Genomic DNA, 56,302 nt, shown 5'->3' on the forward strand with positions numbered 1-56,302 from the left:
CAGAGCGGTCACTACAATACCGGGCTGGAAAAGGAAAAGCTGCTGGAAATCGAAAAGGTGGTGGCCGAGGCGCGCGCCGCAAAAGACAAGGGCGCGTCCCGGTTCTGCATGGGTGCGGCCTGGCGCAGTCCATCCAAGAAGGACATGCCCTACGTCCTGGACATGGTGCGGCAGGTGAAATCCCTGGGTCTGGAAACCTGTATGACCCTGGGCATGCTCCAGCAGAGCGAGGCCGACCAACTGGCCGAAGCGGGGCTGGACTATTACAACCACAACCTCGATACCTCCGAGAAATACTACAACCACATCATCACCACGCGGACCTACCAGGACCGTCTGGATACCCTGGACAACGTTCGCAAGGCCGGCATGAAAGTCTGCTGTGGCGGCATCATGGGGATGGGTGAGGATGAAGACGACCGGGCCGGCCTGATCATGCAGCTGGCCAATCTGCCGCACCATCCGGAAAGTGTTCCCATCAACATGCTGGTCAAGGTGGCCGGCACACCGCTGGAAGACGTCGACGACCTGGATCCGTTCGAATTCGTGCGCACCATCGCGGTGGCCCGGATCGTCATGCCGGAATCCCACGTGCGCCTGTCGGCCGGTCGCGAGAACATGAACGACCAGATGCAGGCGCTGTGCTTCCTGGCCGGTGCCAACTCCATCTTCTACGGTGAGAAGCTGCTCACCACCACCAACCCGGAAGCGGATCACGATCGGCAGCTGTTCAAGCGTCTGGGTATTCGTCCCGAGCAGCGCGGCGAAGCCCACACTGACGAAGAGCGCGAAGCCGGTCTGGTGGATGCGATGGAAAAAGAGCGCAATCGCCACCTGTTCTACGACGCCACCGATCGTCAGACCGCTTGAGGTGACCCGTGCGTGATTTTCGGGCCGAACTGGAACGGCGCCAGGCCGATGGTCTCTATCGCTGGCGCCGTGAGGTACAGACGCCGCAACAACCGGAAATGGTGGTTGACGGGCGGTCCGTACTGTCGTTCTGCAGCAATGACTATCTGGGGCTGGCCAACCATCCCGACAGCGTCTCGGCGGCCCGTGAGGCGCTGCTGGACACCGGACTGGGTGGCGGTGCCTCTCACCTGATCTGCGGTCATCACAGCGCGCATCATGAACTGGAAGAGACGCTGGCCCGTTTCACCGATCGCGAGGCGGCGCTGTTCTTCTCCACCGGTTACATGGCGAATATGGGCGTTATCAGCGCCCTGGCCGGGCGTGGCGACACCATCTTTTCAGATCGATTGAACCACGCCTCGCTTATTGACGGTTGCATCCTCAGTCGGGCCCGGGTCCGTCGTTATCCCCACGCTGACGTTGAGTCACTGGAGGCGATGCTGGCGGAAACCGACGGCCACAAGCTGGTGGTGACCGATGGCGTCTTCAGTATGGATGGCGATGTCGCGCCGCTGCCGGAGATCGCTGCGGCTTGTCGGCGTCACGATGCGCTGCTGGTGGTGGACGATGCCCATGGCTTCGGCTGTATCGGAACCAGGGGGCGAGGCAGCGTCGATCATTTCGGATTGAGTGCGAAGGACGTGCCCATCGTCATTGGCACGCTGGGCAAGGCATTTGGAACCAGTGGCGCCTTTGTCGCCGGGTCGCAATTGATGATGGACTACCTGGTCCAGAAAGCCCGTACCTACATCTACACGACCGCCATGCCGCCGGCCATAGCAAGGGCCACCTGCACCAGCGTAACGTTGTTGGAGCAGGGCGATGATCGCCGTGATCACCTGGCGCGACTGATCGCCCGGTTCCGTCGGGAAGCGAGCGCCATGGGGTATACGTTGATGCCCTCAGATACCCCGATCCAGCCCATACTGCTGGGCGACGCGTGGTCGGCGCTGGCCCTGAGCCAGGCGCTGGAAACCCGGGGCATCTGGGTCACCGCCATACGCCCACCGACGGTGCCCGAAGGCGAAGCCCGGCTGCGGGTGACCTTCAGCGCGGCGCACACGGAAGCGCACCTCGACCGGTTGTTGCAGGCGCTGTCCGAATGCCGGGAAACGCTCTCCGGCACGGCCGCATGACGGTACCTGTCGACCGGCTGACGCTGATCAGCGGCTGGGGCGCGCCGGTCGATATGATTCGGCCGCTCGTCGATGGCTTGGCGAGCGAGGTGACGGCGTTTTCCCTTGATGACTCGCTCCTTGCCGGGATTCCTTCGTTCGATGCCGCCGCCGATGCCCTTCTCGACCGCATCGGTGATCGCGTATGGCTGGTGGGCTGGTCGCTGGGCGGTCTGTTGGCCATGGCGGTCGCCCGTCGCGCGCCAGAACGGGTCGCCGGCGTGATCACCCTGTGCACCCATCCCTGTTTTGTAGCCCGCGAGGCGGGTGATACCGGTATGGCGCCAGACACCTTCGCCGGATTTCGGCAGGGGCTTGAGCGTCAGGCTGCCCGCCAATGGCAGCGATTCATGTTGTTACAGGTTCATGGGGCGCCGGCGGGACGGCAGGCACTGGACCCCTGGTTGGCGTCCGGGCCACCGGCCAGCAACGCCGTATTGACCCACAGTCTGGCGTGGCTGGCCGAGGTGGATCAGCGGCAGGAATGGGCCGAAGTAGCCGCGCCGACGGTGCACCTGTTTGGCCGCCTTGACCCGCTGGTCGATCCGGCCTGCGCCGCCTTGTTGCAGTCGCAGGGGCGACCTGTCCGGCTGTTGGAGCATCTTTATCACTGGCCCTTCGGTGACGCGACAACGCAAGTCCGTCGGGCAATCGAGGACTGTCTGAATGAATACCGCGCTGGCCAGGCGGCCTGATCTCGACGCGTCCACGGTTTCACGTCGTGGCACCCGGGCGAGCATTGCCCGGGATTTTGGCGCGGCCGCGGCCAGTTACGACCGGGCGGCCCGCCTGCAACGCCACATGGGGCAACGCCTGCTGGGGTTGTTGCCGGCTGATCGGGCCGATGAGGTGACAGACCTGGGCTGCGGCACCGGGCTCTTTCTGGAGCCGTTGCAACGAAAGCTGCAGCCGGACGGGCTGAACGCCATCGATCTGTCTCCGGATATGCTGGATTATGCCCGTGCCCATCGGGCGGTGTCGGCACGCTGGCTGGCGGCGGATGCCGAAGCCATTCCGCTGGCGGATGCGAGTCAGGATGTGGTGTTTTCCAACCTGATGATCCAGTGGTGCGACGATCCGGAGACGGTACTCAGAGAGGCGTTCCGAATCCTGCGGCCCGGCGGCTGGCTGGTGTGTTCCACACTGCTGGACGGCACCCTGCGTGAACTGGACCGGGCCTGGCAGGCGGTGGATCCCGGACAATCCCACATTAATGAATTTGAATCACCTGCAACGATGCACGATGCGCTGGCGCGCGTCTTCGGCGGTGGTGAAGTCCGGCAGGAGTGCATTGTTCTGGACTATTGCCACCCGGCTGACTTGTTGCGGGAACTCAAGGACCTCGGTGCCCATCACAAGGCGCCAAACAGACGGCGCTCGCTGACCGGTGCGCGCCGTCTCAAGCAACTTTACCACTGTTATCCGCGTCAAGACGGCGGGAGTGTGGCCGCCAGCTATGAAGCTGGTTACCTGATCGCCCGTCGACCGTCAGGCGCTGCTGTATAGGATTCAGACCAGACCATGGCCAAACGAACTTTCTTTGTGACCGGCACCGATACCGGTGTGGGAAAAACACTGGTATCCGCCGTTCTGCTGCGCGCAGCGGCAAAAGCCGGGCTGCGTACCGTGGCGATCAAGCCCGTGGCGTCCGGCTGCGAGGTGACGCCCGAAGGATTGCGTAACGAGGACGCCCTGGCGCTCCAGGCGGCCATGACGGAGGCGCTGCCCTACGATCAGATCAACCCGGTGGCGCTGGAGCCGGCCATCGCGCCCCATATCGCGGCGGTGCAGGCGGGGCGTCAGGTTACCGCACAGCGTCTCGTTGGCCTCTGTCGCGGCATGCAGATGCGGCCGGCGGATGTCATGCTGGTGGAGGGTGCCGGAGGCTGGCGAGTGCCGTTGAACGATCGGGAAACCTATTCCCGGGTGGCCCAGGAGCTGAACACGCCGGTGATCATGGTCGTGCCACTGCAGCTGGGCTGCATTAACCATGCACTGCTCACGGCCGAAGCGATTCGTGCCGACGGTCTGCCCGTGGCGGGTTGGGTCGCCAATCGCCTGGCGCCGGAGCCGATGCCGGTTGAAGCGGAGAATCTGGCCTATCTGCGTCAGCACCTGCCCGCGCCCATGCTGGGTGATCTGCCGTGGCAGGAAACGCTGGATATCGAGGCGCTGACAAATTGTATCGATTTGAAACCGTTGATTGATAATTGAACAGCGCTCTGCTTCAATGCAGTCATGGTTCAATAGGTGGTCACCATGATGATCAGTAACAACAGTTTCGCGATCGGTGTTCAGGGCGTCCAGGACGGCATGGCCGGGATGGAAGCATCCGCCCGCAAAATCGCCCGTGCCGGTACGGATGGCCCCCAGGGCAGCGCCGAAAGCAGTAACGATCTGATTGAACCCATCGTCGATATGAAGCTGTATGCACGCAACGTCGAGGCCTCTGCGCAGGTGGTGAAAACCGCCGACGAGACGCTTGGGTCGTTGCTCGACGTCATGGCCTGATCCGCATAGCTGATGGAGCCCTGCGGTGACCGTTTCTCTCGGGTCTATTGGAACATCGCTTCCTTACGCCACATCGTCGGCGTCCGGACAACGCTCTGGCGCGCCGTCGAATAAGGCGGATGCCAGTCCCGCCAAGGCGGATTCTCCCACCGAAGCCATTAAAGCCCGCGCCCAGGGTGCAGAATCGGATGCATCGCTTGATGATTCGGATCTGGCGGAACTGCGTGACCTGAAGTCGCGCGACCGGGAAGTGCGCGCGCACGAGTCGGCACACCAGTCCGCCGGGGGCCAACATGCCGGCGCCGCCAGTTTTACCTACACCCGTGGTCCCGATGGCGCCCAGTACGCGACCGAGGGTGAAGTCCCGATCGATATCTCACCGGTATCCGGTAACCCCCAGGCAACGATCGACAAGATGCGCACCGTCCGAGCCGCGGCTCTGGCGCCGGCACAGCCGTCGTCCCAGGATCGGCAGGTAGCGGCGCAGGCCATGCAGATCCTGCTGCAGGCCCAGGTCGAAAGGGCGGAGGAAAGCGGTCGCGCAACCTCATCAGCGGGCGCTGAGGAGGGTGACACTCCAGCGTCTGCCAGCCATGCCGCCGGGGCCACCTATCGCCGTGTCGAAGGGCTGACCGGCCTCGAATCGGACGAGCCAACTACGGCATTCCAGGCAACTGCCTGATCCCTCCCTGCAAGGCCTGCCGCCCCGGCAGAGGCACTCTCCAAGGCATGATACGGATCGCATAAATTGCTCACCGGACTCTTGACACGCGCCCACTTACAAACGTATGTTTCAAACAACCGTTTAATTAACGGGTAGAGCGCCTGCGCCTGCCCATGTGCCAAACCAAGGCCAGTGCTCCGCGGATCCCGACGGACACGACCGAGAATGAGGTGTAACCCATGCCTGAGTACAAAGCGCCCCTGCGTGACATTAAATTTGTGATGTCCGAGCTTCTGGACAGCGAACAGCATTACGCCAACCTGGAAGGTGCCGAAGACGCGACTCCGGATATGGTCGACGCGATTATCCAGGAAGGTGGCAAGTTCTGTGAGCAGGTCCTGTCCCCGCTGAACCAGGTCGGCGACCAGGAAGGCTGTACCTGGAGCGAAGAGGGCGTCAAGACGCCGACCGGCTTCAAGGAAGCCTACCAGCAGTACGTGGAAGGCGGCTGGCCGTCCATGACCGCCGATCCCAACTACGGTGGTCAGGGCCTGCCGAGCTCCATCGGCATCGTGATCAGCGAAATGGTCGGCACCTCCAACTGGTCCTGGGGTATGTACCCGGGGCTGAGCCACGGTGCGACCAACACCATCGAGCAGCATGGTTCCGAAGAGCAGAAGCAGGTCTACCTGACCAAACTGATCTCCGGTGAGTGGACCGGTACCATGTGTCTGACCGAGCCGCATTGTGGCTCTGACCTGGGCATCCTGCGTTCCAAGGCCGAGCCGAACGCCGACGGTTCCTACAGCATTTCCGGCACCAAGATCTTCATCTCCGCCGGTGAGCACGACATGGCCGAGAACATTGTCCACATCGTCCTGGCGCGTCTGCCGGGTGCACCGGAAGGCACCAAGGGCATCTCCCTGTTCATCGTGCCCAAGTTCCTGCCGAGCGAAGACGGTTCCGTGGGCGAGCGCAACGCCGTGTCCTGTGGTTCCATCGAGCACAAGATGGGCATCCACGGTAACGCCACCTGTGTCATGAACTTCGACGGCGCCAAGGGCTGGCTGATCGGGCCGGAAAACAAGGGCCTGAACTGCATGTTCACCTTCATGAACACCGCCCGTATCGGTACTGCGATCCAGGGGCTGGGCGCGGCGGAACTGGGCTTCCAGGGTTCACTGACCTATGCCAAAGAGCGTCTGGCCATGCGTTCCCTGAACGGTGCCAAGAACCCGGACGGCCCGGCGGATCCGATCATCGTTCACCCGGACGTGCGCCGCATGCTGCTGACCCAGAAGTCCGTGGCCGAAGCCGCACGTGCATTGATCTATCTGGCCGCCCAGCAGGCGGACATCGTGCACCAGGGCAAGACCGAGGAAGAGCGCAAGGCCGCTGACGAAATGCTCGGCTTCCTGACCCCGATCGCCAAGGCGTTCCTGACCGAAATCGGTTACGAGTCTGCCAACCTGGGCATGCAGGTCTTCGGTGGTCACGGTTTCATCTCCGAGTGGGGCATGGAGCAGAACGTTCGTGACGCCCGGATCGGCATGATCTACGAGGGCACCACCGGTATCCAGGCGCTGGACCTGCTGGGCCGTAAGGTCCTGATGAGCCAGGGCGAGTCGCTGAAAGGCTTTACCAAGCAGGTTCACGTGTTCTGCAAGGAAAACGCCGACAACGAACAGCTGAAGGAATTTGTTGAGCCGCTGCAGGCGATCAACAAGGAGTGGGGCGATCTGACCATGAAGATCGGCATGAACGCCATGAAGAACCGGGACGAAGTGGGTGCGGCTTCGGTCGACTACCTGATGTACTCCGGTTACGCGGTCTTCGCCTACCTGTGGGCCCGCATGGCCAAGGTAGCGCTGGACGCCATGGCGGAAGGCACCTCCGAGGAAGCCTTCTACAACGCCAAGGTCCAGACCGCGCGCTTCTACTTCAAGCGCCTGCTGCCGCGCTCCAAAGGCCATGCAGAGAGCATGCTGGCCGGCGCCGACAGCCTGATGGACCTGCCGGAAGACCACTTCGCGTTCTGATGTGACGCGCAGGTTGTAAGGCAAGGAAAGCCCGCACTCCGAAGGAGGCGGGCTTTTTCGTAGGCTACCGGTTCTTTGGGGCCGGCGACTCATCCAAAAGGGTCTTTTCGACGAAGATCAGGCAGTGAGAGCCGGTCCGGTTTTCGGTTAGAATCCCGATCAATAATAACGATTACGTCTGTTCACGCCCGTACAGAGAGGAATTGATTGATGGCAGATTATCAGGCACCCCTGCGTGACATCCGATTCGTCATGAACGAAGTCTTTGACGCTCCGGCCCTGTGGGCCTCCCTGCCCAAAGTGGCGGAAAACGTGGACCCCGAGACCGCGGACGCCATTCTCGAGGAAGCCGGCAAGATCGCCGGTGGCGTTCTGGCTCCCCTGAATCGTGAAGCGGACGAACAGGGCTGCAAGTGGAATGACGGCGAGGTCTCTACACCGGAAGGTTTCAAGGAGGCTTACCAGACCATCGTGGAAGGCGGCTGGAACGGCCTCGGTGGTAACCCTGAGTTTGGCGGCATGGGGATGCCCAAGACGCTGGTCGCCCAGTTCGAGGAAATGATCCAGGCGTCCAACATGGCCTTCGGCCTGGCGCCGATGCTGACTGCTGGTGCCTGCCTGGCACTGGACGCCCACGGCAGCCAGGAGCTGAAAGAGAAGTACCTGCCCAACATGTATGCCGGCACCTGGTCCGGCGCCATGGACCTGACCGAGCCCCACGCCGGCACGGATCTGGGCATCATCCGCACCAAGGCCGAGCCGAACGATGACGGCTCCTACAACGTCACCGGGACCAAGATCTTCATCACCTGGGGCGAGCACGACATGGCGGAGAACATCATCCACCTGGTTCTCGCCAAGCTGCCGGACGCGCCCAAGGGGCCGAAGGGCATCTCCCTGTTCCTGGTGCCGAAGTTCCTGGTCAATGAGGACGGCTCACTGGGTGAGCGTAACACGCTGGCCTGTGGCTCGATTGAGAAGAAGATGGGCATCAAGGCGTCTGCCACCTGTGTCATGAACTTCGACGGCGCCAAAGGCTGGCTGGTGGGCGAGCCCAATAAGGGGCTGGCTGCCATGTTCACGATGATGAACTACGAGCGTCTGGGTGTGGGCATCCAGGGTATCGGCGCCGCTGAGGCGTCCCTGCAGAGCGCCCGGGAATATGCCCTGGAGCGTCTGCAGAGCCGGGCGCCGACCGGTGCGCAAGAGAAAGAGAAAGCCGCGGATCCGATCATCGTGCACCCGGACGTGCGCCGAATGTTGCTGACCATGAAAGGTTATGTCGAAGGCGGTCGCGCCTTCTCCACCTACGTGGCCCAGTGGCTGGACATCGCCAAGTACGCGGAAGACGATGAACGTCGCCAGCACGGCGAAGCCATGGTGGCCCTGCTGACGCCGGTGGCCAAAGCGTTCCTGACCGATCGCGGCCTGGACGCCTGTGTGATCGGCCAGCAGGTGTTTGGTGGCCACGGCTTCATCCGTGAATGGGGCCAGGAGCAGTTGGTCCGTGATGTACGCATCACCCAGATCTACGAAGGCGCCAACGGCATCCAGGCACTGGATCTGATGGGCCGCAAGGTGGTCGCCAACGGCGGTCGCTTCTTCGAGCTGTTTGCCGAAGATGTGGGCGCGTTCATCGAAGCCAACCAGAACGATGCAGCCCTGCGTCCCTATCTGGAGCCGCTCGCGGCCTCCCTGGAGCGTCTGGCGGATGTGACTGAAAGCGTGATCAAGGCGTCGGCCGAGAACCCGAACGAAGTCGGGGCAGCGTCCGTGGACTATCTCGACCTGTTCGGCCTGACGGCGCTGGCCTACATGTGGGCGCGCATTGTCAAGGCGGCGGCGCCGAAGGCCGAAGGTGATACTTCCGGTTTCTACACGGGTAAACTGAAGACGGCACGCTTCTACTTTGATCGGATGCTGCCAAAGACCGTGTCTCTGGCCGAGGGCATCCGCAGTGGCAGTGCATCAATGATGGACCTGACCGCGGAAGAGTTCTAATCGCTCTTTGAGGTTGACCACATCAAAAGGGCCGCCTGGTGATCAGGCGGCCCTTTTGTTTGGGGTCGGGAAAAGGTGTGCTGACGCGTCAGATATTGCTGTCCAGCAGATCGGGTTGGCTGATGAAGGGATTATCGCTGCCCTGAATGTCCGAGATGCGTTGGTTGCGGGCCAGCTCCTGGTCGTCGGGCGGATCGCCCGCATTCCAGCTCGCCAGCACTTGTGGTGAGGCAATCAGCGGCAGATCATAGGTCTTGACCATATAGGCCACGCCACGCGCCACATCGCCCTTGATGGCATCCGGTGGCTCGATGTTCTGGAGGCTTTCGCGGATACCGCATTCGTTGACGTCAACGCGCTCACCCAACTGGGCATATTTGGCACTGCGTCGTCGCATTTCCACCTGGGTTTCCACCGGGATCATATTGTGCAGATCCGACGCAATGTAGCGGTAGACGTCGCTCTCCCGCTCACACTGGCTGGGAGACCCACAATGCAGGGCGTTACGCACATGACTCAGCGGGTAGATGTAGCCCGCCGACAACAGGAACGACTTGCCATTGAACGGCTTCTGGCAGAAAAAAGTTTTGCCGCCGTCCTGGTAGAGCTTGTTCCAGAAAATATCGTTGGCCACCGCGTCCGGGTCAGAGAACGTGGTTTGTGAGCTGGCCTGGCCACTCAGCACCAGAGCCACGGTCATCAGGATGTGTCGTGTTTTCATGGTGTCTTTTTAACCTGACTCGCCTTTTATTGTCATTGCCGATTGGGCCTCATGTGCCCGAGAGCACCACGCCTTCCATCCGATGGATGAAGACCGTGTTGTGTACAAAGTTTAGGCAAAGCGGTCGCCCCGTCTGTGAGGCGGTACCGCATTTTTTACAAAAATGGGCAGTCGGCATGGAGTTGGCCGGATCGGCCAAGAGGCAGGCTACAGGTCTTTCAGGCGGCTACGGATCCGCTGGTAACCGTCTTTCAGGTCCTCGCCGATGTCATGGGCGGTGCGATAGGCTTCCTCGGAGGCGTCCGAGGCGTCGTGCAGCAGATCGTCCAGCTTGTGCTTGAACTGATTCCAGTAGTCTTCCATGTCGTCCCATTCGTCCCGCACATCCTGGCGGGCGAGGTGGAGCTGCAGGCGGAGCTCATCCCGCTGCTGTTTCAGGGTATCCGAGAGCTTTTGCAGATCATTTTTCCAACCCATCGTTGTTCCTCCGGCTGGGAATATCAGCGTTGGTTAAACGATGCGCCTGAGGTCGACAAGCTGTCAACAGAAGCCGGACACTGACGGGCTATGTACCCATTTATCGGGCGACTTCTTGTCCTGAATCAAAGATTCAGCGGCGGATCGCCGCCAGTTCGGTGGTAAGCGTGCGCAGGTAGTGCCAGGGGGACAGGCTGTCATAGCCCTTGGCGCTGCGATCGATGTCGCTGCAGCGGATCAGCGCCTGGCGAATCTGGGGTGGGCGCAGTCGCCGGGCGGCCTGTTCGAGTTGGCGCATGCGCTGGGGTTGGCGGATGTTGTTGCTGCGAAAAAAGTCCTTGGCGGTTTCCCGGCGTTGCAGGGCGGACTGAAGTCGGCCGGTCATGCGCAGGTCCCGGCTGAGAATGGCGAGGAGGCCCAGGGGGCTATCCTCTTCCTGCTGCAGGATACCGATGATCCGATGGGCCTGCTCGGCCTTACCGGACAGGATGTCACCCACCAGCTCGAACACGCTGAAACGGGCGCTGTCCAGAACCGCCTGGTTCACGATCTCTTCGTCGACGGTCTTGTCCGGCGCCAGTAGGGCGAGTCGATCGATCTCCTGACTGGCGGCCAGCAGGTTACCTTCCAGGCGTTCAGCCAGCTCCGTGAGGGCGCCCTGGGTGAGCGTCAGTCCCTGGGCTCGGGCCCGCTGCTGCAGCCAGCCCGGGAACTTGTCCGCGTCGACCGGCCACACCGGCACATGGACGCCTTTGTCCTGGAGCTGTTTGTACCACTTGCGCCGGATTTCAGCAGCATCCAGGCGGATGCTGATCAGGATCAGGATGATGTCGTCGGGAGGCGACTGGAGCACCTGTTCCAGGACCTTGCGGCCGTCACCCAGCTTGCCGGTGGGCAGGTGGATTTCGATGCGGCGACGCTCTGCAAACAGGGACAGGGCGTTGAGCTCTTCACCAACCTGGTTCCAGTCCATGCTGCGGTCGTTATGGAAGATCTGACGGTCGTTATAGCCGGCTTCCCGGGCTTTGGCCCGAATCCTGTCGCAGCACTCCTGTACCAGCAACGGCTCGTCCCCGGACACCAGGTAGACCGGTGCCAGCCCGCGGGACAGGACCTGATCGAGCTGGGCCGGGTTGGTCTTCATTGCGACTCCGCGGGCTGCTGGGTCTGGGACTTTTCGTAGTCGTCCCGGATGACTTTCAGGCGCTCATCGGTGAGCGGCGCCAGCCGGAAGATCACCTGCTGGGCCAGGCGCTGGTGGAGTGTCTCGCGAATCGTCTCTTCCTCGCGGCGCTTGGCCAGGACGTTGGTGTCGTCATAGCTGTAGATTTCGCTGGTGCGTACTTCCGCGTCTGCCAGTACCGGTATCTGGTCGTGGCTGACGACGTTGACGTTCAGGGACTGGCGCAAGTCGTATTCGGCGGCCGACGCATCCAGTTGGATGGCGCTGGCCCGCCGGCTCTGTTTGAAGCCGTTGAGCTTGACCCGGTAGGCCGCATCGGCCGGTTCAGCCATTTTGATACCGCCATCGTCAAGTTGCTGGCGAACGGTCTCACACAGCTCGTAGGGCACGCTGCCATCGCATTCCAGACTCAGCGGTTGCAGCGCCTCCGCAACGGGTGGCGCGCCCCGCAACTGGAAGCCGCAACCGCTAATCAGCAGTGCGGCGCCCAGTAGCAGTGGCGTGCGAAATGACAGCTTTTCCGATTTCCTTGCCATGACAGCTCCCGGCCCGGCGATGACTGTATTGTCCGATCAGTTGGCGACGATATTCACCAGCTTGCCCGGCACCACGATCACTTTGCGGACGGTTTTGCCGTCGGTAAAGCGCTGGACGTTTTCATCATCCAGGGCCAGGGCTTCCAGGGCATCCTTGGGCAGGTTGGCCGGCACGTCCACCTTGGAGCGCACCTTGCCGTTGACCTGCAGGACCATCTGGATGGTCGAGCGAACCATGGCGGATTCGTCGGCGTCCGGCCAGTTGGCATCCACTACCGCTTCGGGGTGACCCAGGGCCTCCCAGAGGCTGTGGCAGACGTGCGGCGTAATCGGCGACAGCAACAGCACCGCGGTATCCAGGGCTTCCTGGACGACGGCGCGATCCGAGTCCGCTGTCACTTCCAGCTTGCTGACTTCGTTCAGCAATTCCATCACCGCGGCAATGGCGGTGTTGAACGTCAGGCGGCGACTCACGTCATCGCTGACCTTGGCGATGGTTTCGTGCGTCTTGCGACGCAGGTTGCGCTGGGAGTCGGTCAGGTCTTCAACATTCAGGGTCGGAGCGCTGCCGCCGCTGGCGTGCTCGTGGACCATGCGCCACAGACGCTTGATGAAGCGGTGTGCGCCTTCCACGCCACTGTCGGACCACTCAAGCGACTGCTCCGGTGGGGCGGCGAACATGATGAACAGGCGAACGGTGTCGGCACCGAACTGGTCGATGATGGCCTGCGGGTCGATGCCGTTATTCTTCGACTTGGACATCTTGGAGATGCCGCCGGACTCGACGGGTTGTCCATCCTGCTTGTGTTTGGCACTGACGGGCTGGCCCTTGTCGTTGCGCTCGACTTCCACGTCGCTGGGCGAGATCCATTCCTTGCCGCCGTTCGCGTCGTCGCGGAAATAGGTCTCGGCCAGCACCATGCCCTGACAGAGCAGGCGCTTGAACGGCTCGGAGCTCTCCACCAGACCCACATCACGCATCAGCTTGTGGAAGAAACGCGCGTAAAGCAGGTGCAGGATGGCGTGCTCGATACCGCCGATGTATTGATCGACCGGCAGCCAGTAGTTGGCGGCGGCCGGGTCGAGCATGCCTTCCTTGTAGTCGGGGCAGGCAAAGCGGGCGTAGTACCAGGACGACTCCATGAAGGTGTCGAAGGTATCGGTTTCCAGGGTGGCTGGCTGACCGTTATAGGACGTCTTGGCCCATTCCGGATCCGCCTTGATGGGCGATTTCACACCGTCCATTTCCACGTCTTCCGGCAAGCGGACCGGCAGCTGGTCTTCGGGGACCGGCATTTCGGTGCCGTCTTCCAGCGTCATCATCGGAATCGGTGCACCCCAGTAACGCTGGCGGGAAACACCCCAGTCGCGCAGGCGGTAGTTGACCTTACGCTCGCCGATGCCGGCTTTCTCCAGGTGATCCGCGATGTCCTCGAAGGCTTCCTCGCTGGTCAGGCCGTTGTACTTGCCGGAATTGACCAGATAGCCCTTTTCAGTGAAGGCCGCTTCCTGGATGTCGATTTCCTTGTGGTCTTTCGAGGAAATCACCTGACGGATCGGCAGGCGGTATTTCAGGGCGAATTCGTGGTCACGCTCATCGTGGCCCGGCACCGCCATCAATGCACCGGTGCCGTAATCCATAAGGACAAAGTTGGCCACGTAGACCGGGATCAGGTCCTGGGTCAGCGGATGCACGGCCTTGAAGCCGGTATCGATGCCCTGTTTTTCCATGGTCGCCAGGTCGGCTTCGGCCACCTTGCTGTTGCGGCAGCTCTCGACGAAGTTGCCGACTTCCCGGTTGCGTTCGGCCGCCGCCTTGGCCAGCGGGTGCTCGGCGGCCACCGCCATGTAGGTCACACCCATCAGCGTGTCCGGGCGTGTGGTGTAGACCCGCAGCTCGTCGTCACGGCCGTCGAGCGGGAACGTCAGCTCGACACCGGTGGACTTGCCGATCCAGTTGCGCTGCATGGTGCGCACCTGTTCCGGCCATTCGTTCATGGCGTCCAGGTCGTCCAGCAGCTCTTCGGCGTAGTCGGTGATCTTGATGAACCACTGGGGAATTTTCTTCTGCTCCACCAGAGCTCCGGAGCGCCAGCCGCGACCGTCGACCACCTGCTCGTTGGCCAGAACCGTCTGGTCCACCGGATCCCAGTTGACGGTGGCCATCTTCTTGTAGACGAGGCCTTTCTCGTAGAGCTTGGTGAAGAACCACTGCTCCCACTTGTAGTAGTCCGGCGAGCAGGTGGCCAGTTCCCGCTTCCAGTCATAGCCGAAGCCCAGCTGGCGCAGCTGGTCCTTCATGTATTCGATATTGGCGTAGGTCCACTTGGCAGGCGCGGACTTGTTCTTCACCGCCGCGTTTTCCGCGGGCAGGCCGAAAGCGTCCCAGCCCATCGGCTGCAGGACGTTCTTGCCCTGCATGCGCTGGTAACGGCTGATGACATCGCCGATGGTGTAGTTGCGGACATGCCCCATGTGCAGCTTGCCGCTGGGGTACGGGAACATGGACAGGCAGTAGTACTTTGGTTTGCCGGGCTCTTCCTTCACCGAGAAGGTGTCATTGGTTTCCCAGAACTGCTGGGCCTTTTTCTCGATTTCCTGCGGGCGATATTGCTCGTCCATTCCTGCCATTACTGAGGTTACCCTGTTGTCGGTCGGTGTTGGCCATATCGGTTCAATACGCGTGACGCTGGCGTTTCCGTCACGGGGAGACCGCGCATTTTAACGCACACGAGGCCCGACAGGTAGCCTGCCGCGTATGATCCGGCCCCCATACTGGAAAAGTGCCTCGGCAGTCATACTTGGAGTGTGCCAAACTGCAATCAGACAGGTGTATCCACTGATGGTTTTCCGTGCGAGGAGATGGTCATGAGTGAGAATGACGAGAAACCGGCCTTTACCGGACAGGCTCTGAAAGTCTACAACCGCATGCTTGAGCGCGTGGTGAATCGCCTCAATCAGATGGAGCGCAAGAGCTGGGACAGTTTGCGTGACGCGGTTGATGAGGCGGTGGAATTCGAGAACGGCCTGGAGGAGTTGACCCGGGAGGAGGTTGACCTGCTCGCGGCCTATGTCCGTCGGGATGTCTCCCACCTCATGCACTTCGTGGGTGAAACCGGCGAGGGGGTCGGGGAGTGGTTGCGACTGGACCTGGCGCTGATCGAGCATCAATTGCTGGATCTGCTGTTTTCAGTGGCCGACAAGACCCGTCTGGATACCCTGGAGCTGGACCACAAGCTGCATCATCAGCCGGGACAGTACATCAGTGGCGAGATCGCCACGGCCGGGGTACTGCGCTGCGTGTCCTGCGGTCACATGGTCTGTCTGGTTGAAACCAGCCACATCGAGCCTTGTGAGGCATGTGGCTCGCACTACTTCGAGCGGGTGACCGCGCGCTGGCCCCATGATCCGGAGGTCAGCGGCGATACGGCAGATTAGCCCCCGGCGTCTCAGCCGGCGTGGGTCTGGCGACTCGGCTCCGGTATGATCCGGGGCCGGGCAAACACCACCAGGATCATGGCCAGGATCAGGATCGGCCAGGACCCGGTCGTCATGAAGGGCGTGGCCCCCGTCACCGCATAGACCTCTCCGCGCATAATTTCTTTCTTGAACTGTGGAATCCGATCAACGATCTGGCCGCGATCGTCGATGATGGCGGTCACGCCGTTATTGGTTCCACGAAGCACAAAACGACCGGTTTCCAGTGCGCGCATTCGCGCAATCTGAAGATGCTGCAGCGGTCCGATGGAATGACCAAACCAGCCATCGTTGCTGATGGTGATCAGCAGGTCGGTGTCGGCGGCATTGCGCGCCACGAAATCCGGATAGGCAATCTCGTAACAGATGAACGGCATCACCCGATGACCGTTGGCGATCAGCGGTTGCTGGTCGGACGGCCCCGGTGAAAAGCTCGACATGGGCAGGTCGAAGAAGCCGATCAGCCCGCGCAAGTATTGCTGCAGTGGGACGTATTCCCCGAAAGGCACCAGCTTCTGCTTGTAATACATGCCGTTGCCATTACCAATCGCCATGATGCTGTTGCGGAAGGTGAAGTCTTCCAGCTTGTCACTGAAACCGTACCAGGGAATGCCGGTAATCAGCGTGGATTTGGGGCCCAGACGGCTCGCCAGGTTTTCGATCAGCGGGCCGGCCTGGTCCTGGGTCACGGGGATGGCGGTTTCCGGCCAGAGGATCAGGTCCTGGTTCCAGTCGTTCTCGGTCAGGTCCAGGTAAGTGGCAATCTGCTTCTTGAGGAAGTTCGGGTCCCATTTGATCTGTTGCGGGATATTGCCCTGCACGGCCGTGATTCCCATCGGGGTGTCGTCCCGCTGGGTCCAGTTGAGCCCGGCCAGGGCCGGACCCGCGATCCAGGGCAGTATGGCCAGAACGGCGGTCACCGCGGCGGCGACCTTGCGCCGGTGGGCCAGCATCACGGCGGCGCCGAACAGCGCTGTTGCCGAGGCGACAATCAGGAACGTCACCCCATGCACGCCGGTCACCGGAGCGTAGCCGGCGAGAGGGCCATCGACCTGTGCCGTGCCGAGGTAGAGCCAGGGGAAACCGGTCAACAGCCAGCTGCGGACCCAGTCGCCAATAACCCAGAAGGCGGGAAACAGAATCAGCCGACGGGCCGGGCGGTCACCGGCCAGCTTGCCCCAGGTCCAGAACGTGAGGGCCGGAAACAGGGCGAGCCCGGCTGCGAACAGGGCCGTGAGCACCACCGCCAACGGCGCCGAGGTGTTGCCGTACTGGCTGATGGAAATATAGACCCAGGAGGCGCCACTGCCGAACAGGCCCAGCCCGAACAGCCAGCCTTTCAGGAATAGCCGGTGCGGGCCGCCGGGTATGACGGCAGCCAGGATCAGCAGGATCGACAGCGGTGCCAGCCACTCGTAGCCGAAGGGCGCAAACGTCAGCGTCTGTAGCCCGCCGGCCACCACCAGCGCCAGTAATCGGAACATGCGCACGAGGGGGCTTGGGTCAGGACTCACGGCGGCGGACCTGAATCAGTCGTATGACACGATTGTCCGCGTTCAGGATGGTGAACTGGAAACCGCCAAACTCAATCTCTTCGCCGCGCCGGGGCAGGTGGCCGAATTCCCGGAGGACGAGGCCGCCAATGGTGTCGAACTCCTCTTCGTCCAGCTCCGTGTCGAAGAAGGCGTTGAAATCATCCACCGGCGTCATGGCCTTGACGGCATAGCTGCCATCGGCCCGGGCCTTGATGTGGGTTTCCTCGTCGAAATCGTGTTCGTCCTCGATCTCGCCGACGATCTGCTCCAGCACGTCCTCGATGGTGATCAGGCCGGCGGTACCGCCGTACTCATCCACCACGATGGCCATGTGGTTGCGGGTTTCCTTGAATTCCTTGAGCAGCTGGTTCAGCCGCTTGCTCTCGGGCACGAAGGTGGGCGGGCGCAGGATCTCGCGGATCTTGTTCCAGGTCAGGTCGTTGTTCATGGCCAGCGGCAGCAGGTCCTTGGCCAGCAGAACGCCAATCACGTCGTCCTGGTTGTCGCCAATGACCGGGAAGCGGCTGTGAGCCGATTCGATGATGTCGTTGAGGAACGTCTTGGGCTCGGCGCTGGCCTTGACGGTGACCATCTGCGAGCGGGGGATCATGATTTCATCGACACGCATGTCGGTGACCTGCATGGCCCCTTCGATGATGCTCATGGCATCGGCATCGATGATGTTTTCGGATTCGGCATCCCGCAGGACTTCAAGGATGTCGGTGATGGATTCCGGCTCGTTGGAGAAAGCCTGGGAAATACGTTCCAGCCAGGACTTGTTGCCCTGACTGCGACTCGAGTGATCGTCGCTCATGAGTCTTGATCCGTGTCCTCTGCAAGATAGGGGTTGCTGAAGCCCAGTTCCGCAAGCAGGCGGATCTCCAGGGTTTCCATGATTTCAGCATCCCGGTCATCGATATGATCATACCCCTGAAGGTGGAGCATGCCATGAATCACCATGTGTGCCCAGTGGGCGTCCAGGGTTTTGCCCTGTTCCGCGGCCTCGCGGGCCACGACGCCCGCGCAGACCACCAGATCGCCGGCCAGAGGAACGGTGATCCCCTCTGGCTGCTCAAACGGAAAAGACAGCACGTTGGTCGGGCGGTCTTTCTGACGATACTGGCCATTCAGCGTGGCGCTCTCGTCCTCGTCGACAATGCGCAGCGTCACCTCGGACTCATCCTCTCCCTGCCAGCCCTGGTTGGCCCAGCGGGTCAGGCTTTCGACGTCCGGAAGGTCGGTTTGTTCCGAGGCGACCTGGATATCCACCGCCAATCGGGTCACGAGGTCTTGCCTCCGGCGGTGGCTTCATCGTGATCGTCGTAGGCTTCCACGATCCGCTGGACCAGCGGGTGGCGCACGACGTCCCGGGCGTCGAAGCGGGTAAATCCGATGCCCGTGACTTGGCTCAGTACGGCGGCTGCATGCACCAGGCCGGAATGCTGGCCCCGGGGCAGGTCCACCTGGGTGGTGTCACCGGTAATCACCGCCGTTGAGCCGAAACCGATCCGGGTCAGGAACATTTTCATCTGTTCCCGGGTGGTGTTCTGGCTTTCGTCGAGGATGATAAACGCATTATTCAGGGTTCGCCCGCGCATGAACGCCAGTGGCGCGATCTCGATCACGCTCTTCTCGATCAGCTTGGTGACCTGCTCGAAGCCGAGCATCTCATAAAGCGCGTCGTACAGGGGGCGCAGGTAAGGGTCCACTTTCTGCGCAAGGTCGCCGGGCAGGAAACCGAGTTTCTCGCCGGCTTCCACCGCCGGGCGCACCAGCAGGATTCGCTTGACCTGTTCGTCTTTCAGCGCTTCCACGGCACAGGCGACTGCCAGCCACGTTTTACCGGTGCCGGCCGGCCCGATGCCGAAATTGACGTCGTGGGAACGGATGCTGTGCACGTAGCGCTGCTGGTTCTTGCCGCGAGGACGGGCCTGGAGCTTCGGCGTCTTGATGATGATCTGGCTGCCATCGAAGGCCTTCTCGTCCGGAAGGCGCTCAAATCCGGATTCCCGGATGTACAGGTGCACCATGTCCGGTGAGATATCGTCCAGCGCCTCGGTTTCCCGGTACAGGTGGCGCAGGACTTCCGCGGCGGCGCTCGCGTGTTCGGCCTCGCCTTCGACCCGGAAATGGTGGCCGCGGTAGCCGATGCGCACGCTCATGCGCCGCTCAATGTGTTTCAGGTGCTCGTCGAACTGGCCGCACAGGGTGGCTAGCCGGCGGGGATCGGCAGGTTTCAGATCAAACTGTTTCGCGTCGTCGCTGTTCAAGCAGTCCTCACGGATAAAAATTGGAATGACCGCGCCGGAGTCACCGACGCGGATCGATTAGTACAACCGGTCGTCCACCGGTCTGCCCCTTAATGAATTGGGGAGCGCTTCGACAATTTCAACGTCGATGAAGTGGCCCACCACATCGGGATTGTCGGTGCGGAAATTGACGATCCGGTTATTTTCGGTGCGCCCGGCGTATTCGCCCGGATCTTTCTTGGACAGGCCGGTGACCAGGATGCGTTGGGTCGAGCCCACCATGCGGCGACTGATGTCCTGCGCCTGCTGGTTGATCCGCTGCTGCAGGATGCTCAGGCGCTGCTTTTTGACGTCCATCGGCGTGTCGTCCGGCAGATCGGACGCCGGCGTGCCCGGGCGCTGGCTATAGATGAAGCTGAAGGACACGTCGAAGCCAATGTCCTCGATCAGCTTCATGGTGGCCTCGAAGTCCCGGTCGGTTTCGCCGGGGAAGCCGATGATGAAGTCCGATGAAAAGCTGATGTCCGGCCGGATCTTGCGCAGGCGGCGAAGCTTGGATTTGTACTCCAGCGCCGTATGGCCACGCTTCATGGCCGCCAGGATGCGATCCGAACCGCTCTGGACCGGCAGGTGCAGGTGGCTGACCAGTTCCGGCACGGTTTCGTACACATCGATCAACGCATCGGAGAATTCCACCGGGTGGGAGGTGGTGAAGCGGATGCGGTCGATACCGTCGATGGTCGCAATCATGGTGATGAGCTCGGCCAGGTCGATCGTGTCGCCGTCGTAGGTTTCGCCCTGGTAGGCATTGACGTTCTGGCCCAGCAGGTTGACCTCACGTACGCCCTGGGTGGCCAGGTGCGCGACTTCGGCAATCACGTCATCCACCGGGCGGCTGACTTCCTCGCCGCGGGTGTAGGGCACGACGCAGAAGGTGCAGTATTTGGAGCAGCCTTCCATGATCGACACGAACGCCGAGGCGCCTTCCGCCCCGGGGGAGGGCAGGTTGTCGAATTTCTCGATCTCGGGGAAGCTGACGTCGACCACGCCCACGCCGCCCTTGCGGGATTCCTGAATCAGTTCCGGCAGGCGGTGCAGGGTCTGCGGGCCGAACACCATGTCGACATAGGGCGCCCGGTCGATAATCGCCTGACCTTCCTGGCTGGCCACGCAGCCGCCGACGCCGATCACCAGTTCCGGCTTGCGGGACTTGAGCTGTTTCCAGCGTCCCAACTGGTGAAACACCTTCTCCTGCGCTTTTTCGCGGATCGAGCAGGTGTTCAGCAGCAGGATATCTGCATCGTCCGCGTTGTCGGTCATTTCGACGTCTTCGCCGGATTTCAGCAGGTCGGCCATACGGGATGAATCGTACTCGTTCATCTGGCAGCCGTGGGTCTTGATAAACAGCTTCTTGGTCATGGAACTCGACAGATCGTTGGATGAAGGTAAACGGGCTATTATAACGGTCTGATCAAACGGCAACCAGAGGCGACAGGGTGATTACGTACAGGCCCTGTCCGGAGAGCGCCCGTTGCCGCGGCATCGTGTTACCATACGCGCCCTTTTGTGGGCCCGAAAGTGGGCGTGAACATCGCCGGAGTTGTCTGAATGGTTGCCAAGAAGTGCTACAAGATCATTTTCTACAATCAGGACGAGGTCTTCGAGATCTACGCCGGGCATGTGTATCCCAGCGAAATGTTCGGCTTCCTGGAAGTGGAGGCGCTGACATTCGGTGAGCGCAGCCAGGTGCTGGTGGATCCTTCCCAGGAAAAGCTGCGGACCGAGTTCGAGGGTGTCCAGCGCACCTACATTCCCATGAACGCCATCGTGCGGATTGACGAAGTCGAACCCGCAGCGGCCGAGCATCCGCTGGGGCGGGTCAAGAGTGGCGTCACGCCGTTCCCCGGGAACCCTGGCCACAACCGCAACAAAGACTGAGCGACGCTGTCACCTGCCATGACCCCTGAAAGACTCGCCCGCATCAAGGGCACCCTCGAACGCCGTCAGCCGGACCTGCACGTGCTCACGGACCAGATCCATAAGCCACGCAACGTGTCCGCCATCATACGCTCCTGCGATGCCTTTGGCGTGGCCAACATGCACGCGGTCTGGCCGCGGGAAGGTTATCGCGCCTTTCGCAAGACCGCCGGCGGCAGCCACAACTGGGTGACCACGCATACCCATCCGGATATGGCGGCCGCAATCGGTGAGTTGCGCGGCAAAGGGCGACAGATCTATGCCGCACAGTTGTCCGAGCGAGCCATCGATTATCGGGATGTCGATTTCACAGTGCCTTGCGCGTTGGTGCTGGGCAATGAGCTGGATGGCGTGTCAGCAGAAGCGGCGGCTGAAGCGGACGAGCACATCGTGGTGCCGATGATGGGGATGGTGGAATCTCTGAACGTGTCGGCGGCGTGCGCCATTATCCTGGCAGAGGCCCAGCGTCAGCGTTCCGAAGCGGGTATGTTCGATCGCCGGCGGATGCCGGACGACGAATACGAGCGCCTGTTGTTCCGCTGGTGTCAGCCGCAAATCACCCGCTACTGCGACGACCGCAATCTGCCGTACCCGCCTTTTGACGTGGACACCGGGGAGTTGATCGACGGGGTGGGCTGGATGACCGAAGTCCGGGATATCCGGCGCAACCGGGAGCGGGCGCGGCCTGAAGATTTCGCCACGCCGCCCGGTAAATAATCCCCTATTCGCCTTTCTCTTCGCGGTTTTCCAGATACCGCTGCAGCTGTTCCCGCAGGGCTTTGGGCAGGCGCGTGATGGTCAGCGCGTCGCTATCCCGGTCGTAGTAAACCGCCTGGTTCACCAGATCCGACGAGAACGACACGCTCATCCCACCGCCGGACCCGGAGATTCTCACCAGCTTCTTGACCTTGCGGTGATCCGGGTGCAGCACCGCATCGTTGGGGATTTCCTGGGTTTCCGACGCGAACTGGCGGAAGCGATCAGGCTGCTCTTCGTCCAGGTAGCCTGACAGGGCATCGATGGCTACCGGCTCGCCCAGGGCGTGTTGCTCCTTGCAGAATTCATAGGCCTTGGAACGGACCTGGCCGGCTTTCTCCGGCTCCTCGGTCTGCGCGGCGAAGGCCTCGACGGCGTTCAGGAACGTCGTGGTTTCCTTCTCGACGTCCACCTGGTTGGTGAAGCCGCCCAGGCGGATGAACAGTTCCCCCGGCTCAGCCGTGCCCCGGGCATGGACCAGCGTCAGGAAGTTTTCCGAAGGATGGTCCCCGAGCCAGTCGTCCACTTCCAGGCGCAGGGCCAGGTTCAGGCGTGACAGGCTCAGCACGTCCATGGCGTCCAGGTTCTGCTCGTGATCCAGGCGCAGGGCGCTGTCGCTCTCCAGCGCAAACAGGTAGATCACTTCGCCGTCGGCCAGGGCTTCGTGGACCAGCATCAGGTGACCGAAGTATTCCTCCTGACAACCGGTCAGCAGTTCCTGCCACTGGCCGAACAGCTTGTCGGTCAGACTTTCGAAGGTCTGCTTGCCCTCGAGGTAATCCCGAAACCAGGCGCTGGCCGGGCTGGTGCCAATATCGTCGGTAAAGCGGCCGTATTTCTTGCCGGGTTTGGCGTTGAACAGCCGTTTGAGCTGTTTATGCAGGCCCTCGTAATCGCCGCCGGGCTCGGACAGGGTTCTGCCGGGGCGCACCTGGGCCTCGTGTCCGGGTTGCATCTGGCTGGCAAAGGTAATTCGCAGCTGTTTAATCGCCATGGCTGTCCTCTGGAAACGCAAAACGGCCATGACCCGTCGTAACCGGTCATGGCCGTGTTCAGTGTTGTCTGGGGCGAGAGCTTATCAGATCCGCTGCTTGCCGATCAGCTCCTGGACCAGTTTGTCGGCGGTGTCGGCAACATCACTGTCCGCTTCAGCATTCGCACCGACGGCCGCGATGTCGTCGCCAATGTTGACGGCAATGGCAATCAGGCCGTGTGCGGTGAGGACCTGGGCGCCGCGGCGACGATCGTCGGCGTTGCCCGCATTGTCTTCCGTCAGCACGACACTGGTTTTGCCCAGGTCGAACAGTTTGCGTTCGATGGCCCGTGCCAGTTCCGGCGCCTGAGTGCCAGTGCAGCCGATGATCAGCGGCTTCTGGGACAGGCGACGTTCTCGCTCCTCGGCCGTGACCGGCTGCAGGGCGTCTTCGCTGGACTTGGACAGTCCGCTGATCATGCCTGCACCAATGGTGACGTTGGTCAGCCGGTCGATGATGATGAACGCTCCGGTCGCGCGGTTTCGCGGATATGGATCGAACGCCACCGGCTGGCTCAGGGTGACTTCGCACAAGCCAATTTCGTTCAGTTCCAGGTTGTCGCGGTCGCTGTCCTTGTCGAGCGTGTTGACATCGATCTGATGGTGCACGGACGTGACCGAGCCGGACGTGAAATTCGGTCCCAGCTTGATGTCGTACAGGCGGTTCTGGGCCATCGGCTGGTCGATCATCCACACGATATGCGCGTCGAACTTGTTGCTGACCAGCGGCTCGTCGCCCGGCTTGACCAGCATGTCGCCACGGCTGACGTCGATTTCATCTTCCAGGGTCAGGGTCACGGCCTGATCAATGTAGGCGCTGTCCAGGCTGCCGTCGAAGGTGACGATTTCCTTGACCTTGCTGGTACGGCGTGAGGGCAGGGCCATGATGTCGTCGCCCGGGCGAATCACGCCGGAGGCGATGGTGCCGCTGAATCCGCGGAAGTTCAGGTTGGGCCGGTTGACGTACTGCACCGGGAACCGGAAGTGCTCCATGTTCTTGTCGCGGGAGACTTCCACGGTTTCCAGGATTTCCATCAGCGGCTGACCGGTGAACCAGGGGGTGTTTTCGCTGCGGTTGACGACATTGTCGCCTTCCAGCGCGGAAATCGGCACGAAGCGAATGTCCTGCAGGCCCAGCTTTTCGGCGAATTCGAGATAGTCCTTCTTGATTTCCTCGAACCGCTCTTCGCTGAAGTCCACCAGGTCCATCTTGTTGATGGCGACCACGATGTGCTTGATGCCCTGCAAGGATGCGATGAACGAGTGGCGGCGCGTCTGGGTCAGGACCCCGTGACGGGCGTCGATCATCACCACGGCCAGCTGCGCGGTGGAGGCGCCGGTCGCCATGTTCCGGGTGTACTGCTCGTGGCCCGGGGTGTCGGCGATGATGAACTTGCGCTTGTCGGTGGAGAAGTAGCGGTAAGCCACATCGATGGTGATGCCCTGTTCCCGCTCGGCCTGAAGCCCGTCCACCAGAAGGGCGAGGTCCAGCTTCTCGCCGGTAGTGCCCAGCTTGGCGCTGTCTGCCTTGAGGCTGGCCATGTGATCTTCATAGATCATTTTGGTGTCGTGGAGCAGGCGACCGATCAGGGTGCTCTTGCCATCATCCACACTGCCGCAGGTCAGCAGACGCAGCAGCTCTTTCTCTTCGTGCTGTTTCAGGTACGCGTGAATATCTTCAGCGATCAATTCAGACTGGTGTGACATGGTTCTTTTCCCGTAGATGCTGTCTGGCTGTCGGCGTTTGGCTTAGAAGTAACCTTCGCGTTTCTTCTGCTCCATGGAGCCCGCGGAATCGTGATCGATCACACGGCCCTGGCGTTCGGAGCTCTTCGCCAGCAGCATTTCCTGGATGATGTCGGTCAGGGTGTCGGCCTTGGACTCGATGGCGCCGGTCAACGGGTAGCAACCCAGGGTCCGGAAGCGCACCGATTTCATCATCGGCTTCTCGCCCTCTTTCAGCGGCATGCGGTCGTCGTCCACCATGATCAGGGTGCCGTCACGCTCGACGACGGGGCGTTCGGCGGCGTAGTACAGCGGAACAAGCTCGATGTTTTCGAGATAGATGTACTGCCAGATATCCAGCTCAGTCCAGTTGGACAGCGGGAAAACCCGGATGCTTTCACCCTTGTTGATCTTGCCGTTGTAGATGTTCCACAGCTCGGGACGCTGGTTTTTGGGATCCCAGCGATGGTACTCGTCCCGGAAGGAGTAGACCCGCTCCTTGGCGCGGGATTTCTCCTCGTCGCGACGAGCGCCCCCGAAGGCGGCATCGAACTTGTACTTGTTCAAAGCCTGCTTCAGGGACTGGGTTTTCATCACGTCGGTGTGCTTGGCACTGCCGTGGGTGAACGGTCCGATGCCGGCATCAACGCCTTCCTGGTTGATGTGGACGATCAGATCCAGATCGTACTTTTTGGCCTGCTCGTCCCGGAACTTGATCATTTCCTTGAACTTCCAGGTCGTGTCTACGTGCATCAGCTTGAACGGGATCTTGCCCGGATAGAACGCCTTGCGTGCCAGGTGCAGCATCACAGACGAGTCCTTGCCGATGGAGTAGAGCATGACCGGGTTATCGAATTCAGCGGCCACTTCCCGAATGATGTGGATGCTTTCAGCTTCCAGTTGCTTGAGATGCGTCAGGTTATAGGTGGTCATGATCCAGTTACCGGTTGCATGGGATGCCATTGATGATATGCGATTCGGGACGTCATTCGATGACCGCGGGCCAGGTTCCCGCTTTTCGCTGGAACAGGCGCGCCGTGTGGGCCGGTTATTCCGGGAGCGGATGCGTCCAATCTTGGAGCGAAACTATACCAGAGGTGAGGTCGCTATAAGAAGGCGGGGGACTATAGTTTAGAGATATAACAATATGCCCGTTGGCGAGCTGTCATCCCGGGAAAAGCGATGCCTGAACCGAATCAGTCGTCGGCCAGTTTGCGGCTGACAAACTGGTCCACGTAGTCGTGCCCGTTGCCTTCAAAATGACTGAATTGCAGGCCCAGGTGGAACAGCTTGCGGGAGATCCGGCGCAGGTGTACCACATGGCAGCGGGCGGCCACGTTCACGGACTGGACGGTGACGACCGGGACGGAGAAGTGAACGTCCAGGGCCACGGGATCCTTGGGGGCAATGGTTCGGCGGTCGCTGATCAGGGCATCAATCCGGTCGCTTTCACACTCGACCATCATGCCGGCCCGGGACAGATTGGCGGTTTGGCAGGTCAGGCTGTTGCCTTCCTCATTGGTGACGGTGACGGACAGCCGGGTTGAGATGCGTTGCTGTTGTCTCAGGTTTGGTTTGCCACCCATGGTTTTTAGCCCGCCAAGTGTGGACGGAAATGGATCTGGTGCACTGCCCATAATGCGCTCTGAATTCCGGATCGACGTGCAGACCGATCTCAGTCGTCTTTGCATGTCATCTTATTTTACAAATCGTCGCTAACAGCCTGAAAGCATAGACCTGTCTGCAAAATTCGGCAAGAAGTGTGTCGTGAACGCCGTCGCATTTGCGGGTGCGCAGGGACCGGAACGACTAAGGCCCGCCCGATGGGGCGGGCCTGCGACTCAGCCTTCCAGCTTCTTCTGCAGGATGTCGTTGAGCAGCTTGGGGTTGCCCTGGCCTTTGGAGGCCTTCATCAGCGGGCCCATGAACCCGCCCATCAGCTTCTTGCGCTTCTTGGGATCGTCTTCAGCGCGATACTGTTCGATCTGGTCGCCCATGTCGGCCAGCACGCTGTCCACCAACTTTTCCAGTTCGCCGGTATCGGACACCTGTTTCAGGCCTTCCCGATCGATGATGGCGTCGACGTCGGCCTCATCGCCGTTCCAGAGCGCTTCGAAGACCTTCTTGGCACCGGATGAGGACAGGGTGTTGTCGGCAATGCGCTGCACCAGCGTGCCGAGGCGTTCGGCGGATACCGGGCTCTGTTTGATGTTCAGTTCGGCAGCATTGAGCCGCGCGCTGAGCTCACCCAGTATCCAGTTGGCGGCCAGTTTGGCGTCGCCGCCTGTCTTGGCCGTTGCCTCGAAGTAATCGGCCGTCGCGGCGTTGTTACTCAGCAGGCCGGCATCGTAGTCGGAGAGGCCGTAGTCTGCCTTGAAGCGAGCTTCCTTGGCGTCCGGCAGTTCCGGCATGGCCGAGCGGAGGCTGTCGATGAAGGCGTCGTCGATCTCCACCGGCAGCAGGTCAGGGCAGGGGAAGTAACGATAGTCGTTGGCTTCTTCCTTGGTCCGCATGGAGCGGCTTTCGTCCCGGTCGCCATTATAGAGCCGGGTCTCCTGTACGATTTCGCCGCCGTCTTCGAGGATATCGATCTGGCGTTCGACTTCGTGATGGATCGCGGCTTCCATGAACCGGAACGAGTTCAGGTTTTTGGTCTCCGTACGGGTGCCCAGTTGATCGGTGCCCTGCGGTCGAATCGAGACGTTCACGTCGAAACGCATTGAGCCCTGGGACATATCGCCGTCGCAAATACCCAGCGAGGTCACCAGACCATGCAGTTTGCGGGCGAAAGCGACCGCCTCTTCGGCAGAGCGCATATCCGGCTCGGTGACGATCTCGATCAGCGGTGTGCCGGCCCGGTTGAGGTCGATGCCGGTCATGCCGTGGTAATCCTCGTGCAAGGACTTGCCGGCGTCCTCTTCCAGATGCGCGTGGTGGATGCGAACCCGCTTCTCGGCGCCGTTTTCCAGGCGGATGTCCACGTGGCCCGGTCCCACGATGGGCTGTGCCAGCTGAGTGGTCTGGTAGCCCTTAGGCAGATCCGGGTAGAAGTAGTTTTTCCGTTCGAACACGGATCGGCGGTTGATCTCGGCATCAATCGCCAGGCCGAACATGGTGGCGTAGCGGAAGGCCTGCTCGTTGGCGACCGGCAGGGTGCCGGGCATTGCCAGGTCAACGGCGCTGGCCTGGGTGTTGGGCGCCGCGCCATAAGCGGTGCTGGTGCCGGAGAAGATCTTGGTCTGGGTGGCGAGCTGAACGTGGATTTCCAGCCCGATCACAACTTCCCATTGCATGATGTGTCGTCCTTCCTTCTGGTTCAGCCCGCAGGCGTCAGGGTGTGCCAGTCAGTGGCTTGCTGGAACTGATGGGCGGCGTTGAGCAGGCGAGCCTCATCGAAGTAGTTGCCGATCAGTTGCAGGCCCACCGGCAATCCATCGATCTGGCCGGCCGGCACCGACATGGCCGGCACGCCAGCCAGGTTGATGGCGATGGTGTAGATGTCCTCAAGGTACATCTTGACCGGGTCGTCGGTCTTGGAGCCGATGCCGAACGCCGGGGTCGGCGCCGCAGGGCCCATAATAATGTCGACGGACTTGAACGCTTCGATGAAGTCCTGCTGGATCAGGCGACGGACTTTCTGTGCCTTGAGGTAGTAGGCGTCGTAGTAGCCGGCAGACAAGGCGTAGGTGCCGACGAGGATCCGGCGCTTGACCTCTTCCCCGAAGCCTTCGGCGCGGGTGCGGGTGTAGAGGTCCATCAGGTCCTTGGGAGCCTCGCAGCGATAACCGTAGCGCACGCCGTCAAAGCGCGACAGGTTGGCGGAGGCTTCGGCCGGCGCAATGATGTAGTAGGCGGCGATTGCCAGGTGCGTGTTGGGCAGGGAAATTTCCTGCACAGTGGCGCCCAGCTTTTCGTATTCGGCGATGGCGGCGCGTACCTGCCCGGCCATCCTGTCGTCCAGCTGATCCGTGAAGTATTCCTTCGGGAGACCGACTTTCAGGCCCTTGAGCGGCTCGTTCAGGTTTGCCGTGTAGTCCGGCACCGGACGATCGATGCAAGTGGAGTCCTTGGGGTCGAAGCCGGCCATCACGTTCAGCATCAGGGCGTTGTCTTCGGCCGTGCGGGCCATGGTGCCGCCCTGGTCCAGACTTGAGGCGAAGGCGATCATGCCGTAGCGCGAAACGCGGCCGTAGGTCGGTTTGAGACCGGTGATGCCACACATGGCCGCCGGCTGGCGAATGGAGCCGCCAGTATCGGTGCCGGTCGCCGCGGGCACGAGTCGCGCCGCAACAGCCGCGGCGGAGCCACCGGAAGACCCACCCGGAACCAGGTTGTCCCCCCAGGGGTTTACCGTGGCGCCGTAGTAGCTGCTTTCGGTGGAGGAGCCCATGGCGAACTCGTCCATGTTGGTCTTGCCCAGGCACACGGCGCCGGCGTCTCGGAAGCGGGCGGTGACCGTGGCGTCGTAAGGCGGAACAAAATTCTCCAGCATGCGCGAGCCGCAGGTGGTGCGAACGCCGTCAGTGCAGAAGATGTCCTTGTGGGCAAAGGGTATCCCGGTCCAGGGTGTGGCCTCGCCCCGGGCGCGACGGTCGTCGGCCGCCTTGGCGTCTTTCAGCGCTTCGTCTTCGGTGACCGTAATAAAGCTGTTATAGCGGGTATCGTCCTGGCGGATCCGATCGAGGAAATGCCGGGTCAGTTCGACGCTGGAAACGGTGCCCTGCTCGAGGTCGCGGGCCAGTTCAGCAACAGTTTTGTCGTGCATAAAAGGTGTCCGTAACAGTCTGAGTCGTCATTCGGCTGGCAATGGGCTGCGCATCACTCGATCACGCGGGGCACCAGGTACAGGCCGTCCTCGGTCGCCGGGGCGATGCGCTGGAAGGCGTCGCGCTGGTCGTGTTCGGTGACTTCATCCGCGCGCAGTCGCTGGGTGGCGTCCAGCGGGTGAGCCAGCGGTTCGACCGACGAGGTGTCGGCGGACTGTAGCTGGTCCACCAGATTCAGGATGTTGCCCACGTCCTTCTCCAGGGCGCCGACCTGGTTGTCTTCCAGGCGGATGCGTGCCAGCAGGGCGACTTTTTCAATCTCCTCGCGGGATATGGCCACGTAACGTCTCCACTTAACGGTGAACTTATGGATGCTGAACCGGTCCAGGGACTCTGGTTGCGCGCCCCGGTCTGATTCAGGCGTTTGTTTGATGGCGCAGTATGGTAACAGATTGCGGCGCGTTCGGGAGGCGGTGAGCGGCAGATTCCGGTGATGCGACAGGCAGTGGGGAGCATGCAGTAATCCAGATATGACGCTGCTTCCGGCCTGTTATGAGCCTTGCCTGTATACCGGCCCACTGCTAAAGTTGCCGCATTCATTTCGCGACTGTTTGTCTCAGGTTGAAAATACGCTAATGCTCATCAAGAAAATTCGTGGTCTTTTTTCCAGTGATTTATCCATCGATCTGGGGACGGCCAACACCCTTATTTATGTCCGTGACCGCGGTATTGTCCTGAACGAACCGTCTGTAGTGGCGATTCGCACCAATAATGCCCAGAAGATGGTTGCTGCCGTTGGTGGCGAGGCCAAGCGCATGCTGGGCCGTACACCGGGCAACATTACCGCCATCCGACCGTTGAAAGATGGCGTGATTGCCGACTTCGTGGTCACCGAAAAAATGCTGCAGCACTTTATCCACAAAGTGCACGAAAACAGCTTTATCACACCGAGCCCACGAGTTCTGGTCTGTGTGCCGAGCAAATCGACCCAGGTGGAGCGTAAGGCCATTCGCGAATCTGCCATGGGCGCCGGCGCACGAGAAGTGTTCCTGATTGAGGAGCCGATGGCCGCGGCCATCGGCGCCGGCCTGCCGGTGGAAGAAGCCAGCGGTTCCATGATTGTCGACATCGGCGGCGGCACCACGGAAATTGCCATCATCTCCCTGAACGGCATCGTGTATGCCGAATCCGTTCGGGTGGGCGGTGACAAGTTCGACGAAGCGATCGTCACCTACGTGCGCCGCAACTACGGCAGCTTGATCGGCGACTCCACCGCCGAGCGCATCAAGCACGAGATCGGGTGCGCCTACGAAGGCGTCGAGATCCGTGAGATCGACGTGCGCGGCCGCAACCTGGCCGAGGGCGTGCCCCGGGCCTTTACCCTGAACAGTGAGGAAATCCTGGAAGCCCTGCAGGAGTCCCTGGCGCAGATCGTCCAGACCGTGAAAAGTGCGCTGGAACAGTCTCCGCCGGAACTGGCGTCGGATATTGCCGAGCGTGGAATCGTCCTCACGGGTGGCGGCGCCCTGTTGCGCGGCCTGGATAAGCTCCTGAGCGAGGAGACCGGCCTGCCGGTGATTGTCGCCGAAGATCCGTTGACCTGCGTGGCTCGGGGCGGCGGCAAGGCGCTTGAGGTGATCGACCGGGGCGGCATTGGCATGTTTTCACACGAAGGCTGATACAGCCTTCGCGAACAGACATTAGCGATGCGATGAGGCATCGCCTCTGGCCGCCGCTGTCGATTCGTCGCAGCGGCGGTTGTCGTTTTAAGCGGGGAGAATTGAGCTATCAAGACGCTGTTTGCAAGGGGGCCCATCCCGGGATTCCGGTTGTTGCTGGTGGTGGTTCTGTCGCTGGTGCTTGTGGTTCTGGATTCCCGCTTCGGGCGGGTCGACGAGCTGCGAAGCTGGCTCAGTTCCGCTTTGACGCCGGTGGTATGGCTGGGCCACGTTCCAGACAGTCTCTCGGACTGGGGGGCTGATGTTTTCACCAGTCGGGATGACCTGATCGAGGAAAACGAATCCCTGCGTGCCCGCTTGCTGGTACTCGAACGGCGCTCCATCAAGTATGCGTCCCTGGCTGCAGACAACATTGAACTGCGCAGTCTCAACGGCGTGGCCACACAGCTGGATGAGCGGGTTGTGGTGGCCGACGTCATTGGCGTCTCTCCCGACCCCTTCTCCCATGAACTGATCATCAACAAGGGATCCCGCGACGGGGTCACCGAAGGTCAGGCCATCCTGGATGCCAATGGTCTGATGGGGCAGGTTATCCAGACCAGCCGCTTTACGTCCCGGGTGCTGTTGGTGTCTGACAGCAGCCACGCTGTGCCCGTGGAAGTCCTGCGCAGCGGCGTCAGGGCGATCCTGCTGGGCACCGGAAATCCCGATACACTCGATCTGGTGCATGTCCCCGACACGGCGGATATCCGCGAGGGCGATGAGCTGGTCAGCTCCGGCCTGGGCGGTCGTTTCCCGAAGGGGTACCCGGTTGCCACAGTCACTCGTATCCACAGCGAGCCCGGCGAACCCTTTGCCGATATCCAGGCTGAACCCAAAGCCAAACTGAATCAGAGTGACCTGGTGTTGGTGGTGTTCCAACCGCAGGTGCGCCATGGCGACGACGACTGCCCCCCGGGTGAGGTTGACTGCGCCCAGGCGGCTGCCGAAGCGGAATCCGGAAGTGCTTCAGACAGTGAGGGGAGCGAATGAGTCTATCCGTCATCAGTTACCCCGTGTTTGCGATCAGCGTCCTGATCTCCCTGGTCCTGAGCATTTCCCTGTTTCCGGTGGACTGGCTGGTCTATCGCCCTGAATGGTTAGGGCTGATGGTGTTCTACTGGACATTCAGGGCCCCCAGCCGGTTTGGTGTGCTGGTGGCGTGGGTGCTGGGGCTGTTCCTGGATGTGCTTGAGGCCAGCACACTCGGCATTAACGCTCTTGCCATGGCACTGGTGGCCTTTCTGGTGCTGACCACCCATCAGCGGCTGCGTATGTTTCCGATGCCACAACAGTGTCTGATGGTGTTTCTTCTGCTGGGCATCAACCAGATGTTCGTGCACTTCGTGAACCAGTTATTGGGCGCCGACAATCCGGGCTTTACCTATTTGTTGCCGGCGGTGACCAGCACCCTCGTATGGCCGTTTGTCTGTGGCATTCTTGATCGACTGAATCTGAAGCTGGCATAGCGCGAGGACACCATGAGCACGACGCGGCCCGTTATTCTGGCATCTGCATCACCCCGCCGCCGGGAACTGCTGGCGCAGATCGGACTCTCATTTTCGGTATGCCCGGTGGATCTCGATGAAACCTGCCTTCCTGGCGAGCGCCCCGAGCATTACGTGGAGCGCCTGGCCCGGGAAAAGGCCGAGGCGGGGCTGGCCCAGGCCGACGATCCGGCCAGTCTGGTCATTGGTTCGGACACCACAGTGGTCTGCGAAGACCGGATCATGGGCAAACCGAGCAATGCGGCCGAGGCGGCGGACATGCTCCGCCATCTTTCCGGTCGCACGCACAAGGTGATGACCGCAGTGGCGCTGGCGGGCGAGTTTGGCTGCTACGCCCGGCTGGCGGTGACAGAAGTCCGCTTCAGGGCATTGAGCGACGAAGAAATTCATGCCTACTGGCAGACCGGTGAGCCCCGGGACAAAGCCGGAGGTTACGGTATTCAGGGCAGGGGAGCCGTTTTCGTTGACGGCCTATGGGGTAGCTACAGCGCCGTAGTCGGCCTGCCCCTGCAGGAAACTGCGGAATTGTTTGCAGAAGCAGGACAGCCGGTCTGGAAGACCTGGCTGCCGTCGGCGGAGAAGTCGGTATGAGTGAGGAAATCCTGATCAACGTGACGCCGGTCGAGACCCGGGTGGCCCTGGTCGAGAACGGCATGTTGCAGGAAACCTATATTGAGCGCACCAGCCGCAAAGGAATCGTTGGCAACATCTACAAAGGCAAGGTGGTCCGGGTCCTGCCCGGAATGGAGGCCGCGTTTGTCGATATTGGCTTGGAGCGGGCCGCTTTTATCCACGCTTCCGACGTTCTGGTGGTGGGCAACGGCGAGGAGTCCGCTTCCGACACGCCCAAGGCGGTGCCGGACATCCGCTCACTGCTGCGCGAAGGTCAGTCGTTGGTGGTCCAGGTCACCAAGGATCCGATCGGCACCAAGGGAGCGCGTCTGACCACGCAGCTGTCGATTCCCTCTCGTTATCTGGTGTTCATGCCAGAAGTCCAGCACGTCGGCATTTCCCAGCGGATTGAAGACGACACCGAGCGCGAGCGCCTGCGTAGCCTGGTCCAGGAAGGCGCGGAAGCGCTGGAGGCCAGTGGCGGCTACATTATCCGGACGGCGGCAGAAGGTGCCTCCCGCGACGATCTTCTGGGGGACATGACCTACCTGCACCGCCTGCACCAGTCGGTTGTGGAGCGCAACGCCACCGGTAAAGCGCCGTCGGTCATCTATCAGGACCTGCCGCTGTTTATCCGTACCATCCGGGACCTGGTGCGCCCGCAGACCGAAAAGGTGCGCATCGACTCCCGGGAGAGCTACCAGCGGGTGATGGAATTCGTGGAGGAGTTTGTCACCGAGTTCTCCGACAAGGTGGAGTACTACCCGGGCGAGCGGCCGATTTTCGATCTGTACAGCGTCGAGGACGAAATCCAGAAAGCCCTGAGCCGCAAGGTACAGCTCAAGTCCGGCGGCTACGTCATCATCGACCAGACCGAGGCGATGACGACGATCGATATCAATACCGGTGCCTTTGTGGGGCATCGTAATCTGGAAGAAACCATCTTCAAGACCAACCTGGAGGCGGCCCGCGCAATCAGCCGCCAGCTGCGGCTGCGCAACCTGGGTGGGATCATCATCATCGATTTCATCGACATGGAAGACACCGAGCATCAGCGCCAGGTCCACCGGATGCTGGAGAAAATGCTCGAGCGGGACCACGCCAAGACCAAGATCACTGGCGTGTCGGAGCTCGGGCTGGTGGAAATGACCCGCAAGCGGACTACCGAAAGCCTGGGCCAGGTGCTGTGCGAATCCTGCCCGATCTGTGACGGGCGTGGCTTCCTGAAAACCCCTGAAACGGTCTGCTATGAGGTGTTCCGCGAGATCATGCGGGTCAACCGGGCCTATGAGGCTGAAAGCTACCTGGTCATGGCCTCCCAGTCCGTGGTTGATCGCCTGCTGGACGAGGAATCCGACAACGTCGCGGATCTGGAAACGTTCATTGGCAAGAGCATTCGCTTCCAGGTCGAACCCTTTTACAGTCAGGAACAGTACGATGTGGTCCTGCTGTAACGTGAACCGCCGTCGCTGCTACCTCCCGACGGCGTTTTCCCCGGTTCAGGACTAGGCCGGCGGGCATTGCATGGACGTATCTGACCCGAAAGCCCGTCGCCGGGAAACGCCTCCCGACACCTCCCTGCCATTGCGCTGGCTGATCCGCCTGGCCAATCTGGTCTGGATGGCCGTGTTGGCTATCCTGATCGTCATCGCGCTCTATGTGGTGATCGGCCGGCAATTGATGCACGCCGTCGATCGCTATCAGGCGCAGATCGAAGCGGTGCTCTCCGAGCGCCTGGGCCAACCGGTGCACATCGATCAGTTGCACGGGCAATGGAAGGGCATGGATCCGGTGCTGGATCTTTCGGGCATGGAGATCCGCGATCCGAAACAACCGGAGAAGGTCATTGCCCGGGTCGAGCGCGTGGACATCCGGCTCGATTCGGTGGCTTCGCTGGTGCGACAGCGCCTGGTCTTCAATGACCTGGTCGCCAGCGGCATGGACCTGACGCTCGAGCAAAGCCCGTCAGGGGCCATCACCATCGAGGGGCTGACATTGCCCCAGGCCGATGCCTCTGACGCCGAGGGAGACGAATCCGGGCCCCGAGCCTGGATCAATCGCCTGGGAGAGGTGCTGTCCGATCCTTCCGTCCAGCTCAACCAGGTGCACCTGGGCCTCAAGGTGCCTGACGAACCGCGTCGGACGTTCTTCATTCCACAAGTGGACCTGCGCTACTGGCGTGGCACCTTCAGTGCTTCCGGCCGTGCGATGCAGCCCGGCTCCACGACCCAGCTGGCCCGTTTCTATCTTGAGGGTGAGCACTTCTTCCGTGGCGATTTCGACGGCACGCTGTTTGTCGATGTGGATTCCGGTCGCCTGTTTGATGCTTTCCTGCAGCGTTACCAGTGGCAGAACCGTTTGATCGACAGCGTGGATGCCGGTGGTCAGGCGTGGCTGCGCTTCGCCGGTGGTGAGCTGGAGCGAGTCAATGCCCGCTTGTCGGTGCCGCACGTACAGATTCGGGCCGATGGCGAGACCCAGGCGCCGGTTGAATCGGTCCAGGCTCAGGTGGGCTGGCAGCGAACGGGGGACGACCGCTGGCGTCTGGATGTTCAGGGTCTGGGCTGGGATTGGGGCGGGCAATCGGCGCGTAACATCGACTTGCGCATCATCCGCGATGACGGCTGGAGCGTGGTCGCTTCAAAAGTCCCGTTGGGCATGTTGTCCGGCATGGCGCAGGCCATTGCACCGCTGGATGACGAGCTGCGCAACGCACTGGCGCATTACCAGCCCGGGGGCGAACTGCATGACCTGGCACTCCGGGTGCCGGAAACGGCCGATGATTTCCAGCTGACGGGGCGCTTGGCAGATGTGTCCGTACAGGCCTTCGATGGCGCGCCGGGCGTGCAGGGATTGAATGGCCGTCTGACCCTGTCCCGCTCAGCCGGTCAGGTGTCCGTGGACACGGACGATGTGACGCTGGGATTCCCGCAGGAATTCGCGCATGCCTGGACACTGGCGCACCTGCGGACCCAGGTTCATTGGCAGATTGATGGCCCCCACAAGCGCATTTGGTCTGACCGTATTGATATCCAGTATCAGGGCAAGACGAGACTTGCCGGCGCTTTCGATCTGAAGCTGCAGGAGCCGGGCGAGGATACGCTATCCATGCGGGTCGAAGCCTGGGATGCAACGGCGCCGATGCTGGCGGATTTCGTGCCGGGCAAGGTCGTGGATCCCGCTTTCTACGACTGGATCACCAGCGCTGTTGAAAGCGCAGACATTGACCACGGCGTCTTTTACGGTCACGGGCAGGTGAACAAGGGGTCTCCGCCGGGCAGTTTTACCACCAGCCAGCAATATCAGTTTACTGACGCCCGAATCCAATACGACGAGCGCTGGCCTGTAGTCACGGGCGCGTCTGGGCAAGTGGTGGTTCAGGGGGCAAAAGCTCGTATCCAGGTGGAGCAGGGCACAACCGGAGGCCTGACCCTCGAACCCACAACGGTGCATGTGGACGGCGATGCCGAGCCGGCAGTGTTGCAGGTGCATACGGCGGCGCCTTTCAAGGGGGAGCAGGTGGCTGACTGGCTGGATCAGTCACCGCTGGGTGAGTTCGCCGGTTCCGCCGCCACGGCGCTGAATATCGGTGGCCAGTATCATCTGGATCTCGATCTGGATATCGGGCTGGCCGATGATGCGAAGACGCACGTCAAAGCGGATCTGAAAGCAGAAGACGGGCGCATTGCCTACAACGACTCGTCAGCAGTCTGGGAACAGTTGAACGGCACCGTGCACTACGATTCTGAAACCGGCTTTTCCGGCAAGCCGCTGTCCGCCCGCTTCCTGGACAGCCCTGTTGAACTGTTCCTGGCGCGGGATGGGGCCGACGCGCCGCTGAAACTGATCCAGACCGGGCGCATGAACCTGGATGACCTGGCGACCCGTTTTGGGATCGGCAACCTGCCAGGGATTGAAGGGCGTGCCGGCTATCGGGCGGAAATGGGGGTGTCTTCGGCGGGGGCGTCGTCCCTGAGGTTGACGTCGTCGCTCTCGAACGTTTCGATCGATTGGCCGGAACCTTTGCACAAGGCTATGGGCCAGCCGGTTCCCCTCAGTATGGTGATCAGTTGGGGCGACGATGGGGGCCTGATGCTGTCGGGTCACTGGTCGGATCGACTGGCTTTCCGTTTGCGTTGGCTGGACCAGGTGTTTGACCGGGGTCGGATTGAGTTGGGTGCCCAGTCCACGTCGGTGTCCGGTGCCGCGGGACTGGAGATTACCGGCCACCTGGCTCAACTGGATGCAGAGATTTGGCAAGATGCCCTGGAGAGCCACAACCTGGGTTCGGTGGGGGCCAGCTCCGGGGCGGGCATGCAATGGCTGAATCGGGTGGCGTTGTCGGTCGATCGCCTTCAGGCCGCCGGTCAGTCGTTCAGCAAGGCACAGGTCACGGCCGTACCGGATACTAAGGGGTGGCGCGTTACGTTCGACGGCCCTGACCTTGCCGGCCAATTGCGGCTGCCGTCCGGGAATGATCCCCTGACCGTGGATCTGGATCACATTGTCCTGGCGACCGGGGAGGACGACGGCGCAGTGGATCAGGCGCCGGTGTCGTTTGCCGAACGCGGCGTCGGGCAGTGGTCCGATGCGGACGTCACCATCGACAGCGTGCAGGTCGACGGCCGGGATTACGGCCAGTGGTCGTTCTTGCTGAGGCCGGCTGCCCGGGCCCTGAGCGTTGACAAGATCAAAGGCCAGGTCGGTAGTTTGGCGTTTGACGGCAGCTTGATCTGGTCAGCCGGAGAGAACGGCGAACAAACCCAGATCAATGGTGTGCTGGCCGGTAAAAACCTGGCGGACATCAGTCCCTGGATTGAGGGCAGTGTCCCGCTGCGCAGTAACAAGACCCGCGTGGAAATCGATCTGGGCTGGGATGGGCCGCCAGAAGCGGGCTCGCTGGAGACGGTCAAAGGAACGTTGGGATTCCGTATCGATGACGGTGTGATTCTCGAGCGCAGTAACACCGCCCAGATTTTCCGAGTGTTTGGCATTCTCAATTCGGACACCCTGCTGCGCCGTCTGAAACTCGATTTCTCGGATCTTTACGAGGCGGGCGTGGCGTTTGATGCCATATCCGGAACGGCGCGCCTGGCGTCGGGAACGCTGAACTGGGATCCGGAACTGCAGATCGTCGGTCCATCGGGTGCTTTCAAACTCACAGGCTCCGCGGATCTGGTGAAGGAAATGCTGGATATGCGGTTGGTGGTGGTGTTGCCGCTGACCCAGAACCTGCCGTTGGCCGCGATCCTGATGGGGGCCTCCGCGCCGATCGGCGGCGCACTGTTCGTCCTGGACAAAGTGCTGGGCGACCCGCTGAGCCGCCTGACCAGTGCGACTTATTCCGTCACCGGGTCGTGGGACGATCCCAAGGTGGAACTGCGCAACGTGTTCGATACCGGAAAGTGACCGAAGCTTGACGGCCCCCGGGGTTTCACGGTTTATTCAGGGCAGGTTGATCGTCGTCGTTGATGAGACGTCGACATGGAAAACGCCTCAGGAGGCAGCGCTATGACTCAAGAAAACCGCGTCGCGGTATTGCAGATGGTCAGTGGACACGATCTCGACCAGAACCTGGCGGATACCCGGGAGCTTCTGCAGCAGGCCAGCGACAAGGGGGCCCGGATTGCCGTGTTGCCGGAAAACTTTGCGGTGCTGAGTACCCGTCAAATGATGGAGCGGGGCCTGCTGGAGCGCGACGCGTCCGGACCGATCCGTTCTTTTCTCGCCGAACAGGCCCGGCGCCTGGGCATCTGGATTGTCGGTGGTTCCTTGCCGATTGCCGCCCGCCCGGATGGCACCGAGCTGGACAGCCGTGTGCGGTCCGCCTGTGTGGTGTTCAATGATCAGGGTGAGGAAGTCGCCCGTTACGACAAGATCCACCTCTTCGATGCGCAGGTAGAGGATGCCCAGGGCAGTTATCGCGAGTCCGATACGTTCGAGCCCGGCGAGGCGGTTGTGGTGGTGGATACGCCGGTCGGCAAGCTGGGGTTGGCCATCTGTTATGACCTGCGCTTCCCGGAGCTGTTCCGACAGTTGCGGGGCAAGGGGGCTGAGTGGGTGACCTTGCCCAGCGCCTTTACCTACCAGACCGGGTTGGCTCATTGGCACCCATTGGTGCGGGCCCGCGCGATCGAGAACCAGTTCTGGATGGTGGCGGCCGGACAGGGCGGTGAGCACGATGCCAAGCGGCGGACCTATGGGCATTCCATGGTGGTGGACCCTTGGGGCGCTGTGGTGACCGAACTCAGTGAGGGGATGACTCTGACGACCGCCGACCTGGACCCGGGCAAGCTCTCACTGACCCGGGATCGCATGCCGGTGTGGTCTCACCGGCGGCTGTAAACTACCGGAAGCGAGATACGTCGGGCGCCTCAGGCGCCCGGTGTTTCCTGCTGATCCACGCACTCGCGCAGGTAACGAAACAACTTCCGGGCATGGCCGGTGTTTTTGTCTTTCTGCGCGTCCCGGCGGGCATTGCGGGCGAGATTGCGCAGGTGCTGGATATCGGCTTCCGGGCAGTAGCCGAGAAACTCGCCTACCGCCGAATCCCCCTCTGCCACCATGCGGTCGCGCCAGCGTTCCGCCAGGTGATGGCGACGGGTATGTTCCGCACTGCCGGTATCGAACGCTTCGATGGCCCGGATAACCTCTTCCAGCTGATCCTCCTGACGCATCACCTTGCCGATATACTGCAGATGGCGCCGCCGGGCTTCGTGCTGGCGAATACGCTTTGATTCCTCAATCGCGGCCCGTAAACGGTCACTGATGGGGAGGGGTTCGACCTGATCAGGCGTCAGTTCCAGCAGGCGTTTGCCGATGTCCTGTAGCGCATGCATCTCGCGCTTGAGTTCGGACTTGCTCTTGTAGTCCTCGTCGTCCTGGTAGTCGTCGTCGATCATGGTCTTTTCCGGGTTGTTGCAGATCGCCCTGGCGAGGCCATCAGGCGTAAATCACGGTGGCCAGTCCCAGGAAGGACAGGAAACCCACCACGTCGGTTACCGTTGTCAGGATCACGCCACCGGCCAGGGCCGGGTCGATGTTCCTTGATTTGAGAAACAGGGGCAACAAAGTGCCGGCCAGTGCCGCCGCGATCAGGTTGATGATCAGCGCCGCGGCAATGATAACGCCGATCATGGGATCCCGGAACCAGATCGTGGCCGCGATCGACACCACGACGGCCCAGAGGAGGCCATTGAGCACGCCGGCCATGAATTCCCGGTTCAGCAGCCAGCGCACGTTGGCGCCGCTGATCTGGCCCACCGCCATGCCCCGGATCACAAGGGTCAGCGTCTGGCTGCCGGCAATCCCGCCCATGCTGGCCACGATGGGCATCAGGACCGCCAGGGCCACCACTTTGGCAATGGTGCCTTCGAACATGCCGATTACGGAGGATGCGATAAACGCCGTAATCAGGTTGATGCCCAGCCAGACTGCCCGGCGTTTGGTGGTCTTCATGACCGGCGCGAAGGTATCTTCGTCCTCGTCCAGACCGGCCATGCTCATCAGCGAGTGGTCCGCGTCTTCACGAATAACGTCGACCACGTCATCGATGGTGATCCGGCCCAGCAGCTTGCCTTCTTCGCTGACCACCGGCGAGGAGATCAGGTCATAGCGTTCGAACAGGGTGGCGACCTGGGTGTCGGACAGGTTGACGGGAATCGGCTCGATGTCGGTGTCCATCACCTCCCGCACGGTGGCGCTGGGACTGGATACCAACATCTTGGTAATCGGCATGACGCCAATGTATTCGTCGCGGCGGTTAACCACGATCAGGCTGTCGGTCATCGGCGGCAGGGAGCGGTGGCGGCGAAGATACCGCAACACCACGTCGATGCTGAGATCCGGACGCACCGTGATGGTGTCCGTATTCATCAGGCCGCCTGCGGTGTCTTCCGGGTAAGCGAGGACTTCCTCCACCCGTTGGCGATCCTGGTCGTCCATGGTGTCGAGGACTTCCTGGATCACCGTGTCCGGCAGCTGCTGCAGCAGGTCGGCCAGGTCGTCCGACTCGAAGTCTTCGATGATGGACGCCAGTTCCTGGGCGTTCAGCTTGCTCAGGAAGTAGCTTCGGATGTCGTCACTGAGGTACTGGAGGACTTCCCCTTCCAGGCTCTTGTCGACCAGGTTCCAGAGCAGGGCACGTTGGCGCGGCGGAGAGGATTCCAGCAGGTGAGCAATATCGCTGGGGCTCAGGCCACCGTTGAGGATGCGCGCGACCTGCTGCAGGGCACCGCTGTCCAGCGCCTCGCCCAGGGTGCGGAGGCGCTGCCGGGCCTGGCTGTTTTCGACTGCGTCTGACATGACTTACCCATGAATCCGGATCAGGACGATCGGCGCGTCCTGCGGCTGATTCTCTGGCGGGCAATCCGGGGATTGCTGCGCCATCCTGTCTCGTTTTGTGGGATTCCTGGATAAGTCCTGAAATGTCTCGTCACCGAGCCGAGCGAAAGTGGACGGCCATGATCACCCTGAGGCGCTCCAGGACTTATTCAGAAGTTCCTAAGTATAGCGGACTTACGTTGCAGACGTGAGAATTCAGTGTAGGTGAATTCCACCGGCTTTGGGGGCACGTCGAGAGGGGCGTGCAGCGATCATCGCGAACCCTTATTCGCCTTCACCGAAGTAATCGTCGATCAGCGCTACCAGGGCGTCCCGGGCCGCCTGCTCGTCGGGTCCGTCCAGCACCAGCTCGATTTCGGTGCCGCAGCTGGCGGCCAGCATCATGACGGACATGATGCTCTTGCCGTCGACCTCGCGGCCCTCCTTAGCAATCAGCACCTGGCTGTCGAAATCCGACGCCGTGCTGACCAGCTTGGCCGCCGCCCGGGCATGCAGTCCGAGCTTGTTGATGATGGTGATCGGCTGGCGAATCATGACGGATCGTCAGTCGACGCTGGATGAAGGTGCGGGAGCTCGGTGTGGCGAACCTGGACATTGCTGTACTTCTGGTTGAAGTAGCGGCCCAGTTGATCGCACATGTAAACCGAGCGGTGCTGGCCACCGGTACAGCCAATGGAAATGGTCATGTAGCTGCGATTGCTGGCCTGGAACGAGGGCAGCCAGGTTTCCAGGAAACGGGTGAGGGTATCCAGCATCTCCCGGGTTTCCGGCTGGCTCTCCAGGAACGTCTGCACTTCTGGATCGACACCGGTGAATTTACGCAGGTTGGCGTCCCAGTAGGGGTTGGGCAGGCAGCGCACGTCGAAAACGTAGTCGGAGTCGACCGGTACGCCGTGTTTGAAGCCGAAGGACTGGAACAGCAATGCCAGCTCCTGTTCCCGGCGGCCGACGATGCGCTGCTTGATCATGTCCCGCAGCTCGTACATCGACAGTTCGGTCGTGTCGATATACAGGTCGGCCAGCTGGGCCAGCGGCTCAAGCAGGTGTTTTTCGTCCGTGATCGCCTCGCGCAATGACGTACGCCCATCGCTGAGTGGGTGCTTGCGCCGGGTGGCGTGGAAGCGTTGCAGCAGAGCCTGGTCGGTGGCATCGAGGAAGACGATTTCGACCTTCATGCCGCAGGTGGATAGGCGCTCGTGGATGGCCTCGAAGTTGGCGATTTCATCGGACAGGTTGCGCGCGTCGATACTCGCCGCAATGTTGCGCAACTTGTTGGGCGAGGCGTTGCCCGCCTCCTCGACCAGGGGAAACAACAGGCCGATGGGCAGATTGTCGATGCAATAGTAGCCCAGGTCTTCCAGAACGTGCAGGGCCGTACTCTTGCCGGAGCCGGAGCGCCCGCTGACTATAATCAGTTTCATGCAGTGCCTTCGCCGATCAGCAGATGATTCACTCTGATTGCGTCATGACCTCAAACAGCTGCGACGCATCCTCACAGCGTCGCAGACGCTCGCAGAAAGAGCGGTCATTGAACTTCTCGGCCAGCTGGCTGAGAAGCTCCAGGTGTTCACTGGTGGCTTCCTTGGGAACGATCAGCACGAACAGGAGATCGACCGGCTGGTTGTCGATGGCATCGAAAGCCACGCCTTCTTCCAGGGTCAGGAGGGCGCCGACCACCTGATGACAGCCTTCCAGCCGGCAATGGGGGATGGCAATGCCCTGTCCGATCCCGGTGCTGCCGAGCCGCTCGCGGGACACCAGGTTGTTGAAAATCTGGGTCTCGTCGAGTTCCGGATAGCGCCGGGCGACGTTCTCGGCGATCAGTTCCAGGATGCGTTTCTTACTGGTTCCCGGCACACCACAGAGGGTGAGCTCGGGAACCAGGATGGATTGAATGGTTAGTGGACTTTCCGTCATGGATGGAATGCTTTCCCTTTATGAACCGCTAGCGGCTGGTCGCGCCGTGCATTCGATCAACCGTCTTTTCCTTGTGTTTCAGGATCTGGCGGTCGAGTTTGTCTAGGAGTCCGTCAATGGCCGCGTACATATCTTCGTTTTCAGCCTTTGCATGAATTTCACCACCAATAACGTGCAGGGTGGCCTCGGCCGTCTGGCGAAGCTTCTGCACGGACAGGGTCACCTGACAGTTGCTGATGTGGTCGAAATGGCGTTCGAGTTTTTCGAACTTTTCGGAAACATAGGTTTTCAGAGCGGGAGTCAATTCGACATGGTGACCTGACATATTGATTTGCATAGGCTTCTCCTATTGTCGACATGCCCGGATAACGTCTCCGTTTCCGGCGTTGAGCCCGTCGCGTGCGGCGGACGCTTGAAAATCCTGCTCTTCCGTCCCTCCGACGATTACACCAACCGCTTGCGCTCGTTGGAAGGCGGAATATGCATGGCTTCCCGATACTTGGCCACGGTGCGTCGTGCGACCTGGATCCCCTGGTCACCCAGCAAAGCGGCAATCTTGCTGTCGCTGAGTGGCTTCTTCGGTGTTTCGGCGGCAACCAGTTTCTTGATCATGGCACGAATTGCCGTAGACGAACACTCGCCGCCTTCGTTCGTGCTGACATGACTTGAGAAGAAATACTTGAGCTCGAAGATGCCACGCGGTGTGTGCATGTACTTCTGAGTGGTCACCCGCGAGATGGTGGATTCGTGCATCCCGACGGCCTGGGCGATGTCAGACAGGATCAGCGGCTTCATCGCTTCTTCGCCCTGGTCGAGGAATCCCTGCTGATGCTCGACAATGCGTGTGGCGACCTTGAGCAGGGTTTCGTTACGGCTCTGCAGACTTTTGATGAACCACTTGGCTTCCTGCAGCTGATCGCGCAAATAGGTGTTGTCGGCGCTGTTGTCGGCACGTCGGATCAGCGCTGCGTAACCCGCGTTGACGCGAATGCGCGGTGCGATTTCCGGGTTCAGCTCCACGCGCCAGCGGCCCTTGATCTTGGACACCACCACATCGGGCACCACGTAGTCCGGTTCAGCGCGATCGAGTGAGTCGCCGGGGCGTGGATTCAGGGTCTGGATCAGGGCCAGTACGGATTTGAGCTGTTCTTCCGAGAGGCGGCTGCGGCGCAGCAGCTGGGCGTAGTCCCGGTTCCCCAGCAGGTTGATGTAGTGACTGACCACCAGTCGGGCCTGTGGCAACCAGGGAGTGTCCGGCGGCAGCTGGTTGAGCTGGATCAGCAGGCATTCCTGCAGATCACGGGCGAAGACGCCGGGCGGATCAAAATGCTGAAGGCGACGCAGGACCGCCTCGACCTCGTCCATTTCCAGGGGATCTTCGTCCGCCTCATCAAGCAGGCCGGTGTGAATGTCGTCCAGGGACGTCACCAGGTAGCCACGCGGGTCCACCGAATCGAGCAGGGCATGGGCAATGGCACGGTCCCGATCGCCCATGGGCGTCAGGTTCAACTGCCAGAGGAGGTGATCCTGCAGGGTTTCGGTGGGGGAGTTGCGGGACTCGAAATCGGTGTCGTCATCGTCTTCCCCGCGTGATGCGGGAGCGGGTGCGGACTGGTAGATGTCGTCCCAGGCCGTGTCGACGGGCAGGTCGTCCGGAATGTCCTGGTTGGTTTCGGTGTTCCAGTCCGGTTCGTCAGCGGGGTCGTCCCAACTGGTGTCTTCCTGCGACGCGTCGGAGTCGTTTTGCTCTTTGGAGTTGCTGTCGTCGGTATCGCCGTCGTTCTCGGCGGCGTCATTACCGTCCTCCTCCTCGGAGGTCTCCAGCATGGGGTTGGATTCGAGCGCCTGCTGGATTTCCTGTTGCAGGTCCAGCGTGGACAGTTGCAGCAGGCGAATGGCCTGTTGCAACTGGGGTGTCATGGTGAGCTGTTGACCCAGCTTCAGCTGAAGCGAAGCTTTCATTACCATCGATTTAGTCCCGTCACCCTATGCCTGTCGGCTGTACTTTTGTTGCCTGGTTTTCGCGAATCACGCCACGCCCGATATCGATAGGGCCTTGAAACTTAACATGTCGAATGACGATTTGGCGCGACAAGCAAATTCTTTGCCGAAGTTTACTGCTATGGGTGTCCAGATGACAACGTTTTGACCGTCAGGGCGAGTGGTTCGCCGTTCGGTCCTGTTTTTGAGTTTAGCGTCTCGGGGCAATTATGCGATAGCCCGGGGCGCACTTTGGCCGGATTTGTGACCGTTTTTCACAATCGGAACTCGTTGCCGAGGTAGACCTCCTTGACCTGCTGGTTGGCCAGGATGTCGTCGGCGTGACCGGAGGCAATGATGTGCCCACCACTCACGATGTAAGCATTCTCGCAGATATCCAGGGTCTCTCGCACGTTGTGATCGGTAATCAGCACGCCGATCCCTTTGTCCCGCAAGTGCCGGATGATCTGTTTGATGTCGCTCACCGAGATCGGGTCGACGCCGGCAAACGGTTCGTCCAGCAGAATGAACGCCGGTTCCATCGCCAGCGCCCGGGCGATTTCCACCCGGCGCCGCTCGCCACCGGATAACGCCATACCCAGGCTGTCCCGGATATGGGTGATGTGAAACTCTTCCAGCAGGTTTTCCAGTTGCGTCTCGCGCTCGGCCTTGCTCAGTTTCTTGCGCGTTTCCAGGATCGCCATGATGTTGTCGCGAACACTGAGCTTGCGGAACACGGACGCTTCCTGCGGCAGGTAGCCGATACCGGCGCGCGCACGGCCATGCATGGGCAACGGCGTGATGTCCCGTTCGTCGATGGTGACGCGGCCGTTATCGGCCGGCACCAGGCCGACGATCATGTAGAAGCAGGTGGTCTTGCCGGCGCCATTGGGTCCCAGCAGTCCGACGATCTCGCCGCTGCGGATTTCCAGGGACACATCCTTGACGACCTTGATCTGCTTGTAGCTCTTGGCCAGGTTATTTGCGCGCAGGATCGCCATCAGTTGCCGCTCTCCCCGCCGGTTTTCTGGCGCGGCTGAATGACCATCTCGACCCGGCCGTCCTGATCGTTACCGTCGCGGCTGCCGCTGGCGGTGACCACGCGGGTGGCGGTGTCGTAGTTGATTTCCTCACCCTTGAAGACGTTGCCGTCCTGGTGAATCACGGCCTTCTCAATGAAGGTGATCCGGTTCTCGCCGGCGGCATAGATGATGGTCATGGCCTCGGCATCGGTCTTGGCCGTATCCGCGGTCTTGGGCTGGGTGTAATGGGCCGGTTTGCCGTGCGCCTCGATGCGGTTCAGCGCGCCTTGCTCCCGATACAGGACGACCTTGTCGGCGGTCAGTTCGGTGCCGTCCTGGCGGACCACCACGTCACCGGTGTAGATCGCGGTGCCCTTGGCGTCGTCGAGGCGTGCCTGGTCCGCGCTGACCTTGATGGGGCTGTCGGAATTGAGGTCGAAAGCCTGGGCTTGGGATGCCAGCACCAGCAGGGCGGCGCCTGCGATGCGTCGCAATAGGCGGGACTTATTGCGAAGATGACAATTCATACTGTCCTTCCACCTGTGATTGGAGTTGCACGATCCGTTGGTCGATCCAGGCTTTCATGCCGGTGGCCCGGGTGGTGCCGCGCGGATCCCGGAGCAGCACCGGGGCGTCAGTGTGCACAATGCGCTTTTGGTTATCCAGTGTCAGATGCGTGGTTTCCAGACTGCCTTCGGACCCCGAGGCCAGCACGCGGCTGATGACCACGTTGCCGGACAGGTCAATCACATCGCGATTGGTGCGGTAGTTGCCCTCGTCGGCGCGCATGTGCCAGGGCTGGCCGGAGTCCGCATCGATCATGGTGGCCCTGGGCTGCTGCATGTGGGCCCGGTTCTGTGCGTCAAACTGCTCGATGCGGGGGCTGCTGATCACGGTGGTGAGCTTGCCCTGTTCGTCGAAGGACCGGTATTCGCCATTGACCACAAAGCTGTCCGGCTCGTCCGGGCCGCGCAGTTCCTGGCCGATGGAGGGGCCACCCTGGTCGTCGCTGCGCCACAGCAGGCCGATCAGGACCGCCGACAGGATGGCCAGGGCCAGGAAGCGCAGACGCGGATGGTTCAGGCGGCTCAGTAACATCAGGCGCCCCGTGCGTGATAGGTGAGGTGCAGGTCCGCCAGCTTGTTCTGGGCCTGCAGGATGAGGTCGCAGATTTCCCGGACGGCGCCTTCACCGCCGGCCGTTTCGGTCGTGTAATCGGCCTGCTCGCGGACATACCAGTGGCCGTTGGGCACGGACAGTCCCAGGCCGGCGTGCATGATGGCGCCCAGGTCTGGCAGGTCATCGCCCATGTAGGCGGACTGCTCGGCGGGCAGGTTGAGTTCCTGCAGGAGTTCGCGCAAGGCGGTTTCCTTGTCTTCTCGGCCCTGTTGCAGGTGCTTTATGCCCAGATCGCGCGCTCGTCTTGCGGTGAGTGGTGAATTGCGACCGGTTATGATGGCGACGTCGACTCCGGCCCGCTGGAGCTGTTTGATGCCATGCCCATCGAGGATGTTAAAGGCCTTCATCTCGTCACCCTGGGCTGTGAAATACAGACGGCCATCGGTGAGGACGCCGTCCACATCCAGGGCCAGCAGGCGAATGCCGGCGGCTTTGCTGATCAGGTCGTCGGGCAACGGACGTTCCATGAAGGGTTCCTTTAACATCACTTTCAGGTTAACGGGTTCTGGCGCCTCAGAGTACGCCGGCGCGCAACAGGTCGTGCATATTGATTGCGCCGACCAGGTCGCCGTTGCGGTCGGTGACCGGCAACGCGGTGATCTTGACCTCGTCCATGATTTTCAGCGCCTCGGCGGCGAGCTGTTCTTCGCAGATGCGTTTGCCGCCTACCGTCATTACATCGCGGACGGGCGTGATGTGAACGTCCAGGTTGCGATCGAGTGTGCGGCGCAGGTCCCCGTCGGTGAAGACGCCGATCATCTGACCGTTGTCGTCCACGACGGTGGTCATGCCCAGCCCCTTGCCGGAGATTTCCAGCAGCGCCTCGCTGAGCAGGGTGTCCGGAGACACGCGTGGAACGCGATCGCCGGTGTGCATGATGTCGGACACGCGCAGCAGCAGGCGCCGTCCAAGGCTGCCGCCCGGGTGCGAAAAGGCAAAGTCCTCGGCGCTGAAACCCCGGGCCTCAAGCAGGGCGACAGCGAGCGCATCGCCCATCACCAGCGTTGCTGTAGTGCTGCTGGTGGGCGCGAGGCCCAGTGGGCAGGCTTCCCTGGGAACACTGACGTCCAGGTTGGCTTCGGCCTCCCGGGCGAGTACGGAATCCGGCTCGCCGGTCATGCTGATCAGCGGGGCACCCATGCGCTTGATGAGTGGCAGTATGGTCAGCACTTCAGCGGTCTGGCCGGAGTTGGAGATAGCCAGGACCACGTCGTCGCCCGTGATCATGCCCAGGTCGCCGTGACTGGCTTCGCCGGGGTGGACGAAAAAAGACGGAGTGCCTGTACTGGCCAGGGTGGCCGCAATCTTCTTACCGATATGGCCGGATTTGCCCATGCCGGTCACTACAACCCGACCGTTGCACTGCATCACCAGTTCGCAGGCTTTCTCAAAGGTGTGGTCGATGCGATCGGTGAGGGCGTCGATGGCCTCGCGCTCAATGGCGATGGCCTGGCGGGCCGATTCGATAAAGGAACTTCTCATGGGCCGGGTGATCCTTAACGTGCTGCGTGGTAGAGCACGACGGTGTATGCAATGTATCCGGCCAGCAGTATACCACCTTCAAAGCGCGCCAGTTTTCCCTTTTTCTGCATGCCGTAAGCGAAGGCGGCAAGCAGCAGGGTCAGTCCGGTCATGGTGCCGTAATCCCGGTAAAGGACATCGCTGTCGATGGCCAGTGGGTTGAGCAGGGCCGGCATCGCCAGGACGGCCAGGAGGTTGAACAGGTTGGAGCCGACGATATTGCCCAGCGCCACGTCATGGTGGCCCTTGAGGGCACTGGCGACCGAGGCGGCCAGCTCGGGCAGGCTGGTGCCGATGGCGACGATGGTCAGGCCGATGATCAGCTCGCTGACGCCGAGAGACAGGGCCATTTCGGTGGCGCCCCAGACCAGAACCCGTGAGCTGAGGATCAGTGCGGCGAGGCCCACGACGAACCAGATCGTGGCCCGCTTCGTACTCATGACCGGCATCTCCTCCAGCTCTTCAAGGAATTCCGGCGCTTCCCCCGGCTTGTTGCCGCGGCTCATCAGGAAAAGCGACAGGGCCAGCATGGCCAGGAAGATGAGGCCGTCGGTGGGCGAGAGTTCGCCATCGAGCAGGAGCGGGAACACCAGGATGGTCACGCCCAGCAGGACCGGGAATTCGCGGAACAGGACGGTGCGCTTGAGCGGAATCGGCGCTATCAGCGTGGTGATGCCCAGGACCAGGCCAATGTTGGCGATGTTAGAGCCCAGCGCGTTACCCACGGCCAGCGCCGGTGCGTCGGTGAGGGCTGCCGTGGCGGACACCAGCATCTCCGGCGCCGAGGTGCCGAAGGCGACGATGGTCAGACCGATCATCATCGGCGACATACCCAGGGTGCGGGCCATGGCCACGGCGCCTTCGACAAAGCGGTCGGCACTCCAGATCAGGAGAACAAGGCCGGCGATGATGGCGCCGATGTAGGGAAGCAGAGACATACCGTCATTCCATGGATCGCTGAACAAGGCGGGAAATTGTGATGGAGTTGCGGGGCGGTCGCAACCGGGAATGGTGCAGGTGTATGGATCGTCAGGAATAATTGAAACGTCGCGTTGGTGCGGGCTGCATTTGAGCTTCCCGCCAAGTTGTCATACTGTAGCGCCCTTTGTGGTCGACCGTGTCCGCAGGGACGTCAGATTTTTCGGTGTGGCATGGATTTAACGACACATTAATGTGTCCGACGTGAATATCTGGAACAATGCCGTGCAGACAGGGATGAAGACGATTGCCGAAGGGCAAGCGGTCCTCCCGGCAAAGAGCTGGTGCGGCGCCCCGCTATCCCGGTTGTCAGGGTGCCTCCAACAGGAAAGGTCTCGATGACATCAGAGTCCACTTTTATCGATATCCAGAACCTCGTTTTTCTGCGGGGCGAGCGTCGCATCTTCGATGGTCTGTCGTTGCAGATCCCCCGGGGGAAGGTGACGGCGATTATGGGGCCGAGTGGGACCGGCAAGACCACTCTGCTCAAGCTGATCGGCGGTCAGTTGCGCCCCGAAAGTGGCCGCATCACCGTGGACGGCATCTGTGTGCATAAACTGCGGCGCTCTGCGCTGTACGACCTGCGCAAGCGGATGGGTATGCTGTTCCAGAGTGGTGCCCTGTTTTCAGACATCAGCACCTACGAGAATGTGGCCTTTCCGCTGCGGGTACACACCAAGCTTCCGGAAGACATGATCCGCGATATCGTGCTGATGAAGCTGGAAGCAGTCGGGTTGCGTGGTGCGCGGGATCTGATGCCATCTGAACTGTCCGGCGGGATGACCCGGCGTGTGGCACTGGCCCGCAGTATCGCCCTGGATCCTGAATTGATCATGTACGATGAACCGTTCACGGGGCAGGATCCGATCGCCAAGGGCGTTCTGGTAGAAATGATCAGTAAGCTCAATCGTTCGATGGGCCTCACCAGTGTGCTGGTGTCTCACGATGTTCCCGAATCCCTGAGCATCTGCGATTACGCCTGTATCGTGTCCAACGGGCAGGTGATCGGTGCGGGTACACCGGAGGAGCTGCAGGACAATCCATCCGAGCGCGTGCAGCAATTCCTGCAGGGTAAGCCCGACGGCCCTGTTCCTTTCCATTATCCGGCGGAGCCGATCGCCGAGGATCTGGCAGGTGGGGCACAACGATGATTGACCGTCTCGCAACGATCGGACGTGGCACTTTTGATATCCTGGCCTCCCTGGGGCGGTCCAGTGAATTTCTCGTGCGCAGCCTGATTGCCGTGCCGCGGCCAGCGACGGGTTTGCCGCTGCTGGTCAAGCAAATCTACGCGGTCGGCGTGCTGTCGCTGGCCATCATCGTGGTCTCGGGGCTGTTTATCGGCATGGTGTTGGGGCTGCAGGGCTACAACATCCTGACCGACTATGGCTCGGAGCAGGCGATCGGTCAGATGGTGGCCCTGACCCTGGTGCGTGAACTGGGGCCGGTGGTGACGGCGCTGCTGTTTGCTGGCCGGGCCGGTTCCGCCCTGACGGCAGAAATCGGTTTGATGAAAGCCACCGAACAGCTGTCCAGCATGGAGATGATGGGAGTGGATCCGCTGCGCCGGGTCATCGCGCCACGGTTCTGGGCCGGATTCATTACCATGCCGCTGCTGGCGATGATCTTCTCCGTTGTGGGTATCTGGGGCGGTATGCTGGTCGGCGTTGACTGGCTGGGCGTATTCGAAGGGTCTTACTGGGCCAACATGCAATCGTCGGTCGATTTCGGCGAAGACGTCCTCAACGGCGTGATCAAAAGTATTGTGTTTGGTTTTGTCTGCACCTGGATCGCGGTTTACCAGGGCTACGACAGTGTGCCGACCTCCGAGGGGATCAGCTCGGCGACCACCAAGACCGTGGTCTACTCCTCGCTGGCGGTACTCGGTCTTGATTTCATTCTCACTGCAGTGATGTTCGGAGATATCTGATGCGTCAGAGAACAATGGAAATAGTGGTGGGTGCGTTTGTGCTTGCCGGATGTGGCGCCCTGCTGTTCCTGGCGCTCCAGGTCAGCGGCCTCACGCCGCAGGCGGCGGAACCGACCTACAAGGTCTACGCCAACTTCAACGACGTCGGCGGTCTGGCGGTACGGGGTCAGGTGTCGATGGCCGGGGTTACGATTGGCCGGGTCACGGGCATCAAGCTCGATCCCAAGACCTACCAGGCGCGCGTCGAAATGGAAATCAACAAGTCCGCGGAAATCATTCCGACCGACAGCTCGGCGATTATCCGCACCGCCGGTCTGCTGGGCGAGAAATACGTGGATGTATCCGTTGGCGCCGATCAGTCGTACATGAAAGATGGCGACACCTTTTACGGCACCCAGTCGGCGCTCAACATTGAACGTTTAATCAGTAACTTTGCCTCAGGGAAGTAAGAGGCCAATTCAGTCAGGAGCCGGGTTATGAAAGCAGTCCGACAGGTCTGGGGCAGTCTTATGGCAATGCTGCTGGTAGTAGCGGCGATGCCGGCCTCAGCAGACAGCGATTCGCTGCGTCAGTACGTGGATGACAACACGCAGGCGCTGGTCCAGGAGCTCAACGAAAAACGGGGGCTCTACAACTCGGATCGTGAGGCGTTTTACGAGCAGATGGAATCGGCGCTCTCGAACTTCGTCGATTTTCGCCGCATCGCGGCCCGGGTCATGGGCCGTTACGCGCGGCAGGCGTCACCGGAGCAGCGGGATGCTTTCGTCGAGAAATTCAAGCGCAGCCTGTTCGACAGTTATGCCAAGGCGCTTGTCGAAGCCGACAACTTCACCATCAGCGTGGGCGATGCCACGATCAATCCGAACAACGATGAGCGGGCGTCCGTGGAGCTGCAGGTCACCACGGCCTCCGGCAATCGTTATCCGGTGGTCTATTCGATGTACCTCAACGACAACGACCGCTGGATGATGGAAAACGTGATTGTCGAAGGGGTGAACATCGGCCTGGCGTTCCGTGATCGTTTTGCGCAGGAAATGGAAGAAAACCGCAACAACGTGCAGGCGGTGATCGACGGCTGGACGGATACGGTCAAGGAACTGGATCTGGACAAGAAGGTGGATCAGTCGTGACCCGACAGGCTCAGGCTCAAGCTGTCAACGCGGCCGGTGACTCGCTGCCCACGTTCCAGTTGGCTCCTGAGCTACTGGACCGGGATGTCCTTGCGCTGCGCAAGCAGGGCGAGGGCTTCCTGGCCGAGCAGGGCGGCAGTGCCTGTCGTATGGACCTGGCCGGCATCGATCGGGCCAGCAGCGTGCTGGTGTCTCTGATGCTCTGTTGGAAGCGTCAGGCCGAGAAACAGGGGGTTGCGCTCGAGTTCACGGGTGTCAGCGATCGTCTCGTCGACCTGGCCCGAATGGGCAACGTGGCCGATTATCTCGGGCTCGTCGGCTGACCCACCGGAATGGGGCGGCCGCTCCAATCACATCCATTGGCAGCTTTCATCCATCCGTTGTTTAGCCTTCCGCCGGAATTCGATACAATTCCGCTTCTGAAATTTCGATGCTTGCCGGAGACCCTTGCTTCGGGAGCTTAGTAGATTGGAGTCGCCGGACGGCTCGCATTCCCCAAACGATTGAGGTACGCACATGCAGGCGGAGGACGTGGCAGAGCTGGTTCGTAAAGAGCTGCCCGACTGTGAGATCCAGGTCCAGAATGACGGCAACCACTATCTGGTTGTGGCCATCGGTGATCGATTCGAAGGCATGTCGCCGGTCAAGAAGCAGCAGTTGATCTACGCTGCGCTCAACCCGCAGTTGTCTGACGGTACTATACACGCCCTGACCATCAAGGCATTCACTCCGGCTCAATGGCAGGCCCGCCAGGGCTGATCCGGTGGGGTGGCCTGATGCCGTTCAGGCCCCGACCGGGACCCTGCGACCCACATTAACAGGACAAGATTCGTGGACAAATTGCTCATCCGCGGCCGTAAGCCGCTAGACGGGGAAATCCGGATTTCCGGCGCCAAGAACTCCGCGCTGCCGATTCTGGCTTCGACACTGCTGGCTGACGAGCCGGTGACCGTTGGCAACCTGCCGCACCTGAACGACATCACCACCATGATCGAGCTGCTGGGCCGCATGGGCATTGAGCTGATGATCGACGAGAAGATGAGCGTCGAGGTGCACGCCAACACCATCAAGGAATTCCACGCGCCGTACGAGCTGGTCAAAACCATGCGTGCGTCGATCCTGGTGCTGGGTCCGCTGGTGGCCCACTTCGGCCAGGCGGAAGTCTCCCTGCCGGGTGGGTGTGCGATCGGCAGCCGGCCGGTCAACCTGCATATCCAGGGGCTGGAGCAGATGGGCGCCGAAGTGAAGGTCGAGAACGGCTACATCAAGGCGCGCAGCAATGGCCGCCTGAAGGGCGCTCACATCTTCCTCGACACCGTCACCGTGACCGGCACCGAGAACCTGATGATGGCGGCTGCGCTGGCGGACGGCAAAACCATCCTGGAAAACGCGGCGCGTGAGCCGGAAGTCGTGGACCTGGCCGAGTGTCTGATTGCCATGGGCGCAGACATCAAGGGTGCGGGTACGGCGACCATCGAAATCAACGGGGTTGAGCGCCTGCACGGCTGTCATTACGACGTACTGCCGGACCGCGTCGAGACCGGCACCTACCTGGTGGCGGCGGCAGCGACCGGCGGTCGGGTCAAGCTGAAGGACACCCGCGAAGATCTGCTGGAAGCCGTCCTGCTGAAGCTCAGCGAAACCGGGGCGCACATCTCCACCGGCAAGGACTGGATCGAACTCGACATGAAGGGCAACCGCCCGCGCGCGGTCAGCTTGCGGACGGCGCCGTATCCAGCCTTCCCGACCGATATGCAGGCCCAGTTTGCCGCCATGAATGCCGTGGCCGAGGGCAGTGGCGCGATTACCGAAACGGTGTTCGAGAACCGCTTCATGCACATCCAGGAACTGAGCCGGATGGGTGCGGACATCACCCTGGAAGGCAACACCGCGATCATTCGCGGCGTGGAAAAGCTGAACGGTGCGCCCGTTATGGCAACGGACCTGCGGGCATCGGCCAGCCTGGTCATCGCCGGTCTGGTCGCCGATGGCGATACCATTGTCGATCGCATCTACCACATCGACCGTGGTTACGAATGCATTGAAGAAAAGCTGCAGTTGCTTGGGGCCAGTATCCGCCGACTGCCTGCCTGATCCCGGAATTTGGACAGACTATGACAGACAGCATCACCATCGCACTTTCCAAGGGGCGGATCCTCAAGGAAACCCTGCCATTACTGGCGGAGGCGGGCATTGAGCCAGTCGACGACATCGACCGCTCCCGCAAACTGGTCTTCCCCACGACCGATCCGGCCGTGCGCCTGCTGATTATCCGCGCGACCGACGTGCCGACCTACGTCCAGTACGGCGGCGCCGATCTGGGCGTGACCGGTAAGGACGTCCTGATGGAGCACGGCGGCGCCGGTCTGTATGAACCGCTGGACCTGAACATTGCCCGCTGCAAGCTGATGACCGCCGGTCCGGTCGGGCAGACCTCCCCCGAGGGGCGCGTGCGGGTGGCGACAAAGTTCGTCAATCTGGCGCGTCAGTACTACGCCTCACAGGGCCGCCAGGCGGATATCATCAAGCTGTATGGGGCTATGGAGCTGGCGCCCATTCTCAATCTGGCGGATGAGATCGTGGACATTGTCGACACCGGTAATACCCTCAAGGCCAATGGTCTGGAGCCACGCGAACTGATTACCCACATCAGCACCCGTCTGGTGGCTAACCGCGCTTCCATGAAGATGAAGCACCGGGTCCTGCACCCGATCATTGAAAAACTGG

Annotated in this window: 57 protein-coding genes (2 of these 57 only partly in view); 27 read left to right on the forward strand and 30 right to left on the reverse strand. The window is 61.3% G+C overall.

Translation table 11 applies throughout. The features are described from left to right. From bioB to JL474_RS08430, 9 genes are all read left to right on the forward strand, one after another. Positions 1–870, forward strand: the 3' portion of a protein-coding gene (gene bioB, locus JL474_RS08390) for a biotin synthase BioB (RefSeq protein WP_407944052.1). Its footprint begins 198 nt before the window's first position; the window shows 870 of its 1,068 coding nt (coding positions 199–1,068); its start codon lies off the left edge, out of view; its stop codon occupies positions 868–870. A gap of 8 nt (positions 871–878) precedes the next feature. Further along, complete coding sequence (gene bioF / locus JL474_RS08395; protein WP_203141704.1) at positions 879–2,048, forward strand: 8-amino-7-oxononanoate synthase; 1,170 nt, start codon at positions 879–881, stop codon at positions 2,046–2,048. After that, positions 2,045–2,782: an alpha/beta fold hydrolase gene (locus tag JL474_RS08400; RefSeq protein WP_203141705.1), complete on the forward strand. Its 738-nt coding sequence runs from the start codon at positions 2,045–2,047 to the stop codon at positions 2,780–2,782. The genes bioF and JL474_RS08400 overlap by 4 nt, the downstream gene beginning before the upstream one ends. Beyond that, positions 2,754–3,593 carry a malonyl-ACP O-methyltransferase BioC gene (gene bioC / locus JL474_RS08405; RefSeq protein WP_203141706.1) on the forward strand — a complete coding sequence of 280 codons (840 nt, stop codon included), beginning with the start codon at positions 2,754–2,756 and terminating at the stop codon, positions 3,591–3,593. Before JL474_RS08400 ends, bioC begins: the two co-directional genes overlap by 29 nt. 15 nt (positions 3,594–3,608) lie before the next feature. Further along, the gene (bioD, locus tag JL474_RS08410; RefSeq protein WP_203141707.1) at positions 3,609–4,301 is read left to right on the forward strand and encodes a dethiobiotin synthase; all 693 of its coding nucleotides are present in this window, start codon (positions 3,609–3,611) and stop codon (positions 4,299–4,301) included. Between the two features lie 48 nt (positions 4,302–4,349). Next, the gene (locus JL474_RS08415) at positions 4,350–4,598 is read left to right on the forward strand and encodes a flagellar basal body rod C-terminal domain-containing protein (protein ID WP_123633017.1); all 249 of its coding nucleotides are present in this window, start codon (positions 4,350–4,352) and stop codon (positions 4,596–4,598) included. A 25-nt stretch (positions 4,599–4,623) separates the two neighbouring features. Next, on the forward strand, positions 4,624–5,280 hold the full coding sequence (locus JL474_RS08420; protein WP_203141708.1) for a putative metalloprotease CJM1_0395 family protein: 657 nt from the start codon (positions 4,624–4,626) through the stop codon (positions 5,278–5,280). A 221-nt stretch (positions 5,281–5,501) separates the two neighbouring features. Then, the gene (locus JL474_RS08425; protein WP_123632589.1) at positions 5,502–7,301 is read left to right on the forward strand and encodes an acyl-CoA dehydrogenase C-terminal domain-containing protein; all 1,800 of its coding nucleotides are present in this window, start codon (positions 5,502–5,504) and stop codon (positions 7,299–7,301) included. Between the two features lie 210 nt (positions 7,302–7,511). Next, entirely contained in the window at positions 7,512–9,302 is a 1,791-nt protein-coding gene (locus JL474_RS08430) for an acyl-CoA dehydrogenase C-terminal domain-containing protein (RefSeq protein WP_123632588.1), read from the forward strand. Positions 9,303–9,390: 88 nt separating this feature from the next. Here JL474_RS08430 and JL474_RS08435 read toward each other — a convergent pair whose 3' ends face one another. From JL474_RS08435 to leuS, 5 genes are all read right to left on the reverse strand, one after another. After that, a complete protein-coding gene (locus tag JL474_RS08435; RefSeq protein WP_203141709.1) occupies positions 9,391–10,023 on the reverse strand; it encodes an endonuclease in 633 nt (210 codons plus the stop codon). 207 nt (positions 10,024–10,230) lie between these two features. After that, positions 10,231–10,500: a hypothetical protein gene (locus JL474_RS08440; RefSeq protein ID WP_203141710.1), complete on the reverse strand. Its 270-nt coding sequence runs from the start codon at positions 10,498–10,500 to the stop codon at positions 10,231–10,233. Between the two features lie 133 nt (positions 10,501–10,633). Further along, positions 10,634–11,644 (reverse strand): DNA polymerase III subunit delta, encoded by a 1,011-nt coding sequence (gene holA / locus JL474_RS08445; RefSeq protein ID WP_123632585.1) that lies wholly within the window; start codon positions 11,642–11,644, stop codon positions 10,634–10,636. Then, on the reverse strand, positions 11,641–12,219 hold the full coding sequence (locus JL474_RS08450; RefSeq protein WP_123632584.1) for an LPS-assembly lipoprotein LptE: 579 nt from the start codon (positions 12,217–12,219) through the stop codon (positions 11,641–11,643). The genes holA and JL474_RS08450 overlap by 4 nt, the downstream gene beginning before the upstream one ends. Before the next feature lie 36 nt (positions 12,220–12,255). Beyond that, positions 12,256–14,841, reverse strand: coding sequence for a leucine--tRNA ligase (gene leuS / locus JL474_RS08455; protein ID WP_203141906.1), 2,586 nt, complete (start codon positions 14,839–14,841; stop codon positions 12,256–12,258). 246 nt (positions 14,842–15,087) lie between these two features. On the opposite strand from leuS, the gene JL474_RS08460 reads away from it, so the two are divergent. After that, positions 15,088–15,657, forward strand: a complete 570-nt coding sequence (locus tag JL474_RS08460; RefSeq protein ID WP_203141711.1) for a zinc ribbon-containing protein — start codon at positions 15,088–15,090, stop codon at positions 15,655–15,657. An 11-nt stretch (positions 15,658–15,668) separates the two neighbouring features. Here the strand turns inward: JL474_RS08460 and lnt are convergent, their stop codons facing one another. The 5 genes from lnt to miaB are packed head-to-tail and all read right to left on the reverse strand — an operon-like array spanning position 15,669 to position 20,899. Continuing rightward, positions 15,669–17,180, reverse strand: coding sequence for an apolipoprotein N-acyltransferase (gene lnt / locus JL474_RS08465; RefSeq protein ID WP_203141907.1), 1,512 nt, complete (start codon positions 17,178–17,180; stop codon positions 15,669–15,671). A gap of 19 nt (positions 17,181–17,199) precedes the next feature. Next, entirely contained in the window at positions 17,200–18,045 is an 846-nt protein-coding gene (locus JL474_RS08470; protein ID WP_203141712.1) for an HlyC/CorC family transporter, read from the reverse strand. Next, positions 18,042–18,515, reverse strand: a complete 474-nt coding sequence (gene ybeY / locus JL474_RS08475) for an rRNA maturation RNase YbeY (RefSeq protein ID WP_203141713.1) — start codon at positions 18,513–18,515, stop codon at positions 18,042–18,044. The genes JL474_RS08470 and ybeY overlap by 4 nt, the downstream gene beginning before the upstream one ends. After that, positions 18,512–19,501, reverse strand: coding sequence for a PhoH family protein (locus JL474_RS08480; RefSeq protein ID WP_203141714.1), 990 nt, complete (start codon positions 19,499–19,501; stop codon positions 18,512–18,514). The genes ybeY and JL474_RS08480 overlap by 4 nt, the downstream gene beginning before the upstream one ends. A gap of 57 nt (positions 19,502–19,558) precedes the next feature. Then, positions 19,559–20,899, reverse strand: coding sequence for a tRNA (N6-isopentenyl adenosine(37)-C2)-methylthiotransferase MiaB (miaB, locus tag JL474_RS08485; protein ID WP_203141715.1), 1,341 nt, complete (start codon positions 20,897–20,899; stop codon positions 19,559–19,561). 189 nt (positions 20,900–21,088) lie between these two features. Here miaB and JL474_RS08490 point away from each other — a divergent pair, with 189 nt between their 5' ends. Then, positions 21,089–21,418 (forward strand): DUF1820 family protein, encoded by a 330-nt coding sequence (locus JL474_RS08490; RefSeq protein ID WP_203141716.1) that lies wholly within the window; start codon positions 21,089–21,091, stop codon positions 21,416–21,418. Positions 21,419–21,436: 18 nt separating this feature from the next. After that, positions 21,437–22,174 carry a tRNA (guanosine(18)-2'-O)-methyltransferase TrmH gene (gene trmH / locus JL474_RS08495; protein ID WP_123632577.1) on the forward strand — a complete coding sequence of 246 codons (738 nt, stop codon included), beginning with the start codon at positions 21,437–21,439 and terminating at the stop codon, positions 22,172–22,174. Between the two features lie 4 nt (positions 22,175–22,178). Here the strand turns inward: trmH and JL474_RS08500 are convergent, their stop codons facing one another. From JL474_RS08500 to gatC, 7 genes are all read right to left on the reverse strand, one after another. Then, positions 22,179–23,207: a nucleoid-associated protein gene (locus JL474_RS08500; RefSeq protein ID WP_203141717.1), complete on the reverse strand. Its 1,029-nt coding sequence runs from the start codon at positions 23,205–23,207 to the stop codon at positions 22,179–22,181. An 84-nt stretch (positions 23,208–23,291) separates the two neighbouring features. Further along, on the reverse strand, positions 23,292–24,953 hold the full coding sequence (gene cysN / locus JL474_RS08505) for a sulfate adenylyltransferase subunit CysN (RefSeq protein WP_203141718.1): 1,662 nt from the start codon (positions 24,951–24,953) through the stop codon (positions 23,292–23,294). 42 nt (positions 24,954–24,995) lie between these two features. Continuing rightward, positions 24,996–25,904, reverse strand: coding sequence for a sulfate adenylyltransferase subunit CysD (cysD, locus tag JL474_RS08510; protein ID WP_123633011.1), 909 nt, complete (start codon positions 25,902–25,904; stop codon positions 24,996–24,998). 263 nt (positions 25,905–26,167) lie between these two features. Then, the gene (locus JL474_RS08515) at positions 26,168–26,557 is read right to left on the reverse strand and encodes a PilZ domain-containing protein (protein ID WP_236012113.1); all 390 of its coding nucleotides are present in this window, start codon (positions 26,555–26,557) and stop codon (positions 26,168–26,170) included. Positions 26,558–26,812: 255 nt separating this feature from the next. Beyond that, on the reverse strand, positions 26,813–28,264 hold the full coding sequence (gene gatB, locus JL474_RS08520) for an Asp-tRNA(Asn)/Glu-tRNA(Gln) amidotransferase subunit GatB (protein ID WP_203141720.1): 1,452 nt from the start codon (positions 28,262–28,264) through the stop codon (positions 26,813–26,815). A gap of 23 nt (positions 28,265–28,287) precedes the next feature. Continuing rightward, positions 28,288–29,736 carry an Asp-tRNA(Asn)/Glu-tRNA(Gln) amidotransferase subunit GatA gene (gatA, locus tag JL474_RS08525; RefSeq protein ID WP_123632572.1) on the reverse strand — a complete coding sequence of 483 codons (1,449 nt, stop codon included), beginning with the start codon at positions 29,734–29,736 and terminating at the stop codon, positions 28,288–28,290. Positions 29,737–29,789: 53 nt separating this feature from the next. Next, positions 29,790–30,077 carry an Asp-tRNA(Asn)/Glu-tRNA(Gln) amidotransferase subunit GatC gene (gene gatC / locus JL474_RS08530; RefSeq protein WP_203141721.1) on the reverse strand — a complete coding sequence of 96 codons (288 nt, stop codon included), beginning with the start codon at positions 30,075–30,077 and terminating at the stop codon, positions 29,790–29,792. Between the two features lie 295 nt (positions 30,078–30,372). On the opposite strand from gatC, the gene JL474_RS08535 reads away from it, so the two are divergent. From JL474_RS08535 to JL474_RS08565, 7 genes are all read left to right on the forward strand, one after another. Continuing rightward, the gene (locus JL474_RS08535) at positions 30,373–31,416 is read left to right on the forward strand and encodes a rod shape-determining protein (protein ID WP_004581576.1); all 1,044 of its coding nucleotides are present in this window, start codon (positions 30,373–30,375) and stop codon (positions 31,414–31,416) included. Positions 31,417–31,566: 150 nt separating this feature from the next. Further along, positions 31,567–32,448 (forward strand): rod shape-determining protein MreC, encoded by an 882-nt coding sequence (gene mreC, locus JL474_RS08540; RefSeq protein WP_236012114.1) that lies wholly within the window; start codon positions 31,567–31,569, stop codon positions 32,446–32,448. Continuing rightward, positions 32,445–32,924, forward strand: coding sequence for a rod shape-determining protein MreD (gene mreD / locus JL474_RS08545; RefSeq protein ID WP_123632569.1), 480 nt, complete (start codon positions 32,445–32,447; stop codon positions 32,922–32,924). Before mreC ends, mreD begins: the two co-directional genes overlap by 4 nt. A 12-nt stretch (positions 32,925–32,936) precedes the next feature. Further along, positions 32,937–33,554 carry a Maf family protein gene (locus tag JL474_RS08550; RefSeq protein WP_203141722.1) on the forward strand — a complete coding sequence of 206 codons (618 nt, stop codon included), beginning with the start codon at positions 32,937–32,939 and terminating at the stop codon, positions 33,552–33,554. Continuing rightward, a complete protein-coding gene (gene rng / locus JL474_RS08555; RefSeq protein ID WP_123632567.1) occupies positions 33,551–35,029 on the forward strand; it encodes a ribonuclease G in 1,479 nt (492 codons plus the stop codon). Before JL474_RS08550 ends, rng begins: the two co-directional genes overlap by 4 nt. Before the next feature lie 70 nt (positions 35,030–35,099). Then, positions 35,100–38,984, forward strand: a complete 3,885-nt coding sequence (locus JL474_RS08560) for a YhdP family protein (RefSeq protein ID WP_203141723.1) — start codon at positions 35,100–35,102, stop codon at positions 38,982–38,984. A 102-nt stretch (positions 38,985–39,086) separates the two neighbouring features. Further along, positions 39,087–39,920: a carbon-nitrogen hydrolase family protein gene (locus JL474_RS08565; protein WP_203141724.1), complete on the forward strand. Its 834-nt coding sequence runs from the start codon at positions 39,087–39,089 to the stop codon at positions 39,918–39,920. Between the two features lie 29 nt (positions 39,921–39,949). Here the strand turns inward: JL474_RS08565 and yjgA are convergent, their stop codons facing one another. From yjgA to JL474_RS08630, 13 genes are all read right to left on the reverse strand, one after another. Further along, positions 39,950–40,477: a ribosome biogenesis factor YjgA gene (gene yjgA / locus JL474_RS08570; protein ID WP_203141725.1), complete on the reverse strand. Its 528-nt coding sequence runs from the start codon at positions 40,475–40,477 to the stop codon at positions 39,950–39,952. A gap of 40 nt (positions 40,478–40,517) precedes the next feature. Further along, entirely contained in the window at positions 40,518–41,879 is a 1,362-nt protein-coding gene (gene mgtE / locus JL474_RS08575; RefSeq protein ID WP_123632563.1) for a magnesium transporter, read from the reverse strand. Between the two features lie 303 nt (positions 41,880–42,182). After that, the gene (locus JL474_RS08580; RefSeq protein ID WP_123632562.1) at positions 42,183–42,452 is read right to left on the reverse strand and encodes an HPr family phosphocarrier protein; all 270 of its coding nucleotides are present in this window, start codon (positions 42,450–42,452) and stop codon (positions 42,183–42,185) included. Continuing rightward, positions 42,449–43,339, reverse strand: coding sequence for an RNase adapter RapZ (rapZ, locus tag JL474_RS08585; protein WP_123632561.1), 891 nt, complete (start codon positions 43,337–43,339; stop codon positions 42,449–42,451). The genes JL474_RS08580 and rapZ overlap by 4 nt, the downstream gene beginning before the upstream one ends. 28 nt (positions 43,340–43,367) lie before the next feature. Further along, positions 43,368–43,835, reverse strand: a complete 468-nt coding sequence (ptsN, locus tag JL474_RS08590; RefSeq protein ID WP_123632560.1) for a PTS IIA-like nitrogen regulatory protein PtsN — start codon at positions 43,833–43,835, stop codon at positions 43,368–43,370. A gap of 28 nt (positions 43,836–43,863) precedes the next feature. Further along, on the reverse strand, positions 43,864–44,172 hold the full coding sequence (hpf, locus tag JL474_RS08595; RefSeq protein ID WP_123632559.1) for a ribosome hibernation promoting factor: 309 nt from the start codon (positions 44,170–44,172) through the stop codon (positions 43,864–43,866). A 107-nt stretch (positions 44,173–44,279) separates the two neighbouring features. Next, on the reverse strand, positions 44,280–45,797 hold the full coding sequence (locus JL474_RS08600; RefSeq protein ID WP_203141726.1) for an RNA polymerase factor sigma-54: 1,518 nt from the start codon (positions 45,795–45,797) through the stop codon (positions 44,280–44,282). Between the two features lie 293 nt (positions 45,798–46,090). Beyond that, positions 46,091–46,816: an LPS export ABC transporter ATP-binding protein gene (gene lptB / locus JL474_RS08605; protein ID WP_203141727.1), complete on the reverse strand. Its 726-nt coding sequence runs from the start codon at positions 46,814–46,816 to the stop codon at positions 46,091–46,093. Further along, entirely contained in the window at positions 46,816–47,364 is a 549-nt protein-coding gene (lptA, locus tag JL474_RS08610) for a lipopolysaccharide transport periplasmic protein LptA (protein ID WP_123632557.1), read from the reverse strand. The genes lptB and lptA overlap by 1 nt, the downstream gene beginning before the upstream one ends. Continuing rightward, positions 47,342–47,935: an LPS export ABC transporter periplasmic protein LptC gene (gene lptC / locus JL474_RS08615; RefSeq protein ID WP_203141728.1), complete on the reverse strand. Its 594-nt coding sequence runs from the start codon at positions 47,933–47,935 to the stop codon at positions 47,342–47,344. The genes lptA and lptC overlap by 23 nt, the downstream gene beginning before the upstream one ends. Further along, positions 47,935–48,483, reverse strand: coding sequence for a KdsC family phosphatase (locus JL474_RS08620; RefSeq protein WP_123632556.1), 549 nt, complete (start codon positions 48,481–48,483; stop codon positions 47,935–47,937). Before JL474_RS08620 ends, lptC begins: the two co-directional genes overlap by 1 nt. 46 nt (positions 48,484–48,529) lie before the next feature. Then, a complete protein-coding gene (locus JL474_RS08625; protein ID WP_123632555.1) occupies positions 48,530–49,498 on the reverse strand; it encodes a KpsF/GutQ family sugar-phosphate isomerase in 969 nt (322 codons plus the stop codon). Between the two features lie 14 nt (positions 49,499–49,512). Beyond that, complete coding sequence (locus tag JL474_RS08630; protein ID WP_123632554.1) at positions 49,513–50,475, reverse strand: calcium/sodium antiporter; 963 nt, start codon at positions 50,473–50,475, stop codon at positions 49,513–49,515. A gap of 378 nt (positions 50,476–50,853) precedes the next feature. Here JL474_RS08630 and JL474_RS08635 point away from each other — a divergent pair, with 378 nt between their 5' ends. From JL474_RS08635 to hisG, 8 genes are all read left to right on the forward strand, one after another. Next, complete coding sequence (locus JL474_RS08635; protein WP_123632553.1) at positions 50,854–51,666, forward strand: ATP-binding cassette domain-containing protein; 813 nt, start codon at positions 50,854–50,856, stop codon at positions 51,664–51,666. Next, positions 51,663–52,445: a lipid asymmetry maintenance ABC transporter permease subunit MlaE gene (mlaE, locus tag JL474_RS08640; protein ID WP_203141729.1), complete on the forward strand. Its 783-nt coding sequence runs from the start codon at positions 51,663–51,665 to the stop codon at positions 52,443–52,445. Before JL474_RS08635 ends, mlaE begins: the two co-directional genes overlap by 4 nt. Further along, complete coding sequence (gene mlaD / locus JL474_RS08645) at positions 52,445–52,894, forward strand: outer membrane lipid asymmetry maintenance protein MlaD (RefSeq protein ID WP_203141730.1); 450 nt, start codon at positions 52,445–52,447, stop codon at positions 52,892–52,894. The genes mlaE and mlaD overlap by 1 nt, the downstream gene beginning before the upstream one ends. 27 nt (positions 52,895–52,921) lie before the next feature. Continuing rightward, a complete protein-coding gene (locus JL474_RS08650) occupies positions 52,922–53,575 on the forward strand; it encodes an MlaC/ttg2D family ABC transporter substrate-binding protein (RefSeq protein ID WP_203141731.1) in 654 nt (217 codons plus the stop codon). Then, positions 53,572–53,898 carry an STAS domain-containing protein gene (locus tag JL474_RS08655; protein ID WP_203141732.1) on the forward strand — a complete coding sequence of 109 codons (327 nt, stop codon included), beginning with the start codon at positions 53,572–53,574 and terminating at the stop codon, positions 53,896–53,898. Before JL474_RS08650 ends, JL474_RS08655 begins: the two co-directional genes overlap by 4 nt. 193 nt (positions 53,899–54,091) lie before the next feature. After that, positions 54,092–54,334 (forward strand): BolA family protein, encoded by a 243-nt coding sequence (locus JL474_RS08660; RefSeq protein ID WP_123632548.1) that lies wholly within the window; start codon positions 54,092–54,094, stop codon positions 54,332–54,334. A 72-nt stretch (positions 54,335–54,406) separates the two neighbouring features. Next, positions 54,407–55,669, forward strand: a complete 1,263-nt coding sequence (murA, locus tag JL474_RS08665) for a UDP-N-acetylglucosamine 1-carboxyvinyltransferase (protein ID WP_123632547.1) — start codon at positions 54,407–54,409, stop codon at positions 55,667–55,669. Between the two features lie 20 nt (positions 55,670–55,689). After that, positions 55,690–56,302: the 5' portion of an ATP phosphoribosyltransferase gene (gene hisG, locus JL474_RS08670; protein ID WP_123632546.1), read on the forward strand. It continues 32 nt past the right edge of the window; the window shows 613 of its 645 coding nt (coding positions 1–613); its start codon is at positions 55,690–55,692; its stop codon lies off the right edge, out of view.

Origin of the sequence: Marinobacter mangrovi (assembly GCF_016798325.1) — a bacterium.
Classification (GTDB): domain Bacteria; phylum Pseudomonadota; class Gammaproteobacteria; order Pseudomonadales; family Oleiphilaceae; genus Marinobacter_A; species Marinobacter_A mangrovi.

Excerpts from the sequence above, each read along its gene's own strand:
- JL474_RS08440 (WP_203141710.1), bottom strand. The coding sequence starts at position 10,500 with ATGGGTTGGAAAAATGATCTGCAAAAGCTCTCGGATACCCTGAAACAG.
- JL474_RS08560 (WP_203141723.1), top strand. The coding sequence starts at position 35,100 with ATGGACGTATCTGACCCGAAAGCCCGTCGCCGGGAAACGCCTCCCGAC.
- lnt (WP_203141907.1), bottom strand. The coding sequence starts at position 17,180 with ATGTTCCGATTACTGGCGCTGGTGGTGGCCGGCGGGCTACAGACGCTG.
- leuS (WP_203141906.1), bottom strand. The coding sequence starts at position 14,841 with ATGGACGAGCAATATCGCCCGCAGGAAATCGAGAAAAAGGCCCAGCAG.
- bioD (WP_203141707.1), top strand. The coding sequence starts at position 3,609 with ATGGCCAAACGAACTTTCTTTGTGACCGGCACCGATACCGGTGTGGGA.
- JL474_RS08415 (WP_123633017.1), top strand. The coding sequence starts at position 4,350 with ATGATCAGTAACAACAGTTTCGCGATCGGTGTTCAGGGCGTCCAGGAC.
- JL474_RS08490 (WP_203141716.1), top strand. The coding sequence starts at position 21,089 with ATGGTTGCCAAGAAGTGCTACAAGATCATTTTCTACAATCAGGACGAG.
- miaB (WP_203141715.1), bottom strand. The coding sequence starts at position 20,899 with ATGACCAAGAAGCTGTTTATCAAGACCCACGGCTGCCAGATGAACGAG.
- JL474_RS08580 (WP_123632562.1), bottom strand. The coding sequence starts at position 42,452 with ATGATTCGCCAGCCGATCACCATCATCAACAAGCTCGGACTGCATGCC.
- ptsN (WP_123632560.1), bottom strand. The coding sequence starts at position 43,835 with ATGACGGAAAGTCCACTAACCATTCAATCCATCCTGGTTCCCGAGCTC.
- mgtE (WP_123632563.1), bottom strand. The coding sequence starts at position 41,879 with ATGTCAGACGCAGTCGAAAACAGCCAGGCCCGGCAGCGCCTCCGCACC.
- rng (WP_123632567.1), top strand. The coding sequence starts at position 33,551 with ATGAGTGAGGAAATCCTGATCAACGTGACGCCGGTCGAGACCCGGGTG.
- cysN (WP_203141718.1), bottom strand. The coding sequence starts at position 24,953 with ATGTCACACCAGTCTGAATTGATCGCTGAAGATATTCACGCGTACCTG.
- mlaD (WP_203141730.1), top strand. The coding sequence starts at position 52,445 with ATGCGTCAGAGAACAATGGAAATAGTGGTGGGTGCGTTTGTGCTTGCC.
- hpf (WP_123632559.1), bottom strand. The coding sequence starts at position 44,172 with ATGCAAATCAATATGTCAGGTCACCATGTCGAATTGACTCCCGCTCTG.
- JL474_RS08430 (WP_123632588.1), top strand. The coding sequence starts at position 7,512 with ATGGCAGATTATCAGGCACCCCTGCGTGACATCCGATTCGTCATGAAC.
- cysD (WP_123633011.1), bottom strand. The coding sequence starts at position 25,904 with ATGACCACCTATAACCTGACGCATCTCAAGCAACTGGAAGCTGAAAGC.
- lptC (WP_203141728.1), bottom strand. The coding sequence starts at position 47,935 with ATGTTACTGAGCCGCCTGAACCATCCGCGTCTGCGCTTCCTGGCCCTG.
- JL474_RS08425 (WP_123632589.1), top strand. The coding sequence starts at position 5,502 with ATGCCTGAGTACAAAGCGCCCCTGCGTGACATTAAATTTGTGATGTCC.
- bioC (WP_203141706.1), top strand. The coding sequence starts at position 2,754 with ATGAATACCGCGCTGGCCAGGCGGCCTGATCTCGACGCGTCCACGGTT.
- JL474_RS08565 (WP_203141724.1), top strand. The coding sequence starts at position 39,087 with ATGACTCAAGAAAACCGCGTCGCGGTATTGCAGATGGTCAGTGGACAC.
- JL474_RS08625 (WP_123632555.1), bottom strand. The coding sequence starts at position 49,498 with ATGAGAAGTTCCTTTATCGAATCGGCCCGCCAGGCCATCGCCATTGAG.
- lptA (WP_123632557.1), bottom strand. The coding sequence starts at position 47,364 with ATGAATTGTCATCTTCGCAATAAGTCCCGCCTATTGCGACGCATCGCA.
- JL474_RS08470 (WP_203141712.1), bottom strand. The coding sequence starts at position 18,045 with ATGAGCGACGATCACTCGAGTCGCAGTCAGGGCAACAAGTCCTGGCTG.
- JL474_RS08630 (WP_123632554.1), bottom strand. The coding sequence starts at position 50,475 with ATGTCTCTGCTTCCCTACATCGGCGCCATCATCGCCGGCCTTGTTCTC.
- JL474_RS08550 (WP_203141722.1), top strand. The coding sequence starts at position 32,937 with ATGAGCACGACGCGGCCCGTTATTCTGGCATCTGCATCACCCCGCCGC.
- JL474_RS08635 (WP_123632553.1), top strand. The coding sequence starts at position 50,854 with ATGACATCAGAGTCCACTTTTATCGATATCCAGAACCTCGTTTTTCTG.
- JL474_RS08600 (WP_203141726.1), bottom strand. The coding sequence starts at position 45,797 with ATGAAAGCTTCGCTTCAGCTGAAGCTGGGTCAACAGCTCACCATGACA.
- JL474_RS08650 (WP_203141731.1), top strand. The coding sequence starts at position 52,922 with ATGAAAGCAGTCCGACAGGTCTGGGGCAGTCTTATGGCAATGCTGCTG.
- trmH (WP_123632577.1), top strand. The coding sequence starts at position 21,437 with ATGACCCCTGAAAGACTCGCCCGCATCAAGGGCACCCTCGAACGCCGT.
- holA (WP_123632585.1), bottom strand. The coding sequence starts at position 11,644 with ATGAAGACCAACCCGGCCCAGCTCGATCAGGTCCTGTCCCGCGGGCTG.
- gatB (WP_203141720.1), bottom strand. The coding sequence starts at position 28,264 with ATGCAATGGGAAGTTGTGATCGGGCTGGAAATCCACGTTCAGCTCGCC.
- JL474_RS08400 (WP_203141705.1), top strand. The coding sequence starts at position 2,045 with ATGACGGTACCTGTCGACCGGCTGACGCTGATCAGCGGCTGGGGCGCG.
- JL474_RS08515 (WP_236012113.1), bottom strand. The coding sequence starts at position 26,557 with ATGGGTGGCAAACCAAACCTGAGACAACAGCAACGCATCTCAACCCGG.
- JL474_RS08450 (WP_123632584.1), bottom strand. The coding sequence starts at position 12,219 with ATGGCAAGGAAATCGGAAAAGCTGTCATTTCGCACGCCACTGCTACTG.
- gatA (WP_123632572.1), bottom strand. The coding sequence starts at position 29,736 with ATGCACGACAAAACTGTTGCTGAACTGGCCCGCGACCTCGAGCAGGGC.
- yjgA (WP_203141725.1), bottom strand. The coding sequence starts at position 40,477 with ATGATCGACGACGACTACCAGGACGACGAGGACTACAAGAGCAAGTCC.
- rapZ (WP_123632561.1), bottom strand. The coding sequence starts at position 43,339 with ATGAAACTGATTATAGTCAGCGGGCGCTCCGGCTCCGGCAAGAGTACG.
- JL474_RS08435 (WP_203141709.1), bottom strand. The coding sequence starts at position 10,023 with ATGAAAACACGACACATCCTGATGACCGTGGCTCTGGTGCTGAGTGGC.
- JL474_RS08500 (WP_203141717.1), bottom strand. The coding sequence starts at position 23,207 with ATGGCGATTAAACAGCTGCGAATTACCTTTGCCAGCCAGATGCAACCC.
- JL474_RS08660 (WP_123632548.1), top strand. The coding sequence starts at position 54,092 with ATGCAGGCGGAGGACGTGGCAGAGCTGGTTCGTAAAGAGCTGCCCGAC.
- mlaE (WP_203141729.1), top strand. The coding sequence starts at position 51,663 with ATGATTGACCGTCTCGCAACGATCGGACGTGGCACTTTTGATATCCTG.
- JL474_RS08460 (WP_203141711.1), top strand. The coding sequence starts at position 15,088 with ATGAGTGAGAATGACGAGAAACCGGCCTTTACCGGACAGGCTCTGAAA.
- JL474_RS08620 (WP_123632556.1), bottom strand. The coding sequence starts at position 48,483 with ATGGAACGTCCGTTGCCCGACGACCTGATCAGCAAAGCCGCCGGCATT.
- JL474_RS08535 (WP_004581576.1), top strand. The coding sequence starts at position 30,373 with ATGCTCATCAAGAAAATTCGTGGTCTTTTTTCCAGTGATTTATCCATC.
- mreD (WP_123632569.1), top strand. The coding sequence starts at position 32,445 with ATGAGTCTATCCGTCATCAGTTACCCCGTGTTTGCGATCAGCGTCCTG.
- lptB (WP_203141727.1), bottom strand. The coding sequence starts at position 46,816 with ATGGCGATCCTGCGCGCAAATAACCTGGCCAAGAGCTACAAGCAGATC.